Origin of the sequence: Aestuariibius violaceus, assembly GCF_040779325.2 — a bacterium.
GTDB lineage: Bacteria > Pseudomonadota > Alphaproteobacteria > Rhodobacterales > Rhodobacteraceae > Aestuariibius > Aestuariibius violaceus.
This window is the reverse complement of the sequence record NZ_JBFONT020000009.1, coordinates 1-55307: the sequence shown is the minus strand read 5'-3', so window position 1 is coordinate 55307 and position 55307 is coordinate 1. Positions and strand designations below refer to the sequence as shown.

General features: G+C 64.0%; 56 protein-coding genes, 2 pseudogenes and 1 riboswitch (1 of these 59 running past the window's edge). Of the genes and pseudogenes, 41 read left to right on the top strand and 17 right to left on the bottom strand.

Annotated elements, in window-relative coordinates:
* From ctaD to AADZ90_RS19050, 9 genes are all read right to left on the bottom strand, one after another.
* Window positions 1-1607, bottom strand: partial view of a cytochrome c oxidase subunit I gene (gene ctaD / locus AADZ90_RS19090; RefSeq protein ID WP_367312388.1) — the 5' portion only. It extends 67 nt beyond the left edge of the window; 1607 of the gene's 1674 nt are visible here — the first part of the coding sequence; it begins with the start codon at window positions 1605-1607; its stop codon lies off the left edge, out of view.
* 578 nt (window positions 1608-2185) lie between these two features.
* On the bottom strand, window positions 2186-2665 hold the full coding sequence (locus AADZ90_RS19085) for an OsmC-related (seleno)protein (RefSeq protein WP_367312389.1): 480 nt from the start codon (window positions 2663-2665) through the stop codon (window positions 2186-2188).
* Between the two features lie 22 nt (window positions 2666-2687).
* Complete coding sequence (locus AADZ90_RS19080; protein WP_367312391.1) at window positions 2688-3605, bottom strand: fumarylacetoacetate hydrolase family protein; 918 nt, start codon at window positions 3603-3605, stop codon at window positions 2688-2690.
* The gene (locus tag AADZ90_RS19075; protein WP_367312392.1) at window positions 3602-4384 is read right to left on the bottom strand and encodes a cyclase family protein; all 783 of its coding nucleotides are present in this window, start codon (window positions 4382-4384) and stop codon (window positions 3602-3604) included. Before AADZ90_RS19075 ends, AADZ90_RS19080 begins: the two co-directional genes overlap by 4 nt.
* Window positions 4385-4395: 11 nt before the next feature.
* Complete coding sequence (locus AADZ90_RS19070) at window positions 4396-5703, bottom strand: TRAP transporter large permease (protein ID WP_367312393.1); 1308 nt, start codon at window positions 5701-5703, stop codon at window positions 4396-4398.
* Entirely contained in the window at window positions 5700-6239 is a 540-nt protein-coding gene (locus tag AADZ90_RS19065; protein WP_367312394.1) for a TRAP transporter small permease subunit, read from the bottom strand. The genes AADZ90_RS19070 and AADZ90_RS19065 overlap by 4 nt, the downstream gene beginning before the upstream one ends.
* The gene (locus AADZ90_RS19060) at window positions 6236-7291 is read right to left on the bottom strand and encodes a C4-dicarboxylate TRAP transporter substrate-binding protein (RefSeq protein WP_367312395.1); all 1056 of its coding nucleotides are present in this window, start codon (window positions 7289-7291) and stop codon (window positions 6236-6238) included. Before AADZ90_RS19060 ends, AADZ90_RS19065 begins: the two co-directional genes overlap by 4 nt.
* A 51-nt stretch (window positions 7292-7342) precedes the next feature.
* Entirely contained in the window at window positions 7343-7993 is a 651-nt protein-coding gene (locus AADZ90_RS19055) for a TetR/AcrR family transcriptional regulator (protein WP_367312396.1), read from the bottom strand.
* Between the two features lie 236 nt (window positions 7994-8229).
* The gene (locus tag AADZ90_RS19050; protein ID WP_367312397.1) at window positions 8230-9051 is read right to left on the bottom strand and encodes a helix-turn-helix transcriptional regulator; all 822 of its coding nucleotides are present in this window, start codon (window positions 9049-9051) and stop codon (window positions 8230-8232) included.
* 101 nt (window positions 9052-9152) lie between these two features.
* Between AADZ90_RS19050 and AADZ90_RS19045 the strand changes: the two genes are divergently transcribed.
* From AADZ90_RS19045 to AADZ90_RS19035, 3 genes and pseudogenes are all read left to right on the top strand, one after another.
* Window positions 9153-10046 carry an SDR family oxidoreductase gene (locus AADZ90_RS19045; protein ID WP_367312398.1) on the top strand — a complete coding sequence of 298 codons (894 nt, stop codon included), beginning with the start codon at window positions 9153-9155 and terminating at the stop codon, window positions 10044-10046.
* A gap of 100 nt (window positions 10047-10146) precedes the next feature.
* Window positions 10147-10557 (top strand): cupin domain-containing protein, encoded by a 411-nt coding sequence (locus AADZ90_RS19040; protein WP_367312399.1) that lies wholly within the window; start codon window positions 10147-10149, stop codon window positions 10555-10557.
* A 231-nt stretch (window positions 10558-10788) separates the two neighbouring features.
* A pseudogene (locus tag AADZ90_RS19035) lies at window positions 10789-10971 on the top strand (IS5/IS1182 family transposase); the annotation flags it as partial.
* A gap of 191 nt (window positions 10972-11162) precedes the next feature.
* Here the strand turns inward: AADZ90_RS19035 and AADZ90_RS19030 are convergent.
* Both AADZ90_RS19030 and AADZ90_RS19025 read right to left on the bottom strand, forming a co-directional pair.
* Complete coding sequence (locus AADZ90_RS19030; protein WP_367312400.1) at window positions 11163-12119, bottom strand: alpha/beta hydrolase; 957 nt, start codon at window positions 12117-12119, stop codon at window positions 11163-11165.
* Window positions 12119-12406, bottom strand: coding sequence for an SCP2 sterol-binding domain-containing protein (locus AADZ90_RS19025; protein ID WP_367312401.1), 288 nt, complete (start codon window positions 12404-12406; stop codon window positions 12119-12121). The genes AADZ90_RS19030 and AADZ90_RS19025 overlap by 1 nt, the downstream gene beginning before the upstream one ends.
* 109 nt (window positions 12407-12515) lie before the next feature.
* On the opposite strand from AADZ90_RS19025, the gene AADZ90_RS19020 reads away from it, so the two are divergent.
* The 5 genes from AADZ90_RS19020 to AADZ90_RS19000 all read left to right on the top strand — a co-directional run bounded on the left by AADZ90_RS19020 (window position 12516) and on the right by AADZ90_RS19000 (window position 17554).
* On the top strand, window positions 12516-13043 hold the full coding sequence (locus tag AADZ90_RS19020) for a tetratricopeptide repeat protein (RefSeq protein ID WP_367312402.1): 528 nt from the start codon (window positions 12516-12518) through the stop codon (window positions 13041-13043).
* Window positions 13044-13083: 40 nt separating this feature from the next.
* The gene (locus AADZ90_RS19015) at window positions 13084-15996 is read left to right on the top strand and encodes a helicase-related protein (protein WP_367312403.1); all 2913 of its coding nucleotides are present in this window, start codon (window positions 13084-13086) and stop codon (window positions 15994-15996) included.
* Window positions 15993-16385, top strand: a complete 393-nt coding sequence (locus AADZ90_RS19010; protein WP_367312404.1) for an RNA-binding S4 domain-containing protein — start codon at window positions 15993-15995, stop codon at window positions 16383-16385. The genes AADZ90_RS19015 and AADZ90_RS19010 overlap by 4 nt, the downstream gene beginning before the upstream one ends.
* 49 nt (window positions 16386-16434) lie before the next feature.
* Complete coding sequence (gene fdxA / locus AADZ90_RS19005) at window positions 16435-16770, top strand: ferredoxin FdxA (protein ID WP_367312405.1); 336 nt, start codon at window positions 16435-16437, stop codon at window positions 16768-16770.
* Window positions 16771-17041: 271 nt separating this feature from the next.
* Window positions 17042-17554, top strand: coding sequence for a CarD family transcriptional regulator (locus AADZ90_RS19000; RefSeq protein WP_367312406.1), 513 nt, complete (start codon window positions 17042-17044; stop codon window positions 17552-17554).
* A 149-nt stretch (window positions 17555-17703) separates the two neighbouring features.
* Here AADZ90_RS19000 and purD read toward each other — a convergent pair whose 3' ends face one another.
* The gene (purD, locus tag AADZ90_RS18995) at window positions 17704-18954 is read right to left on the bottom strand and encodes a phosphoribosylamine--glycine ligase (RefSeq protein ID WP_367311567.1); all 1251 of its coding nucleotides are present in this window, start codon (window positions 18952-18954) and stop codon (window positions 17704-17706) included.
* Between the two features lie 77 nt (window positions 18955-19031).
* On the opposite strand from purD, the gene xseA reads away from it, so the two are divergent.
* On the top strand, window positions 19032-20573 hold the full coding sequence (gene xseA, locus AADZ90_RS18990) for an exodeoxyribonuclease VII large subunit (RefSeq protein ID WP_411997104.1): 1542 nt from the start codon (window positions 19032-19034) through the stop codon (window positions 20571-20573).
* Window positions 20574-20699: 126 nt separating this feature from the next.
* Window positions 20700-21305, top strand: coding sequence for a DUF6778 family protein (locus tag AADZ90_RS18985; RefSeq protein WP_367311569.1), 606 nt, complete (start codon window positions 20700-20702; stop codon window positions 21303-21305).
* 49 nt (window positions 21306-21354) lie between these two features.
* On the opposite strand, the gene AADZ90_RS18980 is transcribed toward AADZ90_RS18985, so the two are convergent.
* On the bottom strand, window positions 21355-21894 hold the full coding sequence (locus AADZ90_RS18980; RefSeq protein ID WP_367311570.1) for an Lrp/AsnC family transcriptional regulator: 540 nt from the start codon (window positions 21892-21894) through the stop codon (window positions 21355-21357).
* A 66-nt stretch (window positions 21895-21960) separates the two neighbouring features.
* On the opposite strand from AADZ90_RS18980, the gene AADZ90_RS18975 reads away from it, so the two are divergent.
* Window positions 21961-23103, top strand: coding sequence for an MFS transporter (locus AADZ90_RS18975; RefSeq protein ID WP_367311571.1), 1143 nt, complete (start codon window positions 21961-21963; stop codon window positions 23101-23103).
* Here the strand turns inward: AADZ90_RS18975 and AADZ90_RS18970 are convergent, their stop codons facing one another.
* Window positions 23104-23964: a glycosyltransferase family protein gene (locus tag AADZ90_RS18970; RefSeq protein ID WP_367311572.1), complete on the bottom strand. Its 861-nt coding sequence runs from the start codon at window positions 23962-23964 to the stop codon at window positions 23104-23106.
* 79 nt (window positions 23965-24043) lie between these two features.
* Between AADZ90_RS18970 and miaB the strand changes: the two genes are divergently transcribed.
* The 4 genes and pseudogenes from miaB (at window position 24044) to AADZ90_RS18950 (ending at window position 27344) form a co-directional block, all read left to right on the top strand.
* On the top strand, window positions 24044-25354 hold the full coding sequence (gene miaB / locus AADZ90_RS18965; protein ID WP_367311573.1) for a tRNA (N6-isopentenyl adenosine(37)-C2)-methylthiotransferase MiaB: 1311 nt from the start codon (window positions 24044-24046) through the stop codon (window positions 25352-25354).
* Window positions 25355-25561: 207 nt separating this feature from the next.
* A pseudogene (locus AADZ90_RS18960) lies at window positions 25562-25789 on the top strand (OmpA family protein); the annotation flags it as partial.
* A 64-nt stretch (window positions 25790-25853) separates the two neighbouring features.
* Window positions 25854-26165, top strand: a complete 312-nt coding sequence (locus AADZ90_RS18955; protein WP_367311574.1) for a hypothetical protein — start codon at window positions 25854-25856, stop codon at window positions 26163-26165.
* A gap of 174 nt (window positions 26166-26339) precedes the next feature.
* Window positions 26340-27344 carry a PhoH family protein gene (locus tag AADZ90_RS18950; protein WP_367311575.1) on the top strand — a complete coding sequence of 335 codons (1005 nt, stop codon included), beginning with the start codon at window positions 26340-26342 and terminating at the stop codon, window positions 27342-27344.
* A gap of 4 nt (window positions 27345-27348) precedes the next feature.
* On the opposite strand, the gene AADZ90_RS18945 is transcribed toward AADZ90_RS18950, so the two are convergent.
* Window positions 27349-28710 (bottom strand): trypsin-like serine peptidase, encoded by a 1362-nt coding sequence (locus tag AADZ90_RS18945; protein WP_411997096.1) that lies wholly within the window; start codon window positions 28708-28710, stop codon window positions 27349-27351.
* Between the two features lie 281 nt (window positions 28711-28991).
* Here AADZ90_RS18945 and ybeY point away from each other — a divergent pair, with 281 nt between their 5' ends.
* From ybeY to AADZ90_RS18880, 13 genes are all read left to right on the top strand, one after another.
* Complete coding sequence (gene ybeY, locus AADZ90_RS18940) at window positions 28992-29495, top strand: rRNA maturation RNase YbeY (RefSeq protein ID WP_367311577.1); 504 nt, start codon at window positions 28992-28994, stop codon at window positions 29493-29495.
* A 39-nt stretch (window positions 29496-29534) separates the two neighbouring features.
* Complete coding sequence (locus AADZ90_RS18935; protein WP_367311578.1) at window positions 29535-30410, top strand: hemolysin family protein; 876 nt, start codon at window positions 29535-29537, stop codon at window positions 30408-30410.
* Window positions 30403-31959 carry an apolipoprotein N-acyltransferase gene (lnt, locus tag AADZ90_RS18930; protein WP_367311579.1) on the top strand — a complete coding sequence of 519 codons (1557 nt, stop codon included), beginning with the start codon at window positions 30403-30405 and terminating at the stop codon, window positions 31957-31959. Before AADZ90_RS18935 ends, lnt begins: the two co-directional genes overlap by 8 nt.
* Before the next feature lie 15 nt (window positions 31960-31974).
* A riboswitch (SAM-SAH riboswitch) is annotated at window positions 31975-32024 on the top strand.
* A gap of 5 nt (window positions 32025-32029) precedes the next feature.
* Window positions 32030-33196, top strand: coding sequence for a methionine adenosyltransferase (gene metK, locus AADZ90_RS18925; RefSeq protein WP_367311580.1), 1167 nt, complete (start codon window positions 32030-32032; stop codon window positions 33194-33196).
* 1 nt (window position 33197) lies between these two features.
* Entirely contained in the window at window positions 33198-33896 is a 699-nt protein-coding gene (trmB, locus tag AADZ90_RS18920) for a tRNA (guanosine(46)-N7)-methyltransferase TrmB (protein WP_367311581.1), read from the top strand.
* 133 nt (window positions 33897-34029) lie between these two features.
* The gene (gene aroA / locus AADZ90_RS18915) at window positions 34030-35382 is read left to right on the top strand and encodes a 3-phosphoshikimate 1-carboxyvinyltransferase (RefSeq protein ID WP_367311582.1); all 1353 of its coding nucleotides are present in this window, start codon (window positions 34030-34032) and stop codon (window positions 35380-35382) included.
* Window positions 35379-35780: a GFA family protein gene (locus AADZ90_RS18910; RefSeq protein WP_367311583.1), complete on the top strand. Its 402-nt coding sequence runs from the start codon at window positions 35379-35381 to the stop codon at window positions 35778-35780. Before aroA ends, AADZ90_RS18910 begins: the two co-directional genes overlap by 4 nt.
* Before the next feature lie 99 nt (window positions 35781-35879).
* Window positions 35880-36494: a (d)CMP kinase gene (locus tag AADZ90_RS18905; protein WP_367311584.1), complete on the top strand. Its 615-nt coding sequence runs from the start codon at window positions 35880-35882 to the stop codon at window positions 36492-36494.
* Window positions 36495-36497: 3 nt separating this feature from the next.
* On the top strand, window positions 36498-37118 hold the full coding sequence (locus AADZ90_RS18900) for a CatA-like O-acetyltransferase (RefSeq protein WP_367311585.1): 621 nt from the start codon (window positions 36498-36500) through the stop codon (window positions 37116-37118).
* 203 nt (window positions 37119-37321) lie between these two features.
* Window positions 37322-39022, top strand: a complete 1701-nt coding sequence (rpsA, locus tag AADZ90_RS18895; protein WP_367311756.1) for a 30S ribosomal protein S1 — start codon at window positions 37322-37324, stop codon at window positions 39020-39022.
* Between the two features lie 435 nt (window positions 39023-39457).
* Window positions 39458-39745 (top strand): integration host factor subunit beta, encoded by a 288-nt coding sequence (gene ihfB, locus AADZ90_RS18890; protein ID WP_367311586.1) that lies wholly within the window; start codon window positions 39458-39460, stop codon window positions 39743-39745.
* Window positions 39746-39749: 4 nt separating this feature from the next.
* Window positions 39750-40109 carry a lipopolysaccharide assembly protein LapA domain-containing protein gene (locus AADZ90_RS18885; protein ID WP_367311587.1) on the top strand — a complete coding sequence of 120 codons (360 nt, stop codon included), beginning with the start codon at window positions 39750-39752 and terminating at the stop codon, window positions 40107-40109.
* Complete coding sequence (locus AADZ90_RS18880; protein ID WP_367311588.1) at window positions 40106-40765, top strand: phosphoribosylanthranilate isomerase; 660 nt, start codon at window positions 40106-40108, stop codon at window positions 40763-40765. The genes AADZ90_RS18885 and AADZ90_RS18880 overlap by 4 nt, the downstream gene beginning before the upstream one ends.
* Before the next feature lie 6 nt (window positions 40766-40771).
* Here the strand turns inward: AADZ90_RS18880 and AADZ90_RS18875 are convergent, their stop codons facing one another.
* Window positions 40772-41347 (bottom strand): DUF4893 domain-containing protein, encoded by a 576-nt coding sequence (locus AADZ90_RS18875; RefSeq protein WP_367311589.1) that lies wholly within the window; start codon window positions 41345-41347, stop codon window positions 40772-40774.
* A gap of 187 nt (window positions 41348-41534) precedes the next feature.
* Here AADZ90_RS18875 and AADZ90_RS18870 point away from each other — a divergent pair, with 187 nt between their 5' ends.
* Window positions 41535-43130: a saccharopine dehydrogenase family protein gene (locus AADZ90_RS18870; protein ID WP_367311590.1), complete on the top strand. Its 1596-nt coding sequence runs from the start codon at window positions 41535-41537 to the stop codon at window positions 43128-43130.
* On the opposite strand, the gene AADZ90_RS18865 is transcribed toward AADZ90_RS18870, so the two are convergent.
* Entirely contained in the window at window positions 43127-43414 is a 288-nt protein-coding gene (locus tag AADZ90_RS18865) for a DUF1330 domain-containing protein (RefSeq protein WP_367311591.1), read from the bottom strand. The two genes, AADZ90_RS18870 and AADZ90_RS18865, sit on opposite strands and share 4 nt — an antisense overlap.
* A gap of 89 nt (window positions 43415-43503) precedes the next feature.
* On the opposite strand from AADZ90_RS18865, the gene AADZ90_RS18860 reads away from it, so the two are divergent.
* The 12 genes from AADZ90_RS18860 (at window position 43504) to AADZ90_RS18805 (ending at window position 55237) form a co-directional block, all read left to right on the top strand.
* Complete coding sequence (locus tag AADZ90_RS18860) at window positions 43504-44832, top strand: NAD(P)-dependent oxidoreductase (protein ID WP_367311592.1); 1329 nt, start codon at window positions 43504-43506, stop codon at window positions 44830-44832.
* A complete protein-coding gene (locus AADZ90_RS18855) occupies window positions 44829-45290 on the top strand; it encodes a GFA family protein (RefSeq protein ID WP_490372068.1) in 462 nt (153 codons plus the stop codon). The genes AADZ90_RS18860 and AADZ90_RS18855 overlap by 4 nt, the downstream gene beginning before the upstream one ends.
* The gene (locus tag AADZ90_RS18850; RefSeq protein ID WP_367311594.1) at window positions 45283-46068 is read left to right on the top strand and encodes an Fpg/Nei family DNA glycosylase; all 786 of its coding nucleotides are present in this window, start codon (window positions 45283-45285) and stop codon (window positions 46066-46068) included. The genes AADZ90_RS18855 and AADZ90_RS18850 overlap by 8 nt, the downstream gene beginning before the upstream one ends.
* 73 nt (window positions 46069-46141) lie before the next feature.
* Window positions 46142-46984, top strand: a complete 843-nt coding sequence (locus AADZ90_RS18845; protein WP_367311595.1) for a class I SAM-dependent methyltransferase — start codon at window positions 46142-46144, stop codon at window positions 46982-46984.
* A 34-nt stretch (window positions 46985-47018) separates the two neighbouring features.
* Complete coding sequence (gene preA, locus AADZ90_RS18840) at window positions 47019-48320, top strand: NAD-dependent dihydropyrimidine dehydrogenase subunit PreA (RefSeq protein ID WP_367311596.1); 1302 nt, start codon at window positions 47019-47021, stop codon at window positions 48318-48320.
* Between the two features lie 108 nt (window positions 48321-48428).
* Window positions 48429-49679, top strand: a complete 1251-nt coding sequence (locus AADZ90_RS18835) for a Zn-dependent hydrolase (RefSeq protein ID WP_367311597.1) — start codon at window positions 48429-48431, stop codon at window positions 49677-49679.
* Window positions 49676-50116, top strand: a complete 441-nt coding sequence (locus AADZ90_RS18830) for a hypothetical protein (RefSeq protein ID WP_367311598.1) — start codon at window positions 49676-49678, stop codon at window positions 50114-50116. The genes AADZ90_RS18835 and AADZ90_RS18830 overlap by 4 nt, the downstream gene beginning before the upstream one ends.
* Entirely contained in the window at window positions 50113-51573 is a 1461-nt protein-coding gene (hydA, locus tag AADZ90_RS18825; protein WP_367311599.1) for a dihydropyrimidinase, read from the top strand. Before AADZ90_RS18830 ends, hydA begins: the two co-directional genes overlap by 4 nt.
* Before the next feature lie 90 nt (window positions 51574-51663).
* Window positions 51664-52404 (top strand): ABC transporter ATP-binding protein, encoded by a 741-nt coding sequence (locus AADZ90_RS18820; protein WP_367311757.1) that lies wholly within the window; start codon window positions 51664-51666, stop codon window positions 52402-52404.
* A 68-nt stretch (window positions 52405-52472) separates the two neighbouring features.
* Window positions 52473-53387 (top strand): ABC transporter permease, encoded by a 915-nt coding sequence (locus AADZ90_RS18815; RefSeq protein WP_367311758.1) that lies wholly within the window; start codon window positions 52473-52475, stop codon window positions 53385-53387.
* The gene (locus tag AADZ90_RS18810; RefSeq protein ID WP_367311600.1) at window positions 53384-54235 is read left to right on the top strand and encodes an ABC transporter permease; all 852 of its coding nucleotides are present in this window, start codon (window positions 53384-53386) and stop codon (window positions 54233-54235) included. Before AADZ90_RS18815 ends, AADZ90_RS18810 begins: the two co-directional genes overlap by 4 nt.
* An 18-nt stretch (window positions 54236-54253) precedes the next feature.
* A complete protein-coding gene (locus AADZ90_RS18805; protein ID WP_367311601.1) occupies window positions 54254-55237 on the top strand; it encodes an ABC transporter substrate-binding protein in 984 nt (327 codons plus the stop codon).
* The last annotated feature ends 70 nt before the right edge of the window (window positions 55238-55307 follow it).

Sequence of the window (55307 nt, the reverse complement as noted above, 5' to 3'; positions counted from 1 at the left end):
GGCGAGGGGAGGGTCCATTCCAGCGTATCGGCCCATTCGTTCCATGGGTTCGCAGGCGCCGTGCGCGGCACGCGGAACAGCGTCCAGAACACAACGCCGATGAAGAATACGAACGAGGCGAAGGACAGAAAGGCCCCCCAGCTGGACACGTAGTTCCAGAGGGCGAAGGCCTCGGGGTAGTCGATATAGCGGCGCGGCATTCCCTGACGGCCCAGGAAGTGCTGCGGGAAGAAGGTGATGTTCGCACCGATGAACATCGCCCAGAAGTGCAGCTTGCCGGCCCATTCGGGCAGGAATTTCCCTGTCATCTTGGGGAAGTAGAAGTAGATCCCCGCGAAGATGCCGAAGACGGCGCCGAGGCTCATCACATAGTGGAAGTGGGCCACGACGTAGTAGGTGTCGTGATAGACGCGGTCGACGCCCGCTTGGCTGAGCACGATGCCGGTGACACCCCCCACGGTGAAGAGGAAGAGGAAGCCGAACGCCCAGAGCATGGGTGTCTTGAACTCGACCGAGCCACCCCACATCGTGGCGATCCAGCTGAAGATCTTCACCCCCGTGGGCACCGCGATCACCATGGTCGCCAGCATGAAATAGCTCTGCTGGGTCAGCGTCATGCCCACCGTGTACATGTGGTGCGCCCAGACGACGAAGCCCAGCGCACCGATCGCCACCATCGCGTAGACCATCGGGAGATAGCCGAAGATCGGCTTTTTCGAGAAGGTCGCGATGACGTGGCTGATGATGCCGAAGGCGGGCAGGATGATGATGTAGACCTCCGGATGGCCGAAGAACCACAGGATGTGCTGGTAGAGCACCGGGTCCCCGCCGCCTGCCGGATCGAAGAAGGTCGTGCCGAAGTTCCGGTCGGTCAGCAGCATGGTGATGGCGCCGGCAAGCACCGGAAGGGCCAGCAGAATAAGCCAGGCTGTGACGAAGATCGACCAGGAGAAGAGCGGCACCTTGTGCAGCGTCATGCCCGGCGCGCGCATGTTCAGGAAGGTTGTGATCATGTTGATCGCGCCGAGGATCGAGGACGCGCCCGAGACGTGGACGGCGAAGATCGCGAGGTCCATCGACATGCCCGCCTCTGACGTCGAGAGCGGCGGGTAGAGCACCCAGCCCACGCCCGAGCCGAGCTGGCCGTTGCCGCCAGGCGACAGCATCGATGCAACGCCGAGGGCGGAACCCGCGACGAAGAGCCAGTAGGACAGGTTGTTGAGGCGCGGGAACGCCATGTCCGGAGCACCGATCTGCAGCGGCATGAAGTAGTTGCCGAAGCCGCCGAAGAGCGCCGGGATCACCACGAAGAACATCATCAGCACGCCGTGATAGGTGATCAAGACGTTCCAGAGATGGCCGTTCGGCGTACAGTCCGCAGGATCGGCCGGCAGGAAGCGCATGCCCTCGAGGCACATATACTGCACATCCGGATGCATAAGCTCCATCCGCATGTAGACCGTGAAAGCCACGGAGATGAAGCCAAGGACCCCTGCGGTCCAAAGGTAGAGGATGCCGATATCCTTATGATTTGTCGACATGAACCAGCGTGTGAAGAACCCGCGGTCATCCTCGTGGTCGTGGCCGTGAACGGCAGCGTCAGCCATATGGGCGCTCCTTAGATCTGAACTGTCCCTAGTCGCTCCAGAGATCGGACTCAGAGCTGTTTTGAGAGGCGTTCTAGAGGGATGGGCGGCGGGCGGCAAGCGTTCGAAGGTCGCGAACGGTGGGTTACATTGGCGCAGCGCCTCCCGTGTCTCAGTCCCTCCCGCCGCCACACCCGCTCGACCCGCTTGTCGTTCACCTGCGCCAGCCCTTTCCTAACAAGCACCTCAACCTGCTGAAGCTTCGTGACAACCTCTTCCAGCTTGTGCCGCTTCGCAGCGATCCTGATCCTCAGTCCTCCAAGATATGGCGGCCGAACACTTCAGTGGGGGAGGATCAGGGATCGAACACTGGCTCGCGCCAGACTTGCTACGGCGCTATCTGATCGAACCACGGGATTCATCGACCGCACAAGCTTGCGCTTGAAACAAGCTAGCTGACCGCTGAACAGGTCGCTTCGGCGTGGCAAGTCGACGGAGGTATTCACTGCAGATGAACGACACATGGAATTGAAGACCCATCGAAAGATCAGGCGCATCGTATCCTATGCCGGCTTTGACCGATTTGCCTGGCGAGCTGGCTAGGCGTCGATGAAGCCGCTGTCGACCTTGAGACGATGCCGAATCGTATTCGCCTGCCCAAGCGTCTGTTCAAGGAAACAGCCTTTCTTGGCCGCTTCAATGAGAGCACGTTGATTTTCGAGGGGATCGGGGCTGTCGAGCAGCACGTCGATGTCGAAACTCTTCGGTCTGGTTTCGTAGATCCGGCCTGACTTCGCCCAGTCCCACACCACGCGGCATTCCACGTCGAGCGCAGTCACCGTCACCCCGAGCCGTTTCGCGAAGGCCCGGATCTGGGTCATCAGACAGCCGGTCAATCCGGCGATGAAGAGCGCCAAAGGCGGCGGGGCCGAGCCGTCGCCGCCATGGAAGGCGCCTTCGTCCGAAGCAAGCGTAAACCGTTCTTCGAACGGTTTGACCATGGTGACGTCCAGTTCGTTTCGCATCCTGCCTGTTGCCTTGCCGCGGCAGATGAAAGCCACCTCGGCCCGCGCGGGCATCTGTTCGGAGGTCGTTCCTATCTTAAGGTTCCTTGCGGATCATGTTGCAGAGCGTTCCGATCCCTTCGATGGTCAGTGCCATCTCGTCGCCATCGGCGAGGCGTTTGCCGATCTCCAATCCGCAGCCCGTGCCGACCGTGCCGGAGCCGACGACTTCTCCGGGATAAATCGCCTCGGAGGCGGAGATGTGCGCCAGGATCTCTCCGAAATGATGCTGCATATCTCGGGAGTTTCCGCCGCCCCATCGTTCGCCATTCACCTGGACGTCCATCTTGAGTGCAGCGGGGTGCGGTATCTCATCGGCCGTCACGACCCACGGGCCCAGAACGTTGCCGGTATCGAAATCCTTACCTTTGGCCGGCCCCAATTGTCCGGCCATTTCGCGCATCTGCGCGTCGCGGGCGGAGACGTCGTTCAGGATGGTATAGCCCCAGATGTGATCAGGTGCGGTGTCAGGCGGGATATCGACGCCACCTTTGCCGACCACGATGGCGAGTTCCAGTTCCAAATCCAGATGATCGGAGTATCGCGGCCAGCGCACGGTCTGCCCGTGACCGATAAAGGACATCCGGTTGCCCTTGTAGTAAATCGGTTGCTCGTACCAGACCGGTGGGATCGCGAAGGAGCGGCCCGTCATCTTTTCGGCCTGGGAGAAGCTGTTGAGGAGGTGTTCCTCGAAGACCAAGCAATCGCGATATTGAACGGGTCGAAGGGGGACGCGAAACTCCGCGTCTTCAAGAGCGATTACAGATGCGAGCTCTGCCTGACCGATGAGGAGGCGCGCCTCGTTCAGCGCCTCTGGCCCCGCTTCGATCATGGTGAGCATATCCTTGAACCATGCGGCACTTCCGGAAGCGGTAAAGAGGTCCAGCGCGCGGTTGTCGTCCAGCTGGGCGACAAGCCGCTCTTTCCCCTGATATGCTAGGGTGCCCAGTTTCATGGGGTCTCCTCCAAAATGGCGACGGCGCGGGTGAAGCCCGCGGAGGCGCGTTTGATCTTGATCGGGAAACACGAGATCTCGAACCCGGTGGGCGGCAGGAGATCGAGGTTCGACAGCTTTTCCATGTGGCAATAGCCGGTGACCATCGACGCTCTGTGCCCTTCCCAGATGATCGAGGGGTCGCGCGTCTCGCGCCACCGCGCTGCGGTATGGGCAAAGGGTGCGTCCCAAGACCACGCATCGGTTCCCGTGACGCGTACGCCGTGATCGAGCAGCCAGAGCGTTGCTGCACGCCCCATGCCGCACCCGGAGGTCAGGTAGTCCTCCTGCCCATAGCGGGCACCGGCGGAGGTGTTCACCACGACGATATCGAGAGGCTGCAAATCATGACCGATCCGGTCCAGTTCCACCGCCACCTCCTCTGGGCTGACAATGTGGCCGTCGGGGAGATTGCGAAAGTCGAGCTTGACCCCCCGGTTCAGGCACCATTCCAGCGGAACTTCATCGATCGTCGCGGAGGGCTTGCCGCCATCCATCGTCGAGTGATGGTGGTAGGGCGCGTCGAGATGGGTCCCATTGTGGGTCGACACCGTCAGTGTCTCGACGGCCCAGCCTTCCCCGCCCGGAAGGTCGGCCGCGGTGAGCCCGGGAAAGAAGGACGCGACTTGGGCTGCCGTTTCCGCGTGCGACTGGTAGTCGATCTTCGGCAGCATCATCGGCGGATCGGATGGAATCCCTTCTTCAAGGGCAACGGAGATATCGATGAGGCGGCGGGACATGGCGGTTTCTCCTAAGGGACAAGGCCCGTCGCGATGACGGGAAAAGCGATGACGAGGATCAGCACCGCGAGCATGGCAAGCGCGAACGGGGCCGCCCCGATGAAGATGTCGCCCAGGGTTATCCTTGGATCGTCGAGCGTCGACTTTATGACGTAGACCGAGATGCCGAACGGTGGCGTCAGGAGCCCGATCTCGACGGCGATGACGGTCACGATCCCAAACCAGATGAGATCAACGCCGAAGTCGGTCATCACCGGTAGCATCAACGGAACCAGGATCAGCATGATCGACGAGCTGTCGAGGATCATGCCCATCGCGATGACCACAGCGCAGTAAAGCGCAAGGACAGCCAAGAGGCCGAGCTCCGCGTCCACGACGAAAGCGCCGAACCCAGCGGGGAGGCCCGAGAAGGAGAGCATCCTAGAATACATCTGCGCCGCAATGATCAGAAAACAGATCGACGCCGTTACAAGGCCGGTCTCGATCAGGACCCGACCGATGCCGCGTAAGCTCAAGGTGCCCTTCGCGATCCCGAGGATGAGCGCACCGATCGCGCCGATCGCACCCGCCTCGACCGGTGTGAAGACCCCGCCGTAGATCCCGCCGAGGACGAGGACGATCAAAATGACGATCGGCAACCCTTTGGCGAGGATCTGGCCCCGGCTGAGCTCCCCTTCTTGCGGGACGCGCGGCTGGCCGAGCCAGCGCGGGGCGAAGGCGGCGGTCGCGACGATGCCGATGCCGAATGCGACCGACAGGACCAGTCCCGGCCCGATGCCCGCGATGAACAGATCGCCGATGCTTTGTTCGGTGAGCACCCCGTAGAGGATAAGCAGCAGCGATGGTGGGATGAGCATCCCGAGGACCGACGATCCCGCCACGACGCCGGTCGCGAAACGCGGCGAATAGCCGTTGCGCATCATCTGCGGCACGGCGATTTTCGTAAAGACTGCGGCCGACGCGATGGAGATGCCGGTGATTGCGGCGAAGATGGCGTTGGCCCCAACTGTGCCGACACCGAGCCCGCCCTTGATGCGGCGGAATGCGTGGTTCGCCACGTCGAACGCATCACGCCCCATACCGGACTCAGAGACGAGAAACCCCATCAGAACAAAGAGCGGCACAACGCCGAAAAAGTAGCTGGCGATCGTGTCGGAGGCAGCGAGGGTCATCATGTTTGCGGCAAGCTCGGGCGATCCCCGGATTGCCCAAACACCGACAAACGAACAGGCCATGAGTGCGACGGGAACCGTTAGTCCGCAGAGGACAAGAACGATCATCACCGCCAAGGCGATAAGGCCTATATCGAAGGGTGTCATTGCGCTTTGCCGTCAGGTATCCGATGGCGCCGCCATATCCGGGCGAGAAACTGAAGGACGAGCACCACGCTTCCGGCGACAATGGTGGCTTTCACCGGCCATGTCGGGGCGGTAAAGTCTCCGATCGCGCCAATAAATGTCCCACGTTCCCAATCACGTACCAGCCGTGGCCAGGTTGCCCAGGCGACGGTGGCCAAGACCCCGATGCCGATCATATCCCAGACGTCTTCAATTGCAGCCGCGAGCCGCGGGCTGCGCTTGGTCAGCATATCCAAAAGTGCGGTGGATCTGGGCATCCGCCCCGCCCGCAAGGTCTGCGGCGATTGAAGAAAGACGATTGCGACGATGGAGAGCGAGACCATCTCGGGCACACCGGGAAGCGGGGCGCCAAGGAGGTTGCGCCCGGCAACGTCGAGCCCGATCAGGACCATCAGGGCAAGGATCAACGATGATCCCGTAACGTTCATGGCCGTGGCGACGTGGTCGAGCCACCGGAGCGGCAGCGGGTCTTCCGCCGCTCCGATCTTGTCGCTCATTCGCGGTCCCAATCGCGCAGTGGCGTGGCGCCTGCTTCGCGCATGGCGTCCATGTAGGTCGTCAGGATCTCGGTGCCCGGCTCGCCCCGCGCATCCAATTCGGCGGCCCAGGTCGCTGCGGCATTATCCATACCATCTGCCCAGGCCTGCCGCATCTCGGGCGGGGCATCGAAAATCGTCGCCCCTGCTTCGGCCATGGCGGCAAATGCGTTCTCAACCGCGCTTTCCAGTTCCGCGAGATACCAGTCGCGCGCGGTGTCCGCGCCAATGCCCAGAGCGTCCTGCACTTCAGGGGGCAGGCCCTCGTACCAGTCCGTATTGGCGCAGATGCCGGCGGCGAACTGTGCGCCCAGGCCCGCGCGCGTGATGTAGGGGGCGACCTCATGCAGATTGCCAGGAAGCGCAGCCGATGCGAACACGATCACGCCTTCATAGACGCCTGTGCGCAGCTCGTTGTAGTAGGTCGTCAGGTTGCCCGACACACCGACGGCACCGGTTCCGGATAGCCAGTTGGTTGCAGCACCGGGTGCGGCGATCCTGCGGCCGTCCAGATCGGACAGCGACGCGACCGGGAAGTCTGTCATCAGCAGGTAATCATCAATGATGATCGGGCCGCCGAGATAGGTATTGCCGTTATCAAGATAGGCCTGCTGCATTCGCGGGTCTTCGCGGTGCAGTCTGTCCATCAATTCTCCTACCTGACGCACGTCGGAGCTGACGAACGGGGTATAGTAGGTGACATTTTGAGGTCCGAGTTTCGCCGGATCGAACAGCGACTCGCAGGTGCCGAGTTCGGCGAGGCCCGCCTCGATGGTTTCGAGCTCTTCGCCGACGGCCGCGATCGTGCCGCCATATTGGCCATCGAAAACCATCTCGTGACCGTGTTCTACCAATGCTTGGTTGACTGCCGGATAAAACGCCTCGTCGAGCATCCGGACCCAACGGAATACCGGCGGATGGCCCGCAACGACCGTCGCTGAATAGGTCTCCGATACGGCCGGTAGCGGGGTGGCAGCAATCAGCGCTGCTGTCGTAAACTTGAGTCCTCCCATGGACTTTCCTCCCTTTGGTAAGCACCCTCTTTTTGGGGCACGGCGAATGGATCAGGCTCGAGCCTCCTCACACAGAGCCTCAAAGCCGCCGGTGGCGTGGCATGTCAGGCGGGCGATCAGCGCTTCGGTATCGTCGGCGCTATCGGGCGGCAGCTGAGCCAGCCGCTCCGTGCGGCCGGACCGGCCCACGGCCCCGACAAGAAGTCCAAGGGCCATCGAGTAACCCCAGACGCAGGTTTCCCGTGATACGTCGGGCCGCGCACTGGAAAGCGCATCGATAAAGAGCCTCGCGGACGGATCATACAGCCGCTCCACCAGTGCCTGATCCCGTGCATCGCCAACCGCGAGCAGTGCGAATATCCGGGCAAACACCCGCCCCCCGCCTTCCGGACCCAGAGGAGGGCGAAAGAACGCTTCGAAAATCTGTGCGGTAGCGTCGGGAATACCGAGGTCGATCCGGTCTAGAAGTGTCAGGCGCGCTGTTGTGATCCAGTGGGCGCGCCGTTCGATCACCGCGGCATAGAGACCTTCCTTCGTTTGGAAGTGATAGTGGATCAGCCCCTGGGCGACCTCGGCCCGAAGCGAGATGGCTTTCATACTAGCGCCGGCAAACCCTGCTTCCGAGAATGCCGCTTCGGCCGCATCGAGGATGTCCTGGCGGCCATCTGTGCGGCCTTCGATCCCGGATTTTGCCTGTGTCATTCCCTAGCAAAGACACTGACTGATCGATCAGTCAATCCATTTCTTGGTGCGCGTTCCTTTTGGCGAGCTGAAGCTTAGTCGTACCGATACCAAGAAGAAGGAGGACTTACTGTTTGACGTTCGAGCTCCGACAGCTCGCAGTGGCTGGCTTTTTGAGAAAGACCGTCTTCGGATCAATGCGACCTGGTCCTTTGTGGTCGCACAGGAAGTGTGATCGACCCTGATGATCATGAACCTTACGCTTTTGACCCTTGGCAGAGGTGTCGCAATTTTTCTGCATCCGCCTTGTCCGCTGGGGTATAGGCGACCAGCTTGAGGTCGGGACGGCCATCGACGGCGAAGGAGGAAAACTCGAACGCGATCGGCCCTGCCGATGGGTGCCGGATCCGTTTGATGCCCTCTCCCGTCGATCTGACATCGTTGTCTGCCCACATCGCGGCGAATTCGGAGCTTCTGCCCGTAAGCTCAGCGCGCAGTTCCGCCGCCCGGTCATCCTCTCCAGCGCGAGCTGTCTCTGCGCGGAACGTCGCTACCAAGAAGCGTGCGATGTCTTCCCAATCCTCCTGAGCCGCGCGCGTATCGGGATCAAGGAACATCCGGTACAAGACGTTCCGTTCGTCTTTCGAGAGGGCGGCGTAGTCCGTCAAGGCGACACGCGCCGCATCGTTCCAGGCGATAACATCCCAGTGCGGGGTCACTATGGTCGCAGGATTGAACGTGAGTGCGTCCAGAAACCTCTGCAGCCGCGGTGTGACCCCGTCAGATGATGCCGGTTGTGCCTTGGGTGGCCGCCCGACACCGACGAGGAAGAGGTGCTCTCGCTCGACGTCGGTGAGCATCAGCGCATCGGCGAGACTTTCCAGAACCCGTGGCGAGGGCGGGCCGCCTCGGCCCTGTTCCAGCCACGTGTACCAAGTGGTGCTGATATTGGCACGAGCGGCGACTTCTTCGCGCCGCAGGCCGGGGGTGCGCCGCCGTCCAGAAAAACCAAAAGCCGCCGGATCAAGCCGCTTTCGGCGATCTTTCAGAAAGGCGCTGAGGCGATTTTCCTCTGCCATATCTCCGATCCTGTTAGTTATTATACCCGTATAAATCTTTGTCTTTAACAGGATGAAGTCATCTACCAGATTACCCCCGTTAGCAATCTGGAGGGTGATCGATGAAGGTGTTCGTAACCGGCGCGACGGGGTTCGTCGGCTCGGCGGTCGCTGTTGAATTACAATATCGCGGGCATGACGTCCTGGGCCTGGCGCGGAGCGAACGGTCAGCCAATGTGCTTCGAGAAGCCGGGCTGGAGGTTCATCTTGGTGACATCGCCGATCCTGAGAGCCTCATCCCCGCACTTGATCAGGTGGATGCGGCTATCCATACGGCTTTCGACCACGATTTCTCCCGATATGAGGAGAATTGCATGGCCGACCGCCGGTTGCTCGATGCGCTGGCGACGGCGCTTGAGGGCACCAACAAGCCGCTTATCGCAACCTCGGCCACCGTCGTTGCGGGGGGAAGTGATCCTACAACGGAACAGGACGGTGCTGTGGAACAGATCCCGCGCAGCGCGTCGGAAGCATTTCTGGGCCACTTCGAAGGGGGTGTTCAGACGGGGGTCGTGCGCCTTCCACCGACCGTTCACGGCAGCGGAGACAAAGCCTTCATTCCCGCGCTAATCGCCCTGGCGCGAGAGCGTGGAGTGTCAGCTTACATTGAAACTGGAGGGAACCGCTGGCCTGCAGTCCATCGCTACGATGCGGCGCGGCTCTTCTGCGACGCCGTCGAACAACACCGGGCCGGAACGCGCTATCATGCGGTCGCCGAAGACGGCATCCCGTTTCGCGACATCGCTGAAGCCATAGGTGACGGCTTGGGGGTGGCGGCTGAGAGCGTCCCGGCCGACCAGGCCGAAGCCCATTTCGGCTGGTTGGCGATGTTCGCCGCAATCGACAACCCAACGTCCAGCCAATGGACGCGCAAAACCGTCGGATGGGTGCCGCGCGAGGCCGGGCTGATCTCGGATATTCAAACCGCGGGCTATCTCGACCCGCCCATTCACTGAGGAGAGACCTATCATGTGAAGACCTATCGTTTCCTGTTTTATCATCGCCTGTCTTCTGGCCTGTTCACCTCCTTTGGCGTGTGCCCAATCGAATGAGGGTATGGCAGTTCCGGAAAGCGGCGACACGATGATGGTAATACCGATAGGCGATGCACTCGATCGCCCATTCCGACCGCTCTACGACGCAAGGCCAACCGGTCCTAACCTCCTCGTGCTGGAAGGTGATCCCGGCACTGGGCCGTCTCTGCCCCTGTTTCGCTATGGCCGCAATTACGACAGAAGTGGCAACCTTCACTTCCATACCCACGACTACCACCTCTGGCTTATCGAGGACACGCTGAAGCATTGGGATGAGAATGGTAGCGAGGAAACGGCACCTGTCCTGCTTCCCGGATCCTATGTTTACCAGCCTGCGGATCTCCTTCATGCTGCGAACTGCGTAACGGAACGTTGCACCGCTTACGTCATATTCGACGGACTGATCGAAACAGGGTTCCCGGACGATCGATAATCGTTGAGCGAAGTGTCGTCGTGATTGCTGGTCTCTGAACGGCTAATCGTCCCCGGCCGAGATGGTTCTCGGCTAAGTTTAGGAAAAAGCAGGATCGAAGTAGCTGACAAGTAGTCGAAGCGCGGAGGGAAACTTCATTTATTCATTGTCCTCTAACCGATGGCGGAAAGCCTTCCGCACGCTCAACAAAGAGACCTTGTTCGCCATTGGTCCCAAGACAATAGCGAATGACGCCTGATCGGCCGCACGAAAGGCAGCATGGGCACCAAGGTGTAAGCCGTGACCAACAGTATCGGGCGCCCGATCCGGTTCTTCATCACGGCGGGCCAGGTAAGCGATTGCAAGTGGCTGCGAGGGCAGCTGACAGGGTCGGGGATCGCGGCCTGCATCGCTGGCCTGACATCCTGCGGCAAAGGCGCCCTCTCTGCAAGCACCCTCGCGGCCACTGGCATCTTCTCGCTGAAAATCCAATGAAACCAGACCCTGGGCACAGTTCCTAAACTTGGTAAAAACGACGAGCTTGCCGGCCGCAGGGGTAAGCCTTTCGGGCAAGCAACGGACTGCTGTAGTTGCCTGAGGGGCCGGTCGGGCCGACCGCCGCCCCTCTAGGCGACAGTGGCGAGATCTTCGGGGACGTGTTCGAGGAGGGCGACGGCGCCCTCGATGACGCGCTCGCGGAGGTCTTTGCGTTCGACGAGGAGCTCGTGTTCGCCGCCGTCGATCACCTCCAGCCGGCCGTTGGGCCAGGCTGCCATGCGGGCGTGGATACGCGGGACGTCGACGATGCGCTCGTTCGAACCGACGAAGGTGAGTGCGGGAACCGAGGGCGAGGGGAGGGCAGCGAGGCTGCGCATCTCATAAAGCGCTTCGTTCAGCCAGTGGAGCGACGGGCCGCCAAGGGCGAGATCAGGATGCGCTTCGAGCTGGTCCTTCATCAACTGGAACATCTCGGGGTCGGATGTCAGCGTGTTGTCTTCGAAAGGTGCCCGGAGGACGTAGGTCTCGGCCACTTGGCCCGGCGGATAGATGTGACCGAAACGCAGGGGGCGCGAGAGGGTGGAGAGGCCCCAGGCGACGGGGCGGAGCGGCGGGGTGATGCGGATGCCCCACATCGGGCCGGTGAAGGTGACGGCCTGGACCGGGAGCCCCTGGTGCAGGGCGCGCATGCCGATGCAGCCGCCCATGGAGTGAGCGACGAGGCCGAGCGGCTTTGGCAGGCCAAGCTCCTCGACCGCTGCGAGGATCGCTGTGATGTCTTTCTGGTAGTCGGCGAAGCTGAGGACGTGCCCGGTGGCCCGGTTCTGCAGCATGCGTTCGGCGAGGCCCTGGCCGCGCCAGTCGACGGCGACTGAGGCATAACCGCACTTGGCGAGCATCGCTGCGGTGACGCCGTACTTCTCGACATATTCGGTGCGGCCGGGGAAGACGAGGAAGGTGCCCTTCGGGTCTTCCGGAGCCCAGACACCGATACGGATCTTGAGACCGTCTTCAGTCGTCAGCCAGTACGCCGCGCCCCCCTCCGGCCCGCGGGAGACCTCGGTGAAGAAGGGCGCGCGGTCCATCAGCCCAGCACTCCTGCGAGCTTCATCGCCTGGCCCATATCGCCATCGACCGAGAGCTTGCCGGTCATGAAGGCGGTCGTCGGGTTTTCCTCACCGTCGAGGATCGCCTTGAACGTCTCGGCAGTGGCGGTCAGCGTCACGTCGGCCTCTTCGTCACCGGCATGGGCGCCCTTGTCATCGATCATGATCGCGCCTTCGTCCTCGATCACGAACTTGGCCGTGCCGTCAAAGCCACCGTCCATCTTTGCGTTCAGGGCGGCAACCGCCTCTGTCACAACATCACTCATCCGTCTTCGATCCTTTCCGTTTTTCGTGACCGCGCCGAGGGTGGTCATGGCTCTCGGTTCGGCTAATATATCTACCATGTATTCCGCATCACATCAGATCAAACGTATCGTGACGGCATTTCTGTTGGCCGGCGGGCTTTCGCAGGGCGCGCTGGCGGAGACCGACCGCCTGGATGCGCTTTATGCCCGCCTCGCCGAGGCGACGCCCGAAACCTATACCGCCATTGAAGAGCAGATAGTGGAGGAGTGGGGCAAGTCAGGTTCTCCAGCATTGGATCTTCTGGTGCGCCGCGGGCGGGAGGCGCTGGCGACGGGCGATTCGGAGGCGGCAGTCGAGCATTTCACGGCTCTGGTCGACCATGCGCCGGAGTATTTCGAAGGCTATGCGGGCCGGGCGCAGGCCTATTTCCAGTCGGGTCTGTTCGGGCCGGCTTTGGACGATCTGCGACAGGTTCTGGTTCTGGAGCCGCGGCATTTCGGGGCGATGGCCGGGCTTGGCGTGATGCTGGAGAGCATGGGGATGGAGGCCGATGCGCTGGATGCCTATCGCGCGGCCTCGATGGTGCATCCGCAGGAGCCCAACATCGCGGCCTCGATCGAGCGGCTTGAAGGTAGCATCGACGGCGTCGACATCTGACATTATGTGAGCCACGCGCGGGGTGCGCGCGGGAGGCCTTATGGCATCACGGATCACGGCCGTTCTGGGGCCGACCAATACCGGCAAGACCACCTATGCGCTGGAGCGGATGCTGGCCCACCGGACCGGCATCATCGGGCTGCCTTTGCGGCTGCTCGCGCGCGAGGTGTATGACCGGATCGTCGCGGCGCGGGGGCCGTCGGTGGTTGCGCTGGTCACGGGCGAAGAGCGGATCGTGCCGGAGCGGACGCAGTATTGGGTCTGCACGGTCGAGGCGATGCCCGATGGGATGGGCTGCGATTTTCTGGCCATCGACGAGATCCAGCTGTGTGCGGATGCCGAGCGGGGGCATGTCTTTACCGACCGGTTATTGAACGCGCGGGGCCTGCACGAGACGCTGTTTCTGGGCTCGAACACGATGCGCGGGGCGATTGCCGCGATGGTGCCCGGTGTGCAGTTCATGGGCCGGGAGCGGATGTCGACGCTGACCTATACGGGTTCGAAAAAGACAAGCAGGTTAAAGCCGAGGAGCGCGATCGTCGGCTTTTCGGTCGATAATGTCTATGCCATCGCCGAGCTGCTGCGGCGCCAGAAGGGCGGGGCCGCGGTCGTGATGGGGGCCTTGAGCCCGCGGACGCGGAACGCGCAGGTGGAGCTCTATCAGAATGGCGACGTCGATTATCTGGTGGCGACGGACGCCATCGGGATGGGCCTAAACCTGGACATCAATCACGTCGCCTTTTCATCGCTGGCGAAGTTCGACGGGCGGCGGATGCGGCCGCTGATGCCCCATGAACTGGCGCAGATCGCGGGCCGGGCCGGGCGCGGAATGAGCGACGGCACATTCGGGGTGACCGGCGAGGTGACGGAGATCGACCCGACCGCCGTCGAGGCGATCACGAACCACAGCTTTGCCCCGGTGCGCAAGCTGCAGTGGCGCAACGGGCGGTTGCGGTTCGGGTCGGTCGGAGCGTTGATCGGATCACTCGAGGAGAAGACGGACGACGACTGGCTGACCCGAGTGCGAGAAAGCGATGACCTGGCCGCGCTGAAGGCGCTTTCAGCGGACGTGGAGGTGATGGCGCGGGCGAGCGACGTGAATTCCGTGCGGCTCCTCTGGGACGTCTGCCGGGTGCCGGATTTCCGCGGGATCTCTCCCGCCGAGCATGCGTCGATGCTGACCCAGATCTATACCTTCCTGCACGAGCATGGGCGGGTGCCGAACGAATGGCTGGGCGCGCAGGTGCGTCGCATCGACCGGACCGAGGGGGATATCGACACGCTGTCGAAGCGTTTGGCGTATATCCGCACATGGACCTATGTCGCCCAGCGGAAAGGCTGGGTGGATGACGAAGATCATTGGCGCGAGGAAACACGCGCTGTAGAAGACCGCCTGTCGGACGCCCTACACGGTGCGCTGACACAGAGATTCGTGGACCGGCGGACAAGCGTGCTTCTCCGGCGGCTCAAGCAGAAGGAGCGCCTCATGGCCGAGGTCAACGACAAGGGCGAGGTGACCGTCGAGGGGGAGTTCGTCGGCAAGCTGGACGGATTCCGGTTCTGCCAGGACAAGAGCGGATCACCGGACGAGGCGAAAACCCTGCGTCAGGCGTCGTTGCAGGCGATCCAGCCGCAGATGCATCTGCGGGCCGACCGGTTCTACAACGCGCCCGATACCGAGATCGACTTTACCGAACAGGGCGGGTTGATGTGGGGCGAGATGGCCGTGGGTCGGCTGGCGCCCGGGTCCGAGGCGCTGAAGCCGCAGGTCGTGCCGTTTGTCGATGACGAGGCAGGCGCGGAGATCGCCGAGAAGGTGCAGCGACGGCTGCAGCATTTCATCGATCGCAAGATCGCGACCCTATTCGAGCCGATGCTGGCGATGGGGCGTGACGAGACGCTGACCGGGCTGGCCAAGGGTTTTGCCTTTCAACTGACAGAGGCATTGGGCGTGTTGCCGCGGGCCGATGTCGCGCAGGACGTAAAGGCGCTGGATCAGGAGGCGCGGGCCGCGCTTCGCAAGCACGGGATCCGGTTCGGGCAGTTCACGATTTTCATGCCGCTTTTGCTGAAGCCCGCGCCGACGCGGCTGCGGCTGGTTCTGTGGTCCTTGTCGAAGGGGCTGGATGAGTTTCCCGAAAGTCCGCCGCCCGGTCTGGTGACCGTTCCGATGGGGGAGGTGCCCGAGGGCTATTGGCCGATGGCGGGCTATCGCGCCGCCGGAGAGCGGGCGATCCGGATCGACATGCTGGAACGGCTCGCCGATCTGGTGCGCGCGCAGGACACGCGCGGCGGGTTCGAGACGAACCCCGACATGCTGTCGATCACCGGGATGACGCTGGAGCAGTTCGCGAACCTGATGGAAGGTCTGGGCTACAAGGCCGAAAAGGGCGAGCGGGTGAAGGTGAAAGCGGCGCAGGGCGACCCTGCACGGCCGGATCAGCCGGACGAGACGCCGCCCGAGACGCCCGAGGAGGCCCCGCCGGAGACACCCGACGCGCCGCCGCCGAGCCCACCGACGGAGGATCCGCAGCCGGATATCCCGGCCGAGGTTCCGCAGCCACCGGGCAGCCCCGGTGATTTGCCCGGTGGCGTGCCGCCGCAGACGCCCACGATGTCGGCCGCGGCCGCGCCGCCGGACACCGAGACAGTCGTTGCACCCGATCCCGAGGGCGAGAGCGCGGCCGAGGCCGTGCCGGAGGCCGATGGCACAGAGGAGCCGGAGATGGAGGTGTTCTACACCTTCACCTGGGGCGGCAACCGGCCCGCGCGGCAAGGTCAGCGCCCGCGCCAGGGGGCGAAGGGCAAGCCGCGGGGCAAGGGTGCGCCGCGCGGGAAAGGCAAGGGGGATCACAAGCCCAAGACCTTTGCCGCCAAGCCGCCCAAGCGTGAGAAGGCAATCGATCCCGATAACCCCTTCGCCGCCGCCCTGCAGGGCTTCAAGACCGAGTGACGGACGAGACGCCGGAGACGATCCGCGTCGACAAATGGTTGTGGCACGCGCGTTTTTTCAAGACGCGCGGTCTGGCGACGCGGGTTGTGGGCGACGGCAAGGTGCGGGTGGACGGCACGCCGATCTCAAAACCGGCGCGGACTGTCGGACCGGGGAATGTGCTGACCTTTGCGCAAGGCCGGGTCATCCGGGTGGTGAAGATCGTGGCCGTGGGCGACCGGCGGGGGCCGGCTGCGGAGGCACAGGGGCTTTACGAGGATCTGACGCCACCGGCCGCTCAGGCGCCGCCGAAGAACCCGCGGTTCGAGGGGAAAGGGCGGCCTGGCAAGAAGGAACGCCGCGGCATGGCGCAGCAGAAGGGCGATATCGGCGATCGGGATCTTGAATGACCTGAAACCTATGGGTAGGTCGCTTAGAGGACCGGATACGGAAGCGACCATGACCTATATCGTCAACGACAATTGCATCGCCTGCAAATACACCGACTGCGTCGAGGTTTGCCCGGTGGATTGCTTTTACGAAGGCGAGAACATGCTGGTGATCCATCCCGACGAATGCATCGATTGCGGGGTCTGCGAGCCGGAATGCCCGGCCGATGCGATCCGACCAGATACCGAGCCGGATATGGAGAAATGGGTCGAGTTCAACCGGAAGTATTCCGAGATCTGGCCGGTCATCATCACAAAGAAGGATCCGCTGCCCACCGCCGAAGAGATGGACGGGAAAGAGGGCAAGATGGAGCTGTTTTCAGAGAACCCGGGCGAAGGCGGCTGATTCGGGGCCTTGTCCGGGCTGCGGGGGATCTGACGCCGCGGAAAACGCAGATTTGTAACGCGCCCACGGCGATGGGCGCGGCGCGCGCTGGCGGGACGGGCTATTTTGTGGTATACATACCTGCAATGCTGTTTGCCAAGTGACATGACGGGCGCGGGGGATCCCGCGCAAAGGGGGGACCGACGGGGGTTATCGCCACCGCCGGTTTTTGTGTCGCCGGCCTTCAGCGCAAGCGATTGGGCCCCCGATGGGTCTCAGGAAAAGGACTGCCATGAGCAAAGCCAAGAACAACAACGAATTCCGCCCGAACGATTTCGTCGTCTATCCCGCCCACGGCGTCGGCAAGATCGTGTCGATCGAAGAGCAGGAAGTCGCGGGCATGACGCTGGAACTGTTCGTGATCTCGTTCGAGAAGGACAAGATGACGCTGCGCGTGCCGACCCACAAGGCGACCGAGGTCGGGATGCGGTCCTTGTCATCGCCTGATATCGTGTCGGCGGCGATGAAGACGCTGAAAGGCAAGGCCAAGGTCAAGAAGGCCATGTGGTCGCGCCGGGCGCAGGAATACGAACAGAAGATCAATTCCGGCGACCTGATCGCGATTGCCGAGGTCGTGCGCGACCTGCACCGGGCCGATGATCAGCGTGAGCAGAGCTATTCCGAGCGCCAGCTGTATGAAGCTGCGCTGGAGCGGTTGACGCGCGAGATCGCTGCCGTCGCTGGGGGCGACGAGCAGGATGCGGCGCGCGAGATCGGCGATGTGCTGGTGAGCCGCGCGGCGTAAGTCTGTCTGGGTGTCAGATTGAGAAGGCCGCGGCTGACGCCGCGGCCTTCGTTCTTTTTACGGGATGCGTGACGGGTGTGAGCCCTTCGGGTCTGGCTGCGGGGCCAGTCGACAGGGCGGGATTTGCATATTTTTAGCCAGATGAAGGGTCAGAGCGCGCGGTGGCCGATATCGGTGCGGTAGCGGCCTTCGGGCCAGTCGATCTTTTCGGCGAGCGCGTAGGCGCGGTCGTGGGCCTCTTGGAGGGTTGACGCGCGGGCGGTGGCGGTGAGGACACGGCCTCCGGTGGCGAGGATGCGGTCGCCTTCGGCGGTCGTGCCGGCGTGGAAGACGGTTTCGGTACTGGTGTCGGGGCAGGTTTCGAGGCCCCGGATCTGGGTGCCCTTGTCGTAGGCGCCAGGATAGCCTTCGGCGGCAAGGACGACGCAGAGGGCGCGATCGTCGGCCCAGTTGACCTTGGCGTCTAAGAGACGGCCTTCGGCGGCGGCCTGGAATAGATCAAGCGCTTGAGCGCCGAGGCGCATCATCAGGACCTGCGCCTCGGGGTCGCCGAGGCGGGTGTTGTATTCGATGAGCTTCGGGGCGCCGTTTTCGATCATGAGGCCGGCGTAGAGGATGCCCTGGAAGGGTGTGCCGCGGCGGGTCATCTCGGCGAGGGTGGGGTGGATGATTTCCTCCATCACGCGGTTGGCTGTGGTATCGGTGAGGACGGGGGCCGGGGAGTAGGCGCCCATGCCGCCGGTATTGGGCCCCTCGTCGCCGTCATAGGCGCGCTTGTGGTCCTGCGCGGTGCCGATGGGCAGCGCGGTATCGCCATCGCAGAGGACGAAGAAGGAGGCTTCTTCGCCTGTCAGCATCTCTTCCAGAACGCAGGCGGCACCCGGTTCGGTGAAGAGGGCGTCGATGGCGGCGTGGGCAGCGTCTGCCGTTTCGGCGACGGTGACACCTTTGCCGGCGGCGAGGCCGTCGGCCTTGACGACGATCGGCGCGCCGTTTGCGTCGACGTAGGCGTGGGCTTCGGCGGCATCGGTAAAGCCGGACCAGCCGGCGGTGGGAATGTTCGCGGCGTCGCAGATTTCCTTGGTGAAGGTCTTGGAGGCTTCGAGCTGGGCGGCGGCCTGGGTCGGGCCGAGTGTGGGGATGTTTGCGGCGCGCAGCGCATCGGCCACGCCCGCAGCGAGCGGCGCCTCGGGGCCGATCAGGACGAGGTCGATGGCGTGGTCCTGGGCGAAGGCGGTGACGGCGGCGCCGTCGAGGATGTTGAGCGCGTGGTTTTCTGCGACCTGCGCCGTGCCAGCATTGCCCGGCGCCACGATCAGGCGGTCGCATTTCGGATTCTGGCGTACCGCCCAGGCCATCGCGTGTTCGCGTCCGCCTGCACCGAGGATGAGGATGTTCATGGGCTCTCCTTGGCCTTGCCGCCTGCGCGTTCTAGGGTCGTCGGACGAGCGGAGCAAGGAGGCCCCTGATGGATCTGATCGACGATGGATTTGATGGGGGACCTACGGGCAATGCGCCGGAATTCACCGTCAGCGAGATCTCGGGTGCGGTGAAGCGGGTGATCGAGGGCGAGTTCTCTCACATCCGGATCCGCGGTGAGGTGGGGCGCGTGTCGCGGCCGCGGTCGGGGCATGTCTATCTGGACCTCAAGGACGACCGTGCGGTGCTGTCGGGCGTCATCTGGAAGGGGCGGGCGCAGGCGCTGGCCACCCAGCCGGAGGAGGGGATGGAGGTCGTGGCGACCGGACGGCTGACGACCTTTCACGGCCAGTCGAAATACCAGATCGTGATCGAGGAGATTGCGCCGGCGGGCGTCGGCGCGCTGATGGCGATGCTGGAGAAGCGGAAGGCGCAGTTGGCTGCCGAGGGGCTGTTCGCGCCGGAGCGGAAGAAGGCGCTGCCCTATCTGCCGGAGGTGATCGGGGTGGTGACCTCACCCTCGGGCGCGGTGATCCGGGATATCCTGCACCGCCTGCGCGACCGGTTTCCGCGCAAGGTGGTGGTCTGGCCAGTGGCGGTGCAGGGGGCGAAGTGCGCGCTAGAGGTGGCGGCCGCGATCGAGGGGTTCAACGCGATGACGCCGGGCGGGTCGCTGCCGCGGCCTGATCTGTTGATCGTGGCGCGCGGTGGTGGGTCGCTGGAGGATCTGTGGGGGTTCAACGAAGAGATCGTGGCGCGGGCGGCAGCGGCCTCCGGCATTCCGCTGATTTCGGCTGTGGGGCATGAGACGGACACGACGCTGATCGACTTCGTCGCCGACCGGCGGGCGCCGACACCGACGGCGGCTGCGGAGCTGGCGGTGCCGGTGCGGCATGAGTTGTTGGCCTGGACAGGGGAGCAGGAAGCGCGGCTGGCCCGTGCGATGAGCTCGGGCTTGGAACAGCGGGGGCAGCGGCTGAGAGATCTGTCGCGGGCCTTGCCGCGGGGGGATGCGCTGGTAGGCGCGGCGCGGCAGCGGTTCGATCTGTGGGAGGCACGGCTGCCGGAGGCGCTGCGCCGCGCGGTGTCGGTCAAGCAGTTGCGGCTGAGCGAGGCGGCGGGATCGCTGCGGCCTGGGCTCTTGCGGCGGGGCGTGGAGGTGGACCGCCGGCGGCTGGGGGCCGCTGCGGAGCGGCTGGAGCCGGCCCTGTCGCGGCGGATCGAAGTTGCGCGGGAGCGGCTGGCGCGGCGGGCCGACGGGTTGCGCCTGCGAGCGTTGGAAGCGGATCTGGCGCGGCAGCGGGAGCGGTTGGACGGCGTCGGGCGCCGCCTGTCGGAGGTAGGCCAGCGGGACCTGGCGGAGCGGGCCCGGCGGCTGGAAGCGCTTGACCGGGTGCGGGAGACGCTGGGCTATAAGGCGACCCTGCAGCGCGGCTATGCGGTTGTGCGCGACGGGCAAACGGTGGTTACGGGCAAGGCGGCGGCTGAGGCGGCGCAGGCGCTGGAGCTGGAATTCGCCGACGGGCGCGTGCGGATCGGCGGGACGCCGCGCCGGACAAAGAAGCGGGATGAGACGCCGGAGCAGGGGACGTTGCTTTAGCCGCCTTTGCCCGGCAATGATCTCAGAGGTGCCGGTAAGGCGCCTTACTTTCGCCTGCGGCGCGGGGAAGATGTCGTCCGATGGCGGTTCGGGGGCTCCGCCCTGTATCGGTTGAGGAGATCTTTCATGACAACGAAGTTTGGCCTTCTGGTCGGGGCCGCGCTGGTTCTGGCGGGGTGTTCGGGCAATTGGGCGACGTCCTATGAGGCGCCGGTGGCGGCGGCGACGTCGAATGCGTGGAGCCTGCGGGCGGTCGAAGTGACGGTGCCCGAGACGCTGAGCGTGTCGGAGCGGAACCTCTTTGCGCCGGATGCGGATATCGTGTGGCACGGGGACGTGCCGGGCGACCGGCGGGCGCAGGTGGGCGCGATCCTCGATGCGGGGATCACCCAGGGCGCATCGCGGATGCGCGGTGGGCAGCCGGTGGTGCTGCAGGCAACATTGCAGGAGTTCCATGCTGTCACCCCGCGGGCCGTGGCGAATGCGCCGGGTGCGGTGCATAATATCACCTACACGCTGCAGGTGATCGATGCGCGGAGCGGCACGGTGCTGGCGGGGCCGGACGTCGTGCAGGCGGATCTGCCCGCTTTTGTCGGCGAATCGGCGCAAGCAGCGGCGGCGCGGGGACAGACCCAGAAGGCGCGGATCACCGGGCATATTGCGGTCGTGACGCGCGGCTGGCTGGGGCTTGGGCCCGATCCGCGGACCACCTTCTCCGGGCCGGGACGGTAAGAGGGGGTGGCCCCTATCAGGGCCGCTGCCGCGCATTCGGGCGGGCCGTCTAGCGCCGTCGGATCGGAAGCGGCGCGCTGAGGCTTTCGGTGATGCCGGCCTGCGGGACCCTCTCGGTGAATGAGGAGAGGGCGACGTAGGTCTGCGTGCTGCTGACGCCCGGCAGGTCGTAGAGGCGGGCGAGGAAGCCTTCGAGGGCTGCGCTGTCGGCGAGGCGGGCCTTGATCAGGACGCAGGCATCGCCGGTGACGGAATGCATCTCTTCCACCTCGGGCAGGTCGCAGAGGGCCATCAGCTCGGGCGTCTTGCCCCAGCCGACCGTGTTCACGTGGATGAAGGCGAGGAGCGGTTTGCCGATGGCCGCGCCGTCGATGCGGGCGACGGTGGCCTCGATGACGCCCGAGGCTTTCAGGCGCTTGACCCGTTCGTGGACCGCCGGGGCGGAGAGGCCGACTTCTTGTCCGAGTTCCGCGTAGCTGAGATCGGCGCGGGTGGTGAGGGCGGCTAATATCCTTCGGTCCGTGGGGTCGATCGGGCGGGCAGGACCAGCGTTTTGCCGAATGGTGTCGGTATTTTTATCGTTAGGCATGTTTTCCATTTCGTGGTTTGGGCTTTGGGCATAACTCTGTTCCGAAACAGGGACCCGGATCAAGAGATGCTCGACCGCGCTGCCATTCTGACATTGACCGCCTGTGTGGCGGTCGTGGGATCCAATTCGCTGGTATTCAGCCCGGTCTCGAAGCCCATTGCGGCGGCCTTTGCCGGGGCGTCGGCGGAGGATGTGATGGTGTCCGCCGCCCTGTTTGGGTTGGGCACGGCGCTGAGCGCGCTGGTGCTGGCCCCTCAGGTCGACCGGATCGGAGCGCGGCGAGCCTTGGGTCGCGCGCTGGGACTGATGGCTTTGGCGCTGGTGGTGACGGGCTTGGCTCCCGCGCTTTGGGTGGTCTGGGGAGCGCAGGCCGTGGCGGGGGTCGCGGCGGGGGTGATCCTGCCCGCGTGTTACACCCTGGCCGCGCAGATCGCGCCGAAGGGGCGGGAAAGCGAGGTTTTGGGCTATGTGCTGACCGGGTGGACGATCAGCATGGTGGCGGGGGTGAGCCTGTCGGCGGTGCTGGCCGATCTCGTCCATTGGCGGGCGATCTTTGCAGTGCTGGCTTTCGCTACGCTCGCCGCTTTCGCGGTGGCGCGGGGGCTGCCCTCGGGTGGCGTTTCGACCATGGCCGCGCTGTCGCCGCTGCGGGCTTTGGGCATTCCGGGGGTATCGCGCGGGTTGTTCCTGTGCGCCGGGTTCATGATCGCGTTCTATGGGCTCTATGGGTATCTCGGCGCGCATATCGCAGGCGCCTTGGGCTATTCCGCGGGCTGGGCGGGGCTCGCGACGCTCGCCTATGGGGTCGGGTTCGGGGCGGCTGCGATGGTGGCGCGGCAGATCGACCGGATCGGAGCGGGGCGCGTCGGGCCGGTTCTGTTCAGCATCCTGAGCGGCATTTACCTGGTGCTGTCGGTTGCTGCGGGTGGATTAGCGACGCTGATCGCGGCCTGCGCGCTTTGGGGGTTCGTAAACCATCTGGCGCTGAACCTGATTGTGGCGCGGCTGACGGCGATCGCGCCGGAGCGGCGGGGGGCGATCCTGGGGCTGAACAGCGCAGTGACCTATCTTTGTGTCTTCGTCGGAACGCTGGGGTTCGGGCCGGTCTATGCGGCCTATGGCTGGCCTGTCTGCGCGGTGCTTGGAGCGGTGGCGATTGCGGCCTGCGCGGTGGCGACCTTGTTCGACCGGCGGGTCGTCAGCGCCTGATCAGAACCACTGGCCGGGCTCCATCAGGCCCAAGTCGAGGAGCTGCTGGGAGCGCCATTCGAACGGGGCGGAGTTCCGCCATTGGAAGGTGTGGATGTCGTGGCGGCTGCCGGGGTTCTTGCGCAAGGCCTTGGCGGTGCGGAACGAACAGATGGCGGCCGTCAGATTGTGGTGCCAGGGGCAGGAATAGGTGTTGTATTCCTCGTCGGTGAAGGTCTGGTCGGGGCGCATCTCGAGGCTTGGTCTGGCGCGGAAGATCGCGATCCGGTCGATGCGGCGGCGGGCCTTTGGCACGTGTTCCTCGAACCGCCAGCGGAGACCGCCGTAGAAGTCGAGCTGGCGGTCATGGAAGGCGTCGGCGCGGGCGCGCCGTCCGAGGGCGTAGTAGCCCGAACGGTCGAGATGGGCGTCCTCGAGCGAGACCGCATCGGGATGGGCATCGAGGTTGCCCGCGTAGAGGTCGACCACATAGGTCAGCATCGCGTCGCGGCGTTCCTCGGTATGGAAGGCCAGCATCTCACCCACCGTTCGGTTCTCGCAGAACGGGAAGAAGAGGTATTCGGCGTTGAAACAGGCGTAGAGCCACTGGCCGGGGAAGGCGGGAATGGCTGCGTTTACGGCGTTGGGCAGCGCGTTTTCCGCCTTCGTCTCGTAACGGATCTGCTGGATGCGGTCGGCGAGATCCTCAGGGATGGCGTGGTCGGTATCGGTCAGGAGGAGGATCTGGGGGAAGCCAATCTGGATGTGATGCTGAAGCGTCGACGGGATTTCTGTCGCATCCTCGGCCAGGATCAGCGCGATCGGTCCTTTCGAGGGCTTGGCGGTCGAGCGGAGGAAGGCGTCTAGGCTGTCGTGCATCATCAGAAGGTCTTTTGCCGCGTTGCATGGATCGCGTGCGAGGACTAGAGAGACGACCGTCCCCGCGCAAGGTGTGCACCCCATGTCCGATCCCAAGAAGCTTTTCGTCAAGACCTATGGCTGCCAGATGAACGTCTATGACAGCGAACGCATGTCCGAGGCGTTGGGCGGGGTGGGGTATGTGACGACGGACAGTCCGGATGAGGCGGACATGATCCTGCTGAACACCTGCCATATCCGGGAGAAGGCAGCCGAAAAGGTCTATTCCGAACTCGGGCGGCTGAAGCCGTTGAAGGCGGAGAAGCCCGATCTGAAGATCGGGGTGGCGGGCTGCGTGGCGCAGGCCGAGGGGGCGGAGATCCAGCGGCGGCAGCCTTTGGTCGATCTGGTCGTGGGACCGCAGAGCTATCACCGGCTGCCGAAGATGGCCGAGAGCCTCGCGGAGGGGGCCAAGGTGCTCGACACCGAGTTCCCGGAGGAGGACAAGTTCGACCATCTGGCGCGGCGGCCGAAGGCCGGGCGCGGACCGACGGCGTTTCTGACAGTGCAGGAGGGCTGCGACAAGTTCTGTGCCTTCTGTGTGGTGCCGTATACGCGGGGGGCAGAGGTCTCTCGCCCCGCGGGGCAGGTGTTGGACGAGGCGCGGGATCTGGTGGAGCGTGGGGTGCGGGAAATCACGCTGCTGGGCCAGAACGTGAATGCATACCACGGGCATGAGGACGGTCTGGCGGGGCTGATCTGGGCTCTGGCTGAGATCGACGGGCTGGAGCGAATCCGGTTCACCACGTCGCATCCGAACGACATGGACGACGCGCTGATCGCGGCCCATGGGGAATGCGGGAAGCTGATGCCCTATCTGCATCTACCGGTGCAGTCGGGCAGCGACCGGATCCTAAAGGCGATGAACCGCAAGCACACAGCCGAGCAATATGTCCGGCTGATCGAGCGGATCCGGGCGGCGCGGCCCGATCTGCTGCTGTCGGGAGATTTCATCGTGGGTTTTCCCGGCGAGACCGAGGCCGATTTCGAGGATACGATGGCGCTGGTGCGAGAGGTCGGCTACGGGCAGGCCTATTCGTTCAAGTACTCTACCCGCCCGGGGACGCCCGCGGCCGAGAAGCCGCAGATCGATGATGGAGTGGCCTCGGATCGGTTGCAGCGGCTGCAGGCGCTGTTGTCGGAGCAGCAGCGTGCGGCCCAGGAGGCGATGGTGGGCCGCGACGTCTCGGTCCTGTTCGAGCGGGCTGGCCGGATGCCGGGTCAGATGGCCGGCAAGTCGGAGTACCTGCAGGCGGTGCATGTGGAAGGGGACGGGATTGCAATCGGCGATCTGCGCCGGGTTCGGGTCACGGCAAGTGGGCCGAATTCGCTATCGGGTTCGGTTCTGCGTTGAATCCCTGGGATTCTCTCGACCTCTGCGCGTATGTGGGCAAAAAAGTCCTGTTTTGAGAGTCATTTTTGCCGCAGCGCCCTCCAACGCGGCGCATAAGACACCGTAACGCTTGATTAAACCTTCTCTGTCATTCACTCGTCTCAACATGCGGGGGCTGCCTATTGGTGATGGTTGGATGCCATGCGAGAGAGAATGGGGTTTGAGTCGATGAGAACAAGTTTGGCACGGGGAAGCGTCTTTGCCGCCCTGGCGCTGGTCGTCGCGGGATGCGGCGGTGGCGATGTGGGCGAGGGGCCGCTTCAGGAACGCTATGAGGCGACGATCTGGGTCGATCCGGACGGCTGCCAACACTGGGTGATGGACGATGGGTACGAGGGCTACATGTCCCCCCATCTCGATCGTCAGGGTCGGCCGGTCTGCGACGGCGGCATCGTCGGCCCCAAGGGGTCGATCGTGTTCGAACCCGAAGTCAGTGCGGCACGGTGAGGAGGGCGTAACAATGACGACATTCAAGACTTTCCTCGCCCTTGCTGCCATTGCTCTGGCGGCCGGTTGCACCAATGAAGGCGGAGACCGCGGCGACAAGACGGTCGATGCGGGCGCCCGCGGCGTCGGTCCGCTGCAGGATCTGCAGGCCGGGATCTGGGTCGATCCCAATGGCTGCGACCACTGGATCATCGACGATGGTGTGGAGGGATACCTGTCGCAGCGACTCGACCGATCCGGGCGGCCCGTCTGCTCGGGGATCGCGCCGCCGAACACCGCAACGGGCAATTACAAGCGTGGCCAGGACATCCGCGACCGCTTCTGAGCGCGCCGATTGGGCATTCGAGACCGCGGGGCGCAATCCCCGCGGTCTTTTCGTGACATCTTGGCGAAACGGCCGATCGGTGCTTGCACGGCCCGGCGGGGCTTGTCAGGGTCGTCGGAAGAGGCCGTGCTGCAGGCGAGTCGCCCCTCGCACGGCTCCGGTAAGGAGATGTGATTGGCCCTCGCCCCGACGACCGATATCCCCGACTTGACCGAGCGTGTGCTTGAGTTTCCCAACAATCGTTTGCTGATCGACCTCTGCGGTGAGTACGACCGCAACCTGTCGGATATCGAGAGCCGTTTAGGCGTACAGATCCTGCGGCATGGAAACGTGCTGCGCGTGCTCGGGTCGGAGGGGCAGGCCGAGGCGGCCGCTCAGGCGCTACAATCGCTCTATGAGCGGCTGGAACAGGGCCGCGAGGTTGAGCCTGCCGATATCGATCGCGAGATTCGGATGGGCCCGTCGGAGGAGGAGACCGGCAGCCGGGACGGCGACCAGATGGAGTTGATCCCGGCTGAGCGGGTCGAGATCAAGACGCGAAAGAAGCTGGTCGAGCCGCGGACCGAAGCGCAGAAGGCCTATGTACGGGCCTTGTACGAGAACGAGTTGGCCTTTGGAATCGGGCCTGCGGGGACGGGTAAGACCTATCTGGCGGTCGCGGTCGCGGTGAACATGTTCATCGGCGGCCACGTGGACCGGATCATCCTGAGCCGTCCCGCGGTGGAGGCGGGCGAACGCCTGGGCTTTCTGCCGGGGGACATGAAGGACAAGGTCGATCCATACATGCAGCCGCTCTATGACGCGCTGAACGATTTCCTGCCCGGCAAGCAGACGGCGAAGCTGATCGAAGAGAAGCGGATCGAGATTGCGCCTTTGGCCTTCATGCGGGGCCGGACCCTGGCCAACGCGTTCGTAGTGCTGGATGAGGCACAGAATGCGACGTCGATGCAGATGAAGATGTTCCTCACGCGGTTGGGCGAGGGAAGCCGGATGGTCATTACCGGCGATCGCAGCCAGGTGGACCTGCCGCGAGGCGTGCAGTCGGGGCTGAGGGATGCAGAGCGGCTGCTCGGAGGCATCGATGGGGTCAGCTTCAATTACTTCACGTCGGATGACGTTGTGCGACATCCGCTCGTTGCGGCGATCATCAAGGCATATGACGCGGATGCGGAAAGCTGATGGCCTAGCGGCGCAGACTTGCCCGCAATTCTGACAGCGTCTTTTTTGCCCTGGACAGGCGGACGAACCGCCCGCAAAAGCCCGATCCTGGCACGTGAGATGTGTAGATGCCGACCATGTGCAGGATTGGGGTTCCGTTGGAGGATTTGCGCCATGTCCAGACCGGACTTCCGCTGTTGCCGGACGCCAGAGATGCGCGAACCCCGCCCATCGTCCGGTTGAGGTTGTCAATCCGTCCGTCGCTTCGCGTGGGCGTGCAAGGTCGGTCGGAAGGATAGCCTCCTACATGGACGGTCTGCCCTATTCGCAACCGTCCCTCCGGTTCGGAGAGGAACGTTATTACCGGCCTACCCCGGGCATCTAGGATGAATGGCTTTCCGAAGTGGCGGCCAAGCCTGGCCGGTCCGAAGCGGGCAGCGGAACGCAGATCAATCATCCCGAGATCAAAAGGCGCGGCAACGTCTACATCGAATTTTTTGCCAATCACGCAGCGTCTTCTCGCCTTGCCTAGCTTCTTTTTGAGCTGCATGTGCCACTCCTTCGGCGTTCTGATCTTCTTCTCCCGTGCCACCGAGAGATCGATGCCGAATGCTCCGAACGGCTCTTCAACTGCATTTCGTTTTCCGGGAATGACGAAGATGTAATCGGGTTCCACGATCTCGACACTGGCGCAGATCGTGTCGTCCCTCTTGTCCGGGACCGCGATGTAGTTGCGCAGGACGTGCCCGCAGGTCAGAACCAAATGACGCCCGACCAGGGCTCCCGTGCCGCCGCCGATATGATATTCATTCGTTCCGGACAGCCTGCGCATCGTGATAATCTTGCAGATCCAGCGGAATGGCGGCGCGGACACGTCGACCGGTTCGACCGGCTCGGGAGCGCCACGGCAATCTGCACGGACGTTGGTCTCCGGGGTGCAGGTCATCTGCCGCCAGCGTTTGCCCAGACCATTTGGCCTGGCAAGCGGGGACGGATAAACGGTGCCGGCGGCGCCCATGAGATAAACGGGATCCGACCGGCGGGGGATCCAGATGACGGCAAATGATCGTCCGGAGGGGGCCACGCCGCGCGTCTTCGACTGGTCCCCGAAACTCTTCGCGAAGTTTGGGTTGAACGCGATCAAGCCTTCGGGAAAGTGGTTCCTTTCCCAAGCGTTTCGGGTTGGTCTCCAGAACCTTCGGTTATAGGGATGTTCGTTGATCTTCTTCGCCAGCCGCCGGCGATCATCCTTGGCAGAGACGCGATAGGCGCGGCCCGTCGTGGTAAGAAGTCCGCCTTTTCCGTATTGGATGCGGTAGAATCTGCCCGGCGTTGGCTCGGTTCTTTCAAGGGCTGCATGGTCCCAATCATCTTTGAAATGAAGCATGATCACCGTCCGGCGCGAAGAGCCCTTCTATCTTGGGAATCAGTTTATCTCGCCTGACGACCGCTAGATATCGCCTGCCTGTGGTAGCTTGAGAGCTGAGATCGCCGTGGTGGAACGGGAATGCGGCCCCCTTGACTTGTACGCCATGGTGCAATGTCAGAAGTAGACCTGTCTCATGAGATCGAAGGGCATATCTGGGGAGTGTCGTTTGGTCGTTTACCGACACCATCCATTACGAGGGACAATGATCGTGCGTTTCTGTTTGCGTGAAAACCCATCCCATGACGATTGAAACGGTGTTGGAGGACTCTCGCTGGGCGGAGGTCGGCATCGAAGGGCTCGCGCAAAGGGCAGCTTCGGCGACGCTTGTCAGGATGACACTTGATCTGGCGGTTTGCGAAATTGCTTTTCTTGCGTGTAACGATTCGCGGATCGCTGAACTGAACGCTTCGTTTCGCGACAAGTTCGGGGCGACCAACGTGCTGTCCTGGCCGTCGGAGGAGCGCGGAGCACCGTGGCCGGGCGAGATGCCCGAACCGCCGGAGGCGGGTCTGGACGGGGTGATAGAACTGGGCGATATCGCGATTTCTTACGATACCTGCGCCCGGGAGGCGGAGGCGGCAGGCCTTCCTTTGTCCGCCCATGCGACCCATCTGATCGTCCATGGTGTGCTGCATTTGTTGGGTTTCGACCACATAAGAGAGGCGGATGCCCGCCTTATGGAGGGGATCGAGGTCGAAATTCTTGGCAAAATGGGTCTGAAGAATCCATATGATCGGGAGTGAGCGGTTGCCGATCGCGGCGCCGCAGAGTGGAAAGGACAGATGAGTGATTCCGTAGAAGGGTCGTCTGCAGCGGCGCGGAGCGCGCAGCAGGACGACATAACGGGGGAACCGGGCGTCTTGCGCCGGTTCATTGGCAAGCTGATCGGCGAGGGCGAAACCGATCCGGACGGGGATGCGCCGCAGGGCAGTCCGCTTCCCGGGCTTGCGAATCTCAGCGACATGCGGGTGGAGGATGTCGCGGTTCCGACTGCAGATATCGTAGCCGTGCCGCTGACCTCGACACTTGATGAACTGGTCGAGGTATTTCGAGATAGCGGGTTGACGCGTATTCCGGTCTTTGACGGGACGCTCGACACCCCGATCGGGTTCGCGCATCTGAAAGACCTTGCACTGAAGCACGGCTTCAACGGGTCAAACGACACCTTTGATCTGCGGGCGACTCTGCGGCCGCTTCTGTTCGTTCCGCCGTCGATGCCGATCGGGGTGCTGCTGACGCGGATGCAGGCCGACCGGATGCATATGGCGCTGGTGATCGACGAATATGGCGGCACCGACGGGCTGGTGACGATCGAGGACCTGATCGAGCAGGTGATCGGCGAGATCGAGGACGAGCACGACATTGCCGAAGGCGTGTATTTCACCCGCGAGGCACCCGGCTGCTACATGGCGAAAGCAAAGACACCGCTTGAGGAGTTCGAGGCGGAGATCGGGATGACGCTGACCTCGTCCGAGGAGATCGATGAGGAAGAGGTCGATACGCTGGGCGGCCTTGTCTTTATGCTCGCGGGGCATGTGCCGGCGAGGGGAGAGGTCGTGCCGCATCCCGATGGTCCAGAATTCGAGATCGTGGAGGCCGATCCGCGCCGAATCAAGCGGTTGCGTGTGCGGCTGTCCGGCAAGCAGGCTGATGCCTGACATCGTGCGTCGGCCGGTCGAGACGCGGATGGCGGCTTTGGCGTGCGCCCATAGGCGGCCACGGCTGGGGGCGCTGATTGGTCTTGGCGCTCTCGCCGCTCTCGGGCACGCACCGTTCGATCTATGGTTCTTGACCGTCGTGGCGCTGATCATCGCCTTCGGGATCCTTGCGCGGGTCGAAGCGGGTGGGCCTGCTTTCTGGTCCGGCTGGGCTTTCGGTTTCGGGTATTTCCTAATCGGAATGAACTGGCTCGTAGAGCCGTTCCTGGTCGATGTCGCCCAGCACGGTTGGATGGCGCCCTTTGGTATCACCTTCCTGTCGGCCGGGCTCGCTCTATTCTGGGGCGTGGCGGCAATGGTTGCAGCCTGGTTGGGGAATCCTGTCTGGTGGCGGCTGATCGTGCTGGTGGCAGCGATCGTTCTTGTCGAATACCTGAGGGGGATCGTCCTGACTGGATTTCCCTGGGGGATGGTCGCCTATGTGTGGATCGAGACGCCACTCTCGCAGGCGCTGGCTTGGATCGGGCCGCATGGGTTGACGGCGGTCACTCTGGCACTGGCGGCCAGCATTGCGGGCTGGCTGATTACCGGGGAGCGGCTTGGTGCACCACTTTCGCTCGCCGTGTTGCCCGGCATTGCTGCCGTCGCGCTGGCGCCAGGCCCGGCGGAGCCGACTGAAGAGGGGGCACCGGTGATCCGGATGGTGCAATCGGGCGCGCAACAGAATGAGAAATGGAAGCCGGAGAATATCAGCCGCTTTCTGAACGTGCAGCTCGATGCAACTGGAGCGGGACCCGCGGCGGACCTCACGATCTGGTCGGAAGCGGCGATCCCTTATCTGGTGGATGAAGCGGGACCGCTTTTCGTGACGATGGCGGAGCTGGCGCGTGGCGGGTCCGTCATCGCGGGCATCCAGCGCTTCGAGGACGGACGCTATTACAACAGCCTCGTCGCGCTGGGCGAGGAGGGCATGGTTGAGGCGGTTTATGACAAGAACCACCTCGTCCCGTTCGGGGAGTATCTGCCGTTCGATGCGCTTCTCAGGCGGATCGGGATCGCCGCCATCGCCTCGAATGTCGGGGCGGGTTTTGCCCACGGGACCGAGCGGGCGCTGATCGACATCCCCGGCATCGGTCCGATCCTGCCGCTGATCTGCTATGAGGGGATCTTTCCGGCCCAAGTGGCCGAGGGCCCCCGGCCGCGGCTGATGGTGTTGATCACGAACGATGCCTGGTTCGGCAATTTTTCCGGCCCCTATCAGCATCTCGTCCAAGGCCGGGCGCGGGCGATCGAGCAGGGGGTGCCGATGGTGCGCGTCGCGCAGACGGGTGTCTCGGCGATGATCGACGGCAAGGGGCGGATGACAGCCTCGTTGGAACTGGGAGAAGCCGGGGGCGTCGACGCCGCCTTGCCGCCTGAGCTTCCGCCGACGCTCTATGCGCGGACAGGCGACGTTCCGGCGCTGCTGCTGATGCTTCTGACGCTTGCCGTTGCGGGAATGTTGCGGATGCAGCGAAATCGGATTGACCCGGCCTCTGAGGGCGCGTAGGCCACGTCAATCCATTCACCGTTCCAACGGCTTCCTGACGGAACGGGCAGCATCCTACCGGAGCAATCCCATGACGCGTCAGAATTATATCTTCACCTCCGAATCCGTCTCGGAAGGTCACCCAGACAAGGTCTGCGACCGGATTTCGGACGCGATCCTTGATGCCCTGATCCGGGAGGAACCGCTGGCGCGGGTGGCCTGCGAGACCTTCGCAACCACGAACCGCGTGGTGATTGGGGGCGAGATCGGCCTGTCGGATAAGGCGAACCTGGCCCGCCAGATGGAGCGGGTGGAAGATATCGTGCGCGCCTGCATCAAGGATATCGGCTACGAGCAGGACGAATTCCATCATGCGACCTGCGAGGTGTCGAACTTCCTGCACGAGCAGTCGGCGCACATCGCCCAGGGGGTCAACCGCGAGGGGGCGGGCGATCAGGGGATCATGTTCGGCTACGCGACGACCGAGACCGAGGCGTTGATGCCGGCGCCGATCCTCTATTCCCACGCGATCCTTCGGCGGCTGGCCGAGGCGCGAAAGTCAGGCGAGGCACCGTCCCTGCGGCCCGATGCCAAAAGCCAGATCTCCCTGCGCTACGAGAACGGCCAGCCGGTGGAGGTGACGCAGCTTGTCCTTTCCACACAGCATGAGAGCGCCGATCAGACCTCGGACGATATCCGCGAGATCGTGGAGCCGTTCATTCGGGAAGTGCTGCCGGATGGCTGGCTGACCGAGAACACCGAATGGTGGGTCAACCCGACCGGCACCTTCGTGATCGGGGGCCCGGACGGGGATGCCGGGCTGACGGGCCGCAAGATCATCGTCGACACCTATGGTGGGGCCGCGCCGCACGGGGGCGGCGCGTTTTCCGGCAAGGATCCGACGAAGGTGGACCGGTCGGCCGCCTATGCGGCGCGCTATCTGGCGAAGAACGTTGTCGCCGCGGGGCTGGCTGAACGCTGTCTGATCCAGCTGTCCTACGCAATCGGCGTGGCGAAGCCGCTGTCGATCTATGCTGACACCTACGGCACGTCCGAAGTGCCGCCCGCCGAAATAGAGCGCGCCGTGGCCGAGGTGATGGATCTCACGCCGAGCGGGATCCGCGATCACCTGTCGCTGGCCCGTCCGATTTACGAACGGACGGCGGCCTATGGCCATTTCGGGCGGACGCCCGACAATGATGGCGGCTTTTCGTGGGAGCGTACCGACCTGACAGGGGCGCTTCAGAAGGCTGTCTAGGATGCAGGATGCGCCTTGGCGCAACTTCTATGGACGCATCCGGGGCAAGGCGCTGAAGTCTTCGCACGAGCGGTACCTGCGTGAGGATCTGGGGCGGCTATCGCCGGGACCAGTCGGCTGGGAGGAGAACCCCGACCGCGTGCCACTCGATCTTGCGGAGTTGTTCGGCGGCAAGCCGGTCTGGCTCGAAATCGGGTTCGGATCGGGAGAGCATCTGGTGCATCAGGCAGCAGCCCACCCAGAAGTCGCGATCATCGGGTGCGAGCCGTATCTGAACGGGGTTGCCTCCTGCCTCGGCAAGTTGCGGCGGACAAAGCTCGACAACGTCGCAATTCATGCGGGTGATGCGCGAGATCTGATGGATGTGCTGCCGGACGGGTCGGTGAAGAAAGCGTTCCTTCTCTATCCCGACCCGTGGCCCAAGGCGCGTCATCACCGCCGGCGCTTCGTGACGCCCGAGCACTTGGAGCCGCTCGCCAGAGTGATGGCACCGGGCGCGGAGCTGCGGGTGGCGACGGACATCCCGGACTATGTGCGCCAGACGCTCGAGGAAGTGCCGAAGGTCGGGTTCGTCTGGACGGCCGAACGCGCCACCGACTGGCGCGAGGCGTGGGACGACTGGCTGTCGACCCGTTACGAGCAGAAGGCCCTGCGCGAGGGGCGAGTGCCGCATTATCTGACGTTCATTAGGACGGCCTGACATCCCCTCCTCATCTTGCCGTAAATACCTCCGCCGGAGGCATCTGTCCGTTTCGCATGCGCGCGTTCCGAAGCGGTGGACCCTCCCGCGCCGCTGGTCTAAGCGAGGCGGACACGACTTTCGCGGAGATCTCATGTCCTCACACGGTGCCCCCCGACCGATGACCGCCCGGCCAAGCCGGGGTCTTTCCGGTGTGGCGGACGTGCCGGGCGACAAGTCGATCTCGCACCGGTCTCTGATCCTTGGGGCGATGGCCGTGGGAGAGACCCGCGTGACGGGTCTGCTGGAAGGTCAGGACGTTCTGGATACCGCCGCCGCGATGCGGGCGTTCGGTGCGGAGGTGACGCGCGATGATGACGGGATGTGGCGGGTCTACGGCGTGGGCGTCGGCGGGTTCGCCGAGCCGGAGCAAGTGATCGATTGCGGCAATTCCGGCACCGGTGTGCGGCTGATCATGGGGGCGATGGCGACAACGCCGATCGCCGCGACATTCACCGGGGATGCGTCGTTGAACAGCCGCCCGATGGGGCGGGTGACGGGCCCGCTGGAAGGGTTCGGCACGCAAGCGTATGGGCGCGCGGGTGGTCGATTGCCGCTGACGCTGGTTGGGGCGGCGGATCCGGTGCCGGTGGATCACACGCTGTCGGTGCCGTCGGCGCAGGTGAAATCCGCCGTGCTGCTCGCCGGGTTGAACGCGCCGGGGCAGACGGTCGTCCGCGAGACAGAGGCGACGCGGGATCATACGGAACGGATGCTGACGCAGTTCGGGGCAGAGGTCTCGGTCGAGCGGGAGGGGGCGCATTCGGTTATCACGTTGACCGGCCAGCCCGAGCTGACTCCACAGGAGATTGTTGTGCCGCGGGACCCGTCTTCCGCCGCGTTTCCGGTCTGCGCGGCGCTAATCACGGACGGGTCGGACGTGCTGGTGCCCGGGATCGGGCTGAACCCGACGCGGGCAGGCCTTTATGAGACGCTGCGCGAGATGGGGGCGGATCTGACCTATGAAAACGAGCGCGAGGAGGCGGGAGAGCCGGTGGCGGACCTGCGGGCGCGGTTTTCCCCAGACATGAAGGGGATCGAGGTGCCGCCGGAGCGGGCGGCATCGATGATCGACGAATATCCCATCCTGTCGGTGGTCGCGTCCTTTGCCGGGGGCGAGACGATGATGCGGGGCGTGAAAGAGCTGCGCGTGAAGGAAAGCGACCGGATCGACGCGATGGCGAAGGGGCTGCGCGCGGCGGGCGTGACGGTCGAGGAAGGCGAGGATTGGTGGTCAGTTCAGGGACGCGGCCCCGGCGGCGTGCCGGGCGGGGCGCGGGCCGAGGCGCGGCTCGATCATCGCATCGCGATGTCGTTCCTGATCCTCGGTCTGGGGGCGCAGAAGGGGATGAGCGTCGACGATGCCGGGCCGATCGCCACATCCTTTCCGGTGTTCGAGCCGCTGATGACGGGGCTCGGCGCGCAATTCGTGAGGGCCAATGCATGACGGGCGGATGTCTCTGCGGGGCGGTGACATATTCCGTTGACGGCCCGCTCCGACCGGTTGTCGCGTGCCATTGCACCCAATGCCGCAAGACCTCGGGCCACTATGTGGCGGCGACCTCCGCCCTGCGGGAAAGCATCGCGGTGACGGGCGACCCGGTCTGGTATCAGTCATCGGAAACTGCCCGGCGCGGGTTCTGCGGTATCTGCGGAAGCCAGCTGTTCTGGGATGGCGGCGGAGCGAACATGTCGATCTTCGCGGGAACGCTGGATGGAGAGACAGGGGTGACGCTGGCGGGGCATATCTTCTGCGCGGACAAGGGGGACTATTACGAGATCGCCGAAAGCGAGCGGCAGGCGCAGGGAAGCGATCCGGAGCTGACGACCTATGTGCCGCAATAGATCCTCGTCGGATGGGGCGCTCATGACGATGCAGCGGATGCGGGACTTTTCGGACGGCGCGGAGGACGGGACTTATGAGGTGTTCCGGAGGATCGAGCAGTGATTTTCACCATTGCCATTGACGGGCCTGCGGCGGCAGGGAAAGGGACGATCTCTCGCCGTCTGGCGGAAAGGTTCGGCTTCGCGCATCTCGATACCGGGCTGCTCTACAGGGCGGTCGGGGCATTGGAGTTGCAGGGGCAGGACGCGGTGGCGGCGGCCAACGCGCTCGATCCGTCGGATCTGGAGCGGGAAGATCTGCGGACGCCGGAGGTGGCGCAGGCGGCGTCGCGCGTGGCCGCGATCGGGGCGGTGCGGCAGGCTTTGGTCGATTTCCAGCGTGACTTCGCCCGGCGCGAGGGTGGTGCGGTGCTGGACGGGCGGGACATCGGCACGGTGATCTGCCCAGAGGCCGAGGTGAAACTGTTTGTCACTGCCAGCGCGGAGGTGCGCGCCGAGCGGCGGTTCAAGGAACTGTCCGAGAAGGGGATCGACACCGATTATCCCTCCGTCCTTGCCGATGTCGCCGCACGCGACCGGCGGGATACAGAGCGGGCCGATGCGCCGATGCGAGCGGCGGAGGATGCCGTTGTTCTGGATACCTCCGAAATGGATATCGAGACGGCGGTCGCGCGTGCGGAGAAAGAGGTCTCGGCCGCGCTCGACAAGAGGTAGCCGATGCGGAAAATCGATCTGGACAGCTGGGAGCGGACGGATCAGTTCCGCTTTTTCCGCGGCTTCGAGCGGCCGCATTACGCGACGACGGCGCGGATCGACGTCACCCGGCTTCTAGCAGAGCGCAAGGCGGAAGGCATGAATGCCTACCGCGCGTGTCTTTATGCGATCGGTGCCGGTTTGCATGCGGTGCCGGAGCTTTGCATGCGGTTCGAGGGGGATGAGGTCTACGCGTTCGACCGACTGGATCTGTCGATGACGGTGCCGCGAGAGGACGGAACGTTCCGCTATGCCTATGTGTCCTGGCAGCCGGATTTCGTCGCGTTCGATGCGATGGCGGCAGACCTGATCGATCGGGCACGCAGGCAGGATGCCCTGAACGCGAATACCGGGGGGCTGGGCGTCGCCTATCTGTCCTGCATGCCGTGGCTCGACTACAGCTCGATCAACAACGCGATGCCGGGCCCGGACGATTGCGTCCCGCGGATCAATTGGGGGAAGTTCGTCCATGTGGATAGGCGCTGGGATATGGCGATGACGATCGAGGTCCATCATGCTTTGGTAGATGGACGGCAGGTCGGCGCCTATTTCGCCGCCGTGCAGGACGCGCTCGACGTGATCTGACGCCCTGTCTCGGCAAAGCAGGCCTTGCACATGCGGGGCTTTGCCGCTATCTCACACGCCGTCGAAGCGGCGGGACAGCCGCAGACGGATGTTCGAGGCAGGGGTCGGTGATCGCCGACCCTTCGTTTTTGCGTATCCCGACATTGCTTCGGCCAATCCACTGCAAGACCGGCGGAGACAACCGCGCGGCCAGTCAAAACACGATAAAGGAAACCAGAAGCCACATGGCGCAAAACGCATCCATGGAGGAATTCGAAGCCCTCCTGAACGAAAGCTTCGAAATCGACACGCCCGACGAAGGGTCCGTTGTCAAAGGCCGGGTCATCGCCGTCGAGGCAGGACAGGCCATCATCGATGTCGGCTACAAGATGGAAGGCCGCGTCGAACTCAAGGAATTTGCGGAACCCGGCGAGGCGCCCAAGATCGATGTGGGCGATGAGGTCGAGGTCTATCTCCGTCAGGTCGAGAACGCCCGCGGCGAAGCCGTTATCAGCCGCGAAATGGCGCGGCGGGAAGAAGCCTGGGACCGTCTGGAAAAGGCCTATGCCAAGGAAGAGCGCGTCGAAGGTGCGATCTTTGGCCGCGTGAAGGGCGGGTTCACCGTCGATCTAGGTGGTGCCGTCGCGTTCCTGCCCGGCAGCCAGGTTGACGTGCGCCCCGTGCGCGATGCCGGCCCGCTCATGGGCCTCAAGCAGCCGTTCCAGATCCTCAAGATGGACCGCCGCCGGGGCAACATCGTCGTCTCGCGCCGCGCAATCCTGGAAGAGAGCCGTGCGGAACAGCGCGCCGAGGTCATCGGCAACCTCACCGAAGGCCAGGCGGTCGACGGCGTGGTCAAGAACATCACCGAATACGGCGCGTTCGTCGATCTCGGCGGTGTCGATGGCCTGCTGCACGTGACCGATATGGCATGGCGCCGGGTCAACCACCCGTCCGAGATCGTCTCGATCGGTGAGACGATCAAGGTGCAGGTCATCAAGATCAACAAGGAAACCCATCGTATCAGCCTGGGCATGAAGCAGCTTCAGGAGGATCCCTGGGATGTGGTTGCCGCCAAGTACGCGCTGGGGTCGACCCATCAGGGCCGGGTAACGAACATCACCGATTACGGTGCGTTTGTGGAGCTGGAGCCGGGTGTCGAGGGCCTCGTCCACGTCTCCGAGATGTCCTGGACCAAGAAGAACGTCCATCCGGGCAAGATCGTCTCTACCTCGCAGGAGGTGGACGTCATGGTGCTTGAGATCGACGCGGCTAAGCGCCGGGTGTCCCTGGGCCTCAAGCAGACCATGCGCAATCCGTGGGAAGTCTTTGCGGAAACCCATCCGGTGGGCACCGAGGTCGAAGGCGAGGTCAAGAACATCACCGAATTCGGTCTTTTCGTCGGGCTAGACGGGGATATCGACGGGATGGTTCACCTGTCCGACTTGACCTGGGAAGGCCGGGGCGAGGACGTGATTGGCGACTACCGAAAGGGCGACATGGTTCAGGCCAAAGTCACCGAGGTGGACACCGAGAAAGAGCGGATCTCGCTGTCCATCAAGGCGATGGACGACAGCTTCTCTGGCGTCGTGGACGGCGTGAAGCGCGGCTCGATCGTGACCGTCGAGGTCACGAAGATCGAGGATGGCGGGATCGAGGTGGAGTATGAGGGCATGAAGTCCTTCATTCGCCGCTCGGACCTGTCCCGCGACCGTGCCGAACAGCGCCCGGAGCGGTTCCAAGTCGGTGACAAGGTGGACGTGCGCGTCACGAATATCGATAGCAAAACCCGCCGTCTGAGCCTGTCGATCAAGGCTCGCGAGATCGCGGAAGAGAAGGAAGCGGTTCAACAATACGGCTCCTCCGATTCCGGGGCTTCGCTGGGCGATATCCTGGGTGCGGCACTGAAGTCCTCGGACGAATAGGATCGATCAATTTGGTAAAGCGGCCCCGCTTTGGCGGGGCCGCTTTCGTTTGGTGGCCAATGAATCTCTAGCTGGTTCAAGGCATCTTGTAAGCCGCGTTGTCCCGCATTCAATCTAGCCGCTGGGCCATCGCATTGCCTATTCTTCCGTCTACTGGATCGCAACGCGCGTCGGGCCCACGTCTGTGCAGAAAATGCCAGAGCTATTTCCGGCGCTTTACCCCGCGAATCGCGGGTCGGATGCTGCGTTGCCGCATCGGTGCTTGTAGTGGGCGAGGTGCCGTTGGGTCGCGGGAAAGCGCGCAAAAGGCTGTGGACAGCCCCTGTTTCCGCTCGGCAAAGGGCATTGTCACTGTTTCCCGCGGCAACTCTTTTCCCTATAGTGTGTTGAATAAGAAGAGTTATCTCGAACGACACCGTCGCCGCGGGGGGGCCAATGATCCGATCCGAACTGATCCAGAAACTTGCTGACGAAAACCCCCACCTTTATCAGCGCGACGTCGAGAAGATCGTGAATACGATCTTCGAGGAGATCACCAACGCCATGGCCAATGGCGATCGGGTGGAACTTAGGGGCTTTGGCGCATTTTCCGTGAAGCGGCGTGAGGCACGCCAAGGCCGGAACCCGCGGACGGGTGAAGCCGTTCAGGTGGAAGAGAAGCACGTGCCGTTCTTCAAGGCCGGCAAGTTGTTGCGCGACCGGCTGAACGGCAAGGAGGGGTGAGCGGGTGAGAACGCTCAAATACGCGATACTCGGTCTGCTCGCGATCTGCCTCGCGGCGGTGGCACTTGCTAACCGCGACTTAGTCGAGGTTCAGGCGATGCCCGATGTGGTCGCGGGGATTCTGGGCATATCGGCCAGCATCACGCTGCCGCTTTTCGTCGTCATTCTTGCCGGGGTCGCTGTGGGCGTGCTGATCGGATTCCTGTGGGAATGGCTACGGGAGCACAAGCACCGCGTGGAGATGCGCCAGCGCAAGAAGGAAGTGAACCGCCTCGAAGCGGAGATGAGCCGGATGCGCGAGGAGAAGCACGAAGGCCAGGACGAGGTTCTGGCGCTCCTAGAGGAACGGCAGGCGGGCCGGTGACCAGCTCCGACATTCGGGTGAAGATCTGCGGGCTGACCGATCCCGGCGACGTGGCTGCGGCTGTCGGGGGTGGGGCGGCCTATATCGGCTTCGTGTTCTTTCCCAAATCGCCACGCCATGTCGCACCGTCCGAGGCAACCTTGCTGGCGGCGGAGATCCCGCCAGGGGTGGCGAAGGTGGGTCTGTTCGTAGATCCGTCTGACGATCTGCTGGACGAGGTTCTGGAGGCGGTGCCGCTTGACATGGTGCAACTGCACGGGGCGGAGAGCCCGGAGCGGGTGACAGCGGTTTCCAACCGGACAGGACTGCCGGTGATGAAGGCGGTCGGGGTGCGGGACGCTGCGGATCTGTCCGGTATCGACACCTATTCGACGGTCGCCGATCTGCTTCTGATCGATGCCAAACCGCCAGAGGGCGCGGCCTTGCCTGGCGGAAATGGGCTCGCCTTCGATTGGGCGCTTTTAAGCGGCCGGCGCTGGGCGGTGCCATGGATGCTGGCGGGCGGGCTGACGCCCGAGAACGCGGCGGAGGCGGCACGGCTGACGGGGGCGCGGCAGCTGGATGTATCCTCGGGGGTGGAAAGCGCGCCGGGCAAGAAGGATCCGGAGCGGATCCGGGCGTTTCTGTCCTCTGTCCACGGTGTATCGCTGCCTTAGGCCACTCTACCGCGTAAAGTAGACGATATCGAAATCGCTTTCGAGGATCGGGTCGGGCAGCAGGAGGCGCGCGCGGGTCGGCCCCATCTGTTCGAAGACGCCGATCTCGGCTGTGGTCTGGTTCGGCTCGACCGGGGTTTGATCGCCGGGCGGCAGGCCGGCATAGTCGGTCGCGGGTGCATCGCCCACATGGCCGACGCCGAGAAAGATCGCTTCGCCGTCGCCGCCATGGACATCGCCCACGAACCTTTGCGATCCGGTGAGCTTTTCGATGCGCCAGGCATTCGGACCGGTCCGCGTGAAGCGGCACCGGAAATTGGGATATGTCGTCAGTGACAGCAAGCCGCCGAGCTTGAGGATCCGGCAGTTCCAATCGCCCTCGGGGGCGATCTGGTTTGGCAGGCCGGACAGAGCCTCGGTCAGGAGCGCGGTATCCTGCGCGGCGCCGGCGGCGAAGGCGATCCGGAGGGCGGCGCCCAGATTGGCGTCGCGCTGGTCAAAGCGGATCATGTCGGCCGGGCGGATGGCGGGGTCGGCGAAGGCGGCGGACCCGGTCAGGAGAAGGGCGAAAAGGGCTTTCATCTTTATGTCTCTCGGTGGAAACAGTTTCTCAGAGGCGACCACAGCTTTGGGCGGGGCGCAAGGGAGCGCGTCGGGTTGGCCGACAGGCCGCGTTCCGAAAGAGAGCGAAGGATCAATTCGAGGTCCGGAAAACAGGCAGGTGAGAATTCTCATTTAACGTATTGATCTATTGGGAAAGATCTGGGTGATGAAAGTCGTGATCCTCGGAGGAGCCGGTGTCTTTGGCAGCCGCCTGGCCGAGCTTCTGGTGCGTGATGGACATGACGTCTGGATCGCGGGGCGGAACCTGTCCCGCGCACGTGCCGTGGCGGCGCGGCTGGGCGCGGAGGCCATCGTTCTGCACAGGAGCCCGGATCTTTCGCCGCTCGACGGTCTGGGCGTCGAGGTTCTGGTCGATGCGGCGGGACCGTTTCGGGTGGAAGAGGGCTTTTCCGTCGCGGAGGCCTGCATCGCGGCGGGGATCCATTATCTGGATCTGTCGGACGATCCAGAGTTTTGCAGCGGGATCAGTCGCTTGAATGACGATGCTGTGGCGCGCGGCGTCTGCGTCCTGTCGGGGATGTCGAGCACGCCTGCGCTGACCTCTGCCGCTGCGGCGTATCTGGCGGAACCGATGGACGCTGTCGACGCGATCGAGAGCGCGATTCTGCCCGGCAACCGGGCGCCGCGGGGACGGGCGGTGTTCGAGAGCATTCTAGATCGGGTCGGGCGACCGTTCGAGAGCCGGATCGACGGTGCCGGGGTCACGCTGCGCGGGTGGAGCCGTCCGAAGGGGTACAGGCTTCCCGGTGGGATACGCCGCGAGGGCTGGATGGTCCCGGTGCCCGATCAGGTGCTGTTTCCGGGGTTCTTCAAGGCGCGGAGTGTGACGTTCCGGGCGGGGCTGGAGCTGTCGGTCATGAACCGCTTCCTTGCGGTCCTGTCGCGTCTTGGCCCGCTGCGCCTGCCGCGCTGGGTCTTCGACGGGTTGATGGTTGTGGCAAAGGCGCTGGCGCCGTTCGGGACGGACCGGGGCGGTATGAGTGTTACGGTCACGGGCCGGAAAGAGGATGCGTTCATCACCCGAGAATTCGGCCTGCTGGCCGAAGCCGGGGAGGGGCCGTTCATTCCGGCGGTTCCGATCCGCGCGGCCTTGCGCGCGCCGGGGCGGCTGCCCCCTGTGGCGGGGCCAGCGCTGGCAGTGCATCCGCTGGACGACTATCTCGACGCGATGTCGGATCTGCAGGTGCGGACGGAGGTCACGGAGCGTGCGCCTGTTTCGCTGATCCCGAGCGTTCTGGGGAAGGATATCGACCGGATTCCGGAAGTGGTTGCCGAGAGCCATTCGGTTCCGGCACCGCGCCTGTTTTCGGGTCGTGCGACGGTCACGCGCGGGTCGGGCGCGGTGTCGCGGCTGATTGCGGCGGTCGTCGGCTTTCCGCCAGCAAGCGAGGATGTCGCGGTGACCGTGATGAAGCTGCCGGGCGCAACCGGAGAGACCTGGATCCGAACCTTCGGCGATCGCTCTTTCCGCTCTCATCTGTCGCGGCGCAATGATCATCTGAGCGAACGCTTCGGGCCGTTGACCTTCGACATCCCGCTGACGGCGACGGAAGAGGGCCTGGACTGGCCGGTGAGTGGCGGGCAGCTTTACGGCCTTGTCCCGCTGCCCGGGTTCCTGCTGCCGCGGAGCGTCGCCTCGGAACGGGTGATGGAAGGGACATTCCGCTTTGACGTGGCGCTTTATGCGCCGGTCACGGGGGGCCTGATCGTCAGGTATCAGGGGTGGCTGGCGCGGGTCTAGACCCCTTCGAGGATCATGATCTGCGCGTCGCCGGCGCCTTCGCGGTGCGCCTTGGCGGACTGATACGCATCAGAATTGTAGCAGGCGAGCGCGGTGTCCATGTCGGGGAATTCGATCACGACGTTGCGCGGGCGCGCTTCGCCCTCAAGCCCCTCGATCCGACCGCCGCGGGCGAGGACCTTGGCGCCGAACTGGCGGAACGCTTCGGTCGCGCCTTCGGCGTAGAGCGCGTAAGGGTCGGGATCGGTGACTGTCACATGGGCGATCCAGTAGGCTTTCGGCATCGTCGTCTCCGTTTCAGTTCTGCCCGATATTTACCATTTGCACATTCTGGCGGCTGTGCCAGTCTTTCCTTTCCAAAGAAGGAGACGACATGACCGCCCGCGCCCCAGGTATCGCCCCAGGCCGCATCACGCCCGAAGACGCCGCCCAGAACTTTTCCGACCTGCATCCGCCCTTTGCGCCGCATGAAGCGGCCGTGGCAGCGGATCGCTGTTACTTTTGCTATGACGCCCCCTGCATCGCGGCCTGCCCGACAGAGATCGATATCCCGCTCTTCATCCGCCAGATCCAGGCGGGGCATTCCGAGAATGCGGCGGAGACGATCCTTAAGGCGAACATCCTTGGCGGCATGTGCGCGCGGGTCTGTCCGACCGAGCAGCTGTGCGAAGAAGCATGCGTGCGCGAGGCAGCGGAAGGCAAGCCGGTGGAGATCGGGCGGTTGCAGCGCTATGCGACCGATACGCTGATGGCGGCGGGGGTGCATCCGTTCAGCCGTGCCGCCTTGACCGGCAAGCGGGTGGCCGTGGTGGGCGCGGGGCCTGCGGGTCTGGCCTGTGCGCACAGGCTGGCGATGCATGGGCATGACGTGGTGCTTTACGATGGCAAGCCGCAGCCCGGCGGGCTGAACGAATACGGGATCGCCGCCTACAAGACGCCGGACGATTTTGCCCAGGCCGAGGTCGATTGGCTTATGCAGATCGGCGGGATCGAGTTGAAGACCGGCCAGCGGCTGGGCGATCAGATCAGCCTTGATGCGTTGCGGGACGAGTTCGATGCGGTCTTCCTCGGCATCGGTCTTGGCGGGGTCAATGCGCTGCGGGCGGAGGGCGAGGACAAGGACGGCACGCGCGACGCGGTCGATTTCATCGCCGAACTACGGCAGGCCGATGACCTGACCGCGCTACCGGTGGGCCGCCATGTCGTGGTGATCGGCGGCGGGATGACGGCGGTCGATGCGGCGGTTCAGTCGAAGCTTTTGGGCGCCGAAAGCGTGACGATCGCGTATAGGCGCGACCGCGGGTCCATGTCCGCCAGCCGATACGAGCAGGATCTGGCGGCGTCCAAGGGCGTGCGGCTGATGTTCAATGTCCAGCCCAAGGCGATCCACGGCAACAGCGCGGTGCGCGAGATCGAGCTGGAATACACGGTGCAGGGCGAGGATGGGCTGGCGCCGACGGGAGAGACCACGCGCCTGCCCGCCGATCAGGTCTTCCGCGCTATCGGCCAGCGGCTGGACGGGGCGCCCGACGGGCTGAGGCTCGACGGGAACAAGATCGCCGTGGATGCCGATGGCCGCACGTCTCTCGACGGTGTCTGGGCCGGGGGGGATTGTGCCGCGGGGGGCGACGATCTGACGGTGACGGCCGTCGCGGAAGGGCGCGACGCGGCGGAGAGCATTCACGCAGCGCTGGCCGGGTGACACTCCCGGCCCTCCCCTTGACCGGCACCTGCCGCTGTGAGCGGGTCACGCTGCAGGCTAGCGCAGCGCCGCTGATGACCTCGGCTTGTCATTGTCGTGGATGTCAGAAGATGACGGCCAGTGCGTTCTCGCTGTCGGCCCTGTTCCTCTCCGAGGCGATGGCCGTGGAGGGTCAGACTGTGATCGGCGGGCTTCACGGCCCGGAGCAGCGGCATCATCACTGCGCCCATTGCCTTGCCTGGCTCTTTACCCGCTTCACCGGAATGGACGAGATCGTGAACGTCCGCGCATCTGTTTTTGAGGACCTGACCTGGTTCACACCCTTCTTGGAGACCGCGACAGCGGAAAAGCTGGCGTGGGTTACCTTGCCTGCCGGGCGAAGCTATTCGGGTTTCCCGCCTGACAGCGAGTTTCCAGAACTGATGAAGGACTATGCGGCGGAGACATCGCATGCCTGAACTTCCCGAATGCGAGGCGAGCCGGAAGGCGGTGGAGGCGGGAGCGCTGAACCGGACGATCGAGGGGTTCGAGGAGCATAACACGATCCATCTGGAGCTTCCGGGGCCGCAGGACCGGGATCGGCTGAAAGGGCATCAGTTCACGGAAACGCACCGGCACGGAAAGCACATATTCGCCGGGTCAAAGTCTGGGCCGTGGATCGCGGTGCATCTGGGCATGACGGGGTCGCTCAAGACCTTCGATGCGCCGCGGGATCTGCCGGATTATGCCCATTTCATCATCCGGTTCGAAGGCGACCGGCGGCTGATCTACTATAACCCGCGCAAGTTCGGCTGGATGCGGGTGATCGACGATCCCCATGACTGGATCGCGAACAAGGATCTGGGGCCGGACGCGATGGAGATCGGGGACAACATGTTCGCCGACCGCATCGGCGGCTCTCGCGGGACGGTGAAATCGGCGCTGCTGGACCAGAAGAAGCTGGCGGGCGTCGGTAACCTCTGGGCGGACGAGGCGCTTTACCGCGCCGGGATCGGGCCGGAGGTGAAGGGGACCGAGCTGGGCTCGGACCGGATCGCGACGCTTTACAAGGAGATGCGCGCGTCGTTGCAGGGGGTGCTGGACGTCAACGCCGATTACGGAAAGCTGCCCGGCGACTGGCTGATCCATAACCGGGAGGAGGGGGCCGACTGCCCCCGCTGCGGCGGCACCATCACCAAGAAGACAGTCGGCGGCCGCACCGCCTATTTCTGCCCCGACTATCAGGAGGCCGCCTGATGCGCGGCAACCCTGCGGAAAGAGGCCCCGTTGTGCTATGCTGATGGCATCCTTTGACATGAGGGAGGCTGCCATGACGCTCGAACAGACCGTCGCGCGGCATTACGGGTCCGAGGATTTGCTGGCCCGTATTGACGACGCGCTGCGTAAGGCCGGGGTCGACCCGGACCACCCGACCATCGACGACCTCAAACCGGTGGACGAATTCCATACCGGCGGGATCGAGGCGACGACCGCGCTGCTCGATCAGCTGACGATCGAGCCCGGGATGCAGGTGCTGGATGTCGGCTGCGGGCTGGGGGGCACGGCGCGGCACATCCTGCACCGCTACGGCGCGCACGTGACCGGCGTCGACCTGACGCCGGAATTCGTCGAGACGGGCCGGGCGATCAACCATCGACTGGGCCTTGATGAGGGGATCGACCTGCATGAGGGCTCGGCCACGGAATTGCCGGTCGAGGACGGGCAGGTCGACCTCGTGACGATGTTCCATGTGGGGATGAACCTGCCCGACAAGGCGCCACTTTTTTCGGAGGCGGCGCGTGTTCTAAAGCCCGGCGGGCACTTCGCCTTGTTTGACGTGATGCGGGGCGAGAATCCCGAGGACCTGACGTATCCGCTGCCATGGGCAGGGATGCCCGAGACCTCGAACGTTGATGCGCCGGACGTCTATCGCCGTGCCGCACATGCCGCCGGCCTGCACCCGGTCACAGAACGCGACCGCCACCAGTTCGCCATTGATTACTTCGCGCGCGTCTTCCGCAAGATCGCCGCCGAAGGGCCGCCGCCCGTGGGCATTCATCTTCTGATGGGCGACACCGCGTCGGAGAAGCTCAAGAACTACCTCGCCAACGTAGAGGCGGGCCGGACCATTCCGATGGAGATGATATTCATTAAGCCGCAGGCGCTGCCCTAGCGCGGCGCCTGAGCCAGACCAAGAGGAGCCCCCAATGGCTGACCTGACAAGCGACTTCGTAGGCATCAAGAGCCCCAACCCCTTCTGGCTGGCCTCAGCGCCGCCGACCGACAAGGAATACAATGTCCGCCGGGCGTTCGAGGCCGGGTGGGGTGGGGTCGTCTGGAAGACGCTGGGGGCCGAGGGGCCGCCGGTCGTGAACGTAAACGGGCCGCGCTACGGGGTGATCTACGGAGCGGACCGGCGGGTGCTGGGGCTGAACAATATCGAGCTGATCACCGACCGTCCGCTTGAGGTGAACCTGCGCGAGATCAAGACGGTCAAGCGGGATTTCCCCGACCGGGCGATGGTCGTGTCGCTGATGGTGCCTTGCGAGGAGGCCGCCTGGAAGGCGATCTTGCCGCGGGTGGAAGAGACCGAGGCTGATGGGATCGAGCTGAACTTCGGCTGCCCGCACGGGATGAGCGAGCGCGGCATGGGATCTGCCGTGGGGCAAGTGCCGGAATACATCGAGATGGTCACGCGGTGGTGCAAGGAAAACACCCGGATGCCGGTGATCGTGAAGCTGACGCCGAACATCACCGATATCCGTAAGCCCGCCGCGGCGGCCAAGCGCGGCGGGGCGGATGCGGTCAGCCTGATCAATACGATCAACTCGATCACTGCCGTCGACCTCGACACGATGGCGCCTGAGCCGACAATCGACGGCAAGGGGTCCCATGGGGGGTATTGTGGGCCCGCGGTGAAGCCGATTGCGCTGTCGATGGTTTCGGAAATCGCGCGTCATCCGGAGACCCATGGCCTGCCGATCTCGGGCATCGGCGGGGTGACGACCTGGCGCGATGCGGCGGAGTTCATGGCCCTGGGGGCCGGCAACGTGCAGGTCTGCACGGCGGCGATGACATATGGCTTCAAGATCATCGAAGAGATGACGGAGGGCCTGTCGCGCTATCTGGATGAGAAAGAGATGGGTCTTGTGGATCTTGTCGGGCGTGCGGTTCCGAACGTGACGGACTGGCAATACCTGAACCTCAATTACGTCACCAAGGCGCGGATCGATCAGGATGCCTGCATCAAGTGCGGCCGCTGCTATGCGGCCTGCGAGGATACTTCGCACCAGGCGATCGCGATCCAACCGGGGCGCGTCTTCGAGGTGATCGACGAGGAATGCGTCGCCTGCAACCTCTGCGTCGATGTCTGCCCGGTCGAGAACTGCATCACGATGGAGGAACTTGCCCCCGGCGCCGTCGATCCCCGCACCGGCAAGGTGGTGGAGCCGGACTACGCCAACTGGACGACCCATCCCAACAATCCGGCGGCGCAGGCGGCGGAATAATCATCTCGCCCATCCTTTGAGCGTTTGCCTTCAGAAAGGCGGCCCTCGGCTTGACTGCCCGAAGGCCATCGTTAGCGTGACAAGGATCATTTCCGAAGGAGCCCTTCCATGCCCGCCCCCGGCGAAAACCTGAAGATCAACGGCCAACGCCTGTGGGACAGTCTGATGGAGATGGCCAAGATCGGCCCCGGCGTCGCGGGCGGAAACAACCGCCAGACCCTGACCGATGCGGATGCGGAAGGCCGCGCGCTTTTCCAAGGCTGGTGCGAGGCGGCGGGCTGCACGATGGGGGTCGATGGCATCGGTAACATGTTCGCCGAGCGGCCGGGGACGGACCCCGACGCTCTGCCGGTCTATGTGGGCTCTCACCTCGACACGCAGCCGACGGGCGGGAAGTATGACGGGGTGCTGGGGGTTCTTGGGGGGCTTGAGATCCTCCGCTCGCTCAACGACCTCGACATCAAGACCAAGCATCCCATCGTCGTCACCAACTGGACGAACGAGGAAGGCACGCGGTTTGCCCCCGCCATGCTGGCCTCGGGCGTCTTCGCGGGCGTTCACACGCAGGATTGGGCCGAGGATCGCGAGGATGCGGCGGGCAAGCGCTTTGGCGATGAGCTCGATCGGATCGGCTGGCGCGGCGAGGAAGAGGTCGGCGCGCGCAAGATGCACGCCTTCTTCGAGCTGCATATCGAACAGGGTCCGATCCTGGAGGCTGAGGACAAGCAGATCGGCGTCGTCACCCACGGGCAGGGGCTGTCGTGGACGCAGGTGACGGTGACGGGGAAGGACAGCCACACGGGCTCTACCCCCATGCCGATGCGCAAGGATGCGGGCCTCGCCATGGCCCGGATCCTGGAGAAGGTGAACGAGATCGCGCTGAGCCACGCGCCCCATGCGGTCGGCGCGGCGGGGCATATCGACGTCTACCCGAATTCCCGCAACGTGATCCCGGGCAAGACGGTCTTCACCGTCGATTTCCGCTCACCCGAGTTGGCCGTCATCGAGGATATGGAGGCGCGCCTGCGCAAAGAGGCGCAGGCGATCTGCGATGCGGTGGGGCTGTCGGTGGAGTTCGAGAAGGTCGGCGGGTTCGACCCGGTGGAGTTCGACGCGGGCTGCGTGACGGCCATCCGGGAGGCGGCAGAGCGGCTGGGCTATTCCCACCGCGACATCATCTCGGGCGCGGGCCACGACGCCTGCTGGATCAACCGCGTCGCGCCCACGGCCATGGTCATGTGCCCCTGCGTCGACGGGCTAAGCCACAACGAGGCCGAGGAGATCTCTCCCGACTGGGCGGAAGCAGGGGCCAATGTGCTCTTCCACGCAGTGGTCGAGACGGCGGAGATTGTGGAGTGAGCCGCAAACCATCTACAGGCCAAAAACGCAAAATAGACCTGTGCTCAGTTTGCGCTGAACCAGATCTTCTGTCGTCTCGCTCTCCTGACGAATACCTGTTCTGGTATCGCTGGGAGAAGGGCGAGATTGCGGACGACGTCGTGGAAGATTTCTCTCCCTTGGATGCGGAAGAAAAGGAAAGCATTTTTTTTGAGGGACAAGCGTACGACGTGTTCTTCACCTCGGAGGAGGTCTCTGATGTTCAGCAGTCTTTGGAGGGACTGCTACCCGAAGAGAAGCCACCGGTATCAATAGCCCTCAGGTACTATCTTGAATTCGACGCATTTCTAGTCCCAGGACCGTTCCGGATCGGTGGGAATTGGTCTTGGGGGAGTATGGGTGGCCGTATCAAGCGGCGAGAACCTCAAGCATTCTACGACTACTGGAGTCAACAATGACCAAAGTCATCAAGGGCGGCACCGTCCTCACCGCGGATCGGCAGTGGAAAGCCGACGTCCTGATCGAAGGCGAGACGATCAAGCAGATCGGCGAGAACCTGAAAGGCGACGAGGTGATCGATGCCGAGGGCGCCTATGTCATCCCCGGCGGGATCGATCCGCATACGCATCTGGAAATGCCATTCATGGGCACGACCGCCGCCGAGACCTTCGAGAGCGGCACCTGGGCGGCGGCGACCGGTGGCACAACGATGCTCGTCGATTTCTGTCTGCCGGGTGAGGATGGGTCGATCAAGAATGCGATCAACGAGTGGCACCGGAAGTCGGCGCCGCAGATCTGCTCCGACATCGGCTATCACATGGCGATCACCGGCTGGAACGAGACGATCTTTACCGAGATGAAGGACGCCGTCGATATGGGCGTCAACTCGTTCAAGCATTTCATGGCCTACAAGGGCGCGCTGATGGTCGAGGACGACGAGATGTTCGCCTCTTTCAAGCGCTGCCGAGAGCTGGGTGCGCTGCCCATGGTCCATGCGGAGAACGGCGATCTGGTGGCCGACATGCAGGCCGATATGCTCGCCAAGGGCATTACTGGGCCGGAAGGCCACGCCTATTCGCGCCCGCCGGAATTCGAAGGGGAGGCCGCGAACAGGGCCATCACCATCGCAGATGCGGCGGGGACGCCGCTTTATATCGTTCACGTATCCTGCGAGCAGGCGCATGAGGCGATCCGGCGCGCGCGGCAGAAGGGGATGCGGGTCTATGGCGAGCCGCTGATCCAGTTTCTGACGCTGGATGAGAGCGAGTATTTCAACAAGGATTGGGATCATGCAGCCCGTCGCGTGATGTCGCCGCCATTCCGGTCGAAGGACCATCAGGACTCGCTCTGGGCTGGGCTACAGGCTGGGTCGCTGCAGGTGGTGGCGACCGATCACGCCGCCTTCACGACCGAGCAGAAGCGGATGGGCGTGGATGACTTCACAAAGATCCCCAACGGCTCGAACGGGATCGAAGAGCGGCTGGCGGTGCTCTGGACGAAGGGGGTCGAGACGGGCCGTCTGACGCCGGAGGAGTTCGTGGCCGTCACATCGACCAACGTGGCGAAGATCCTGAACATCTACCCGAAGAAGGGCGCGCTGGTCGAAGGGGCAGACGCGGATATCGTCGTGTGGGATCCGAAGTTGTCGAAGACGATCTCGCCTACGACCCACCATTCGGTGTTGGATTACAACGTCTTCGAGGGTTGGGAGGTGACGGCCCAGGCACGCCATACGCTCAGCCGGGGAGAGGTCATCTGGTCGTGGGGCAAGAACTCTCAACCACAGCCGGGCCGAGGCCGGTTCGTGCCGCGCCCGGCGTTTTCGTCTGCGGCCAAGGCGCTGAGCCAGTGGAAAGAGCTGACGGCGCCAAAGCAGGTGAAGCGCGACCCGATGAACATCCCGGCGGGGATCTGAGGCTTGGCGGACGGCGCCCCTTCGGAACGCGAAGTCCCGGCGCAAGGCCGGGACGCGGCATCGGCGGTTGTCGAGGCCAAAGCGCTTGATCTGACGTTTCAGACCAACGACGGGCCGGTTCATGCGCTGCGGAACGTCGATCTGGAGATCGAGAAGGGCGAGTTCGTTTCCTTCATTGGTCCGTCGGGCTGCGGCAAGACGACGTTCCTGCGGTGCATCGCGGGGCTCGAGACGCCGACCGGCGGGACGCTGACGGTCAACGGGATGAGCCCGGATGCGGCGCGCCAGGCGCGGGCGTATGGATATGTGTTCCAGGCGGCGGGGCTCTATCCGTGGCGGACGATCGCGGGGAATGTCCAGCTGCCGCTTGAGATCATGGGATTTCCCAAGGCTGAGCGGCAGGAGCGGGTCGAGCGGGTTCTGTCGCTCGTCGATCTGGAGGGGTTCGGCGGCAAATATCCTTGGCAGCTGTCGGGCGGGATGCAGCAGCGCGCGTCGATCGCGCGGGCGCTGGCTTTCGATGCGGATATCCTGCTGATGGATGAACCCTTCGGAGCGCTTGATGAGATCGTGCGGGACCGGCTGAACGAGGAGCTTTTGGGGCTCTGGGGGCGCACCGGCAAGACGATCGCGTTCGTGACGCACTCCATCCCCGAGGCGGTGTTCCTGTCGACCAAAATCGTGGTGATGAGCCCCCGCCCCGGCCGCATCACGGACGTCATCGAAAGCTCGCTGCCGAAGGAGCGCCCACTGGATATCCGCGACAGCGCGGAATTCATTGAGATCGCCCATCGGGTGCGCGAGGGGTTGCGGGCGGGGCACGAGATTTGACCGACGCGCCGCTTTCCGCGCCGGGGGCCGGGATCGGGCGGTCGGGGGCGGTCGCGCTGCGCCGGGTTCTGGGCGGGGCGCTGCCCGTCCTGACGGTCGTCGCGGCGATCTTCGCGATCTGGTATGCGGCTGTCCCGCCAATGAATATTCAAACGGCCCTGACGGATCTGGATCGGGCAGGCGAGACTGTTCTGCCCGAGGAGGCGGCGGAGCGGCGGCAGACCGGGGGGCTGAGGCTTCTCTGGCTGAACCCGCAGGCGATCCCCGCGACCTACGCGCAAGAGCGGCCACGGCTGCCGGCACCGCATCAGATGGCGGCGGAGCTGTGGGACAGCACGGTCGACAAGCGCGTCACGTCGAAGCGGAGCCTTGTCTATCATGGCTGGATCACGCTTTCCGCCACGCTGCTCGGCTTTGCCATTGGGACGGGGCTGGGGCTGCTGCTGGCGGTCGGGATCGTCCACAACCGGGCGATGGATATGAGCGTGATGCCCTGGGCGATCGCCTCCCAGACCATCCCGATCCTTGCCATCGCGCCGATGATCATCGTGGTGCTGGCCTCAATCGGGCTGACGGGGCTGGTGCCGAAGGCGATCATCTCGGCCTATCTGAGCTTCTTTCCCGTCGTCGTCGGTATGGTGAAGGGCCTGCGCAGCCCGGATGCCATGCAGCTGGACCTCATGCGGACATGGAGCGCCAGCCGCGCGCAGGTTTTCTGGAACCTGCGTCTGCCGGCCTCGCTGCCCTATCTCTTCACGTCGCTCAAGATCGCGATCGCGGCGGCGCTGGTCGGTGCCATCGTAGGCGAATTGCCGACGGGCGCGCAGGGCGGGTTTGGCGCGCGGATGCTGTCGGGGAGCTATTACGGGCAGACGATCATGATCTGGTCGGCGCTGTTTGCGGCCGCCGTCTGTGCGGCGCTTCTGGTCGGGCTGATCGGGCTGATCCAGCGGACGGTGCTGCGTCGGATGGGACTGCAATGATCCTTGTTCTGTTGGCTTTCACGATTTGGGGCGCCGCCTGGTGGCTGAATGTCTGGCTGTCGACGGGGCCGTTGGCAGATCATCCGGCCACGCGCTTTGCGGTGCCTGCGATCTTTGGCCTGACGTTGCTGGTCGTCTGGGAACTGCTGGTCCGGGGCCTTGAGGTGCCGCTGGTCATCCTGCCTGCGCCGACCGTGATCGCGGCGACCATCGCGCAGGAGATCCCAACGCTCTGGGCCGACTTTGTCCAGACCTTCGTAAAGGGCGCGTTGTCCGGCTATGTGATCGGCTGCACCGCCGCGATCCTGACGGCAGTGCTGGTCGACCGGAGCGATTTCCTTCGCCGGGGCCTGCTGCCCGTCGGCAATTTCATCGCCGCCCTGCCCATCGTCGGCACCGCGCCGATCCTCGTCGCCTGGTACGGGTTCGATTGGGAATCGAAGGCGGCGGTCGTCGTGGTCATGGTCTTCTTCCCGGTTCTCGTGAACACCGTCGCAGGCCTGCGCGAGGCCTCGGCCATGCAGCGCGACCTGATGCGCACCTATGGGGCGTCGTGGGGGCAGGGCCTTCTGAAGCTGCGCCTGCCCGCCGCGATGCCCTTCGTTTTCAATGGTTTGAAGATCGCCACCACCCTTGCCCTGATCGGCGCCATTGTCGCTGAATTTTTCGGCTCGCCGACGGTCGGCATGGGCTTCCGCATCTCGATCTCGGTCGGCCAACTGGCGCTCGACATGGTTTGGGCCGAGATTGTCGTTGCCGCGCTGGCCGGATCGGCCTTCTATGGAGCGGTCGCGCTGATTGAGCGGGCGGTTACCTTCTGGCATCCGTCGCAACGGTCGCGTGCATGAACGGGGAGTAGAAAGACGATGAAGAAACTGATGACGACTGCCGCTGTCCTGCTGGGGTTCGGCGGAGCTGCGCAGGCACAGGACGAGGTGCGCCTGCAGCTGCAATGGGTTACCCAGGCCCAGTTCGCGGGTTATTACGTGGCACTGGAGAACGGCTATTACGAAGAAGAGGGTCTCGACGTCACGATCCTTCCGGGCGGCCCAGACATCGCGCCGCCGCAGGTTCTGGCCGGTGGCGGGGCTGACGTAATGCTGAACTGGATGCCCTCTGCTTTGGCTGCGCGGGAGAAGGGCTTGCCGGTCGTGAACATCGCCCAGCCGTTCGTGCGCTCGGGGCTGATGCTGACCTGCTGGCGGGATACCGGGATCACCGGCCCGCAGGATTTTCGCGGCAAGACCATCGGCGTTTGGTTCTTCGGCAACGAATACCCGTTCCTGAGCTGGATGAGCCAGGAGGGCATCCCGACCGAGGGTGGGGATGACGGCGTGACCGTCCTGAAGCAGGGATTCAACGTCGACCCTTTGCTGCAGCGGCAGGCCGACTGCATCTCGACCATGACCTACAACGAGTACCTGCAGGTCCTTGATGCCGGGGTCAGCGAGGACGAGCTGGTCACTTTCCGATACGAAGATCAGGGCGTCGCAACGTTGGAAGACGGGATCTACGTTCTTGAGGAGAACCTCGAGGACCCCGCTTTCAAGGACAAGATGGTCCGCTTCGTGCGCGCGTCGATGCGCGGATGGGAGACGGCGATCGCGAGCCCGGAAGAGGCGGCCGAGATCGTGCTCGATTACGACCAGACAGGTGCCCAGTCCGAGAGCCATCAGAAGAACATGATGGGCGAGATCGCAAAGCTCGTAGAAGGGTCGACAGGGGCACTCGACCCGGATGCCTACCAGCGGACGGTCGACACGCTCCTGGCCGGCGGATCCGATCCGGTCATCAGCGAAGAGCCTGAAGGGGCATGGACAAGCGACGTGACCGAGGCTGCGCTTAACTGAGCAGTCCTCGTCATAAAGATCGGCCGCGGCGGAAACGGCGCGGCCTTTATCGTTGGGATTTGGCTGGTGC

Coding starts and splice junctions, on each gene's coding strand:
- AADZ90_RS19085 (WP_367312389.1), bottom strand. CDS start 2,665: ATGCCCGCGCGGGCCGAGGTGGCTTTCATCTGCCGCGGCAAGGCAACA.
- AADZ90_RS19080 (WP_367312391.1), bottom strand. CDS start 3,605: ATGAAACTGGGCACCCTAGCATATCAGGGGAAAGAGCGGCTTGTCGCC.
- AADZ90_RS19075 (WP_367312392.1), bottom strand. CDS start 4,384: ATGTCCCGCCGCCTCATCGATATCTCCGTTGCCCTTGAAGAAGGGATT.
- AADZ90_RS19070 (WP_367312393.1), bottom strand. CDS start 5,703: ATGACACCCTTCGATATAGGCCTTATCGCCTTGGCGGTGATGATCGTT.
- AADZ90_RS19065 (WP_367312394.1), bottom strand. CDS start 6,239: ATGAGCGACAAGATCGGAGCGGCGGAAGACCCGCTGCCGCTCCGGTGG.
- AADZ90_RS19060 (WP_367312395.1), bottom strand. CDS start 7,291: ATGGGAGGACTCAAGTTTACGACAGCAGCGCTGATTGCTGCCACCCCG.
- AADZ90_RS19055 (WP_367312396.1), bottom strand. CDS start 7,993: ATGACACAGGCAAAATCCGGGATCGAAGGCCGCACAGATGGCCGCCAG.
- AADZ90_RS19050 (WP_367312397.1), bottom strand. CDS start 9,051: ATGGCAGAGGAAAATCGCCTCAGCGCCTTTCTGAAAGATCGCCGAAAG.
- AADZ90_RS19045 (WP_367312398.1), top strand. CDS start 9,153: ATGAAGGTGTTCGTAACCGGCGCGACGGGGTTCGTCGGCTCGGCGGTC.
- AADZ90_RS19040 (WP_367312399.1), top strand. CDS start 10,147: ATGGCAGTTCCGGAAAGCGGCGACACGATGATGGTAATACCGATAGGC.
- AADZ90_RS19030 (WP_367312400.1), bottom strand. CDS start 12,119: ATGGACCGCGCGCCCTTCTTCACCGAGGTCTCCCGCGGGCCGGAGGGG.
- AADZ90_RS19025 (WP_367312401.1), bottom strand. CDS start 12,406: ATGAGTGATGTTGTGACAGAGGCGGTTGCCGCCCTGAACGCAAAGATG.
- AADZ90_RS19015 (WP_367312403.1), top strand. CDS start 13,084: ATGGCATCACGGATCACGGCCGTTCTGGGGCCGACCAATACCGGCAAG.
- fdxA (WP_367312405.1), top strand. CDS start 16,435: ATGACCTATATCGTCAACGACAATTGCATCGCCTGCAAATACACCGAC.
- AADZ90_RS19000 (WP_367312406.1), top strand. CDS start 17,042: ATGAGCAAAGCCAAGAACAACAACGAATTCCGCCCGAACGATTTCGTC.
- purD (WP_367311567.1), bottom strand. CDS start 18,954: ATGAACATCCTCATCCTCGGTGCAGGCGGACGCGAACACGCGATGGCC.
- AADZ90_RS18985 (WP_367311569.1), top strand. CDS start 20,700: ATGACAACGAAGTTTGGCCTTCTGGTCGGGGCCGCGCTGGTTCTGGCG.
- AADZ90_RS18980 (WP_367311570.1), bottom strand. CDS start 21,894: ATGCCTAACGATAAAAATACCGACACCATTCGGCAAAACGCTGGTCCT.
- AADZ90_RS18975 (WP_367311571.1), top strand. CDS start 21,961: ATGCTCGACCGCGCTGCCATTCTGACATTGACCGCCTGTGTGGCGGTC.
- AADZ90_RS18970 (WP_367311572.1), bottom strand. CDS start 23,964: ATGATGCACGACAGCCTAGACGCCTTCCTCCGCTCGACCGCCAAGCCC.
- miaB (WP_367311573.1), top strand. CDS start 24,044: ATGTCCGATCCCAAGAAGCTTTTCGTCAAGACCTATGGCTGCCAGATG.
- AADZ90_RS18955 (WP_367311574.1), top strand. CDS start 25,854: ATGACGACATTCAAGACTTTCCTCGCCCTTGCTGCCATTGCTCTGGCG.
- AADZ90_RS18945 (WP_411997096.1), bottom strand. CDS start 28,710: ATGCTTCATTTCAAAGATGATTGGGACCATGCAGCCCTTGAAAGAACC.
- ybeY (WP_367311577.1), top strand. CDS start 28,992: ATGACGATTGAAACGGTGTTGGAGGACTCTCGCTGGGCGGAGGTCGGC.
- AADZ90_RS18935 (WP_367311578.1), top strand. CDS start 29,535: ATGAGTGATTCCGTAGAAGGGTCGTCTGCAGCGGCGCGGAGCGCGCAG.
- lnt (WP_367311579.1), top strand. CDS start 30,403: ATGCCTGACATCGTGCGTCGGCCGGTCGAGACGCGGATGGCGGCTTTG.
- metK (WP_367311580.1), top strand. CDS start 32,030: ATGACGCGTCAGAATTATATCTTCACCTCCGAATCCGTCTCGGAAGGT.
- trmB (WP_367311581.1), top strand. CDS start 33,198: ATGCAGGATGCGCCTTGGCGCAACTTCTATGGACGCATCCGGGGCAAG.
- aroA (WP_367311582.1), top strand. CDS start 34,030: ATGTCCTCACACGGTGCCCCCCGACCGATGACCGCCCGGCCAAGCCGG.
- AADZ90_RS18910 (WP_367311583.1), top strand. CDS start 35,379: ATGACGGGCGGATGTCTCTGCGGGGCGGTGACATATTCCGTTGACGGC.
- AADZ90_RS18900 (WP_367311585.1), top strand. CDS start 36,498: ATGCGGAAAATCGATCTGGACAGCTGGGAGCGGACGGATCAGTTCCGC.
- ihfB (WP_367311586.1), top strand. CDS start 39,458: ATGATCCGATCCGAACTGATCCAGAAACTTGCTGACGAAAACCCCCAC.
- AADZ90_RS18875 (WP_367311589.1), bottom strand. CDS start 41,347: ATGAAAGCCCTTTTCGCCCTTCTCCTGACCGGGTCCGCCGCCTTCGCC.
- AADZ90_RS18870 (WP_367311590.1), top strand. CDS start 41,535: ATGAAAGTCGTGATCCTCGGAGGAGCCGGTGTCTTTGGCAGCCGCCTG.
- AADZ90_RS18865 (WP_367311591.1), bottom strand. CDS start 43,414: ATGCCGAAAGCCTACTGGATCGCCCATGTGACAGTCACCGATCCCGAC.
- AADZ90_RS18860 (WP_367311592.1), top strand. CDS start 43,504: ATGACCGCCCGCGCCCCAGGTATCGCCCCAGGCCGCATCACGCCCGAA.
- AADZ90_RS18850 (WP_367311594.1), top strand. CDS start 45,283: ATGCCTGAACTTCCCGAATGCGAGGCGAGCCGGAAGGCGGTGGAGGCG.
- AADZ90_RS18845 (WP_367311595.1), top strand. CDS start 46,142: ATGACGCTCGAACAGACCGTCGCGCGGCATTACGGGTCCGAGGATTTG.
- preA (WP_367311596.1), top strand. CDS start 47,019: ATGGCTGACCTGACAAGCGACTTCGTAGGCATCAAGAGCCCCAACCCC.
- AADZ90_RS18835 (WP_367311597.1), top strand. CDS start 48,429: ATGCCCGCCCCCGGCGAAAACCTGAAGATCAACGGCCAACGCCTGTGG.
- hydA (WP_367311599.1), top strand. CDS start 50,113: ATGACCAAAGTCATCAAGGGCGGCACCGTCCTCACCGCGGATCGGCAG.
- AADZ90_RS18810 (WP_367311600.1), top strand. CDS start 53,384: ATGATCCTTGTTCTGTTGGCTTTCACGATTTGGGGCGCCGCCTGGTGG.
- AADZ90_RS18805 (WP_367311601.1), top strand. CDS start 54,254: ATGAAGAAACTGATGACGACTGCCGCTGTCCTGCTGGGGTTCGGCGGA.